General features: G+C 38.3%; 58 protein-coding genes, 1 tRNA gene and 1 riboswitch (2 of these 60 running past the window's edge). Of the genes, 43 read left to right on the top strand and 16 right to left on the bottom strand.

All coding sequences use genetic code 11. From position 1 onward, the window contains the following. From DZB84_RS06450 to DZB84_RS06430, 5 genes are all read left to right on the top strand, one after another. Positions 1-627 carry the 3' portion of a DMT family transporter gene (locus DZB84_RS06450; protein WP_116351428.1) on the top strand. Its footprint begins 252 nt before the window's first position, so 627 of the gene's 879 nt are visible here — the last part of the coding sequence; its start codon lies beyond the left edge, outside the window; its stop codon occupies positions 625-627. A gap of 186 nt (positions 628-813) precedes the next feature. Next, a riboswitch (SAM riboswitch) is annotated at positions 814-915 on the top strand. 88 nt (positions 916-1,003) lie between these two features. Then, complete coding sequence (locus DZB84_RS06445) at positions 1,004-1,756, top strand: cyclase family protein (RefSeq protein ID WP_116351427.1); 753 nt, start codon at positions 1,004-1,006, stop codon at positions 1,754-1,756. 77 nt (positions 1,757-1,833) lie between these two features. Then, the gene (locus DZB84_RS06440) at positions 1,834-2,937 is read left to right on the top strand and encodes a 5-methyltetrahydropteroyltriglutamate--homocysteine S-methyltransferase (protein WP_116351426.1); all 1,104 of its coding nucleotides are present in this window, start codon (positions 1,834-1,836) and stop codon (positions 2,935-2,937) included. Positions 2,938-3,065: 128 nt separating this feature from the next. Continuing rightward, positions 3,066-3,830, top strand: coding sequence for an SDR family NAD(P)-dependent oxidoreductase (locus DZB84_RS06435; protein WP_116351425.1), 765 nt, complete (start codon positions 3,066-3,068; stop codon positions 3,828-3,830). Positions 3,831-3,854: 24 nt separating this feature from the next. Continuing rightward, complete coding sequence (locus DZB84_RS06430; RefSeq protein ID WP_116351424.1) at positions 3,855-5,186, top strand: Na+/H+ antiporter NhaC family protein; 1,332 nt, start codon at positions 3,855-3,857, stop codon at positions 5,184-5,186. A gap of 127 nt (positions 5,187-5,313) precedes the next feature. Here the strand turns inward: DZB84_RS06430 and clpP are convergent, their stop codons facing one another. Both clpP and DZB84_RS06420 read right to left on the bottom strand, forming a co-directional pair. Next, positions 5,314-5,916: an ATP-dependent Clp endopeptidase proteolytic subunit ClpP gene (clpP, locus tag DZB84_RS06425; RefSeq protein ID WP_116351423.1), complete on the bottom strand. Its 603-nt coding sequence runs from the start codon at positions 5,914-5,916 to the stop codon at positions 5,314-5,316. 4 nt (positions 5,917-5,920) lie between these two features. Continuing rightward, the gene (locus DZB84_RS06420; protein WP_189655166.1) at positions 5,921-6,631 is read right to left on the bottom strand and encodes an RNA polymerase sigma factor; all 711 of its coding nucleotides are present in this window, start codon (positions 6,629-6,631) and stop codon (positions 5,921-5,923) included. Between the two features lie 172 nt (positions 6,632-6,803). On the opposite strand from DZB84_RS06420, the gene DZB84_RS06415 reads away from it, so the two are divergent. Beyond that, positions 6,804-7,541, top strand: coding sequence for a pirin family protein (locus tag DZB84_RS06415; RefSeq protein WP_116351421.1), 738 nt, complete (start codon positions 6,804-6,806; stop codon positions 7,539-7,541). Positions 7,542-7,614: 73 nt separating this feature from the next. Here the strand turns inward: DZB84_RS06415 and DZB84_RS06410 are convergent, their stop codons facing one another. Beyond that, entirely contained in the window at positions 7,615-8,535 is a 921-nt protein-coding gene (locus tag DZB84_RS06410; protein ID WP_116351420.1) for a DsbA family protein, read from the bottom strand. Between the two features lie 190 nt (positions 8,536-8,725). On the opposite strand from DZB84_RS06410, the gene DZB84_RS06405 reads away from it, so the two are divergent. The 13 genes from DZB84_RS06405 (at position 8,726) to DZB84_RS06345 (ending at position 19,987) form a co-directional block, all read left to right on the top strand. Beyond that, positions 8,726-9,301 carry a TetR/AcrR family transcriptional regulator gene (locus tag DZB84_RS06405; protein ID WP_116351419.1) on the top strand — a complete coding sequence of 192 codons (576 nt, stop codon included), beginning with the start codon at positions 8,726-8,728 and terminating at the stop codon, positions 9,299-9,301. Positions 9,302-9,371: 70 nt separating this feature from the next. Further along, positions 9,372-9,596, top strand: a complete 225-nt coding sequence (locus DZB84_RS06400; RefSeq protein ID WP_116351490.1) for a DUF378 domain-containing protein — start codon at positions 9,372-9,374, stop codon at positions 9,594-9,596. A 144-nt stretch (positions 9,597-9,740) separates the two neighbouring features. Beyond that, positions 9,741-10,805 carry a C45 family autoproteolytic acyltransferase/hydrolase gene (locus tag DZB84_RS06395; protein WP_116351418.1) on the top strand — a complete coding sequence of 355 codons (1,065 nt, stop codon included), beginning with the start codon at positions 9,741-9,743 and terminating at the stop codon, positions 10,803-10,805. Positions 10,806-10,996: 191 nt separating this feature from the next. Next, positions 10,997-11,803 carry an SDR family NAD(P)-dependent oxidoreductase gene (locus DZB84_RS06390; RefSeq protein ID WP_116351417.1) on the top strand — a complete coding sequence of 269 codons (807 nt, stop codon included), beginning with the start codon at positions 10,997-10,999 and terminating at the stop codon, positions 11,801-11,803. 49 nt (positions 11,804-11,852) lie between these two features. After that, positions 11,853-13,118: an MFS transporter gene (locus DZB84_RS06385; protein WP_116351416.1), complete on the top strand. Its 1,266-nt coding sequence runs from the start codon at positions 11,853-11,855 to the stop codon at positions 13,116-13,118. A 166-nt stretch (positions 13,119-13,284) separates the two neighbouring features. Further along, the gene (locus tag DZB84_RS06380; protein ID WP_116351415.1) at positions 13,285-14,034 is read left to right on the top strand and encodes an SDR family NAD(P)-dependent oxidoreductase; all 750 of its coding nucleotides are present in this window, start codon (positions 13,285-13,287) and stop codon (positions 14,032-14,034) included. 13 nt (positions 14,035-14,047) lie between these two features. Beyond that, entirely contained in the window at positions 14,048-14,782 is a 735-nt protein-coding gene (locus DZB84_RS06375; protein WP_116351414.1) for an SDR family NAD(P)-dependent oxidoreductase, read from the top strand. A 68-nt stretch (positions 14,783-14,850) separates the two neighbouring features. Beyond that, positions 14,851-15,270, top strand: a complete 420-nt coding sequence (locus DZB84_RS06370; RefSeq protein WP_116351413.1) for a MarR family winged helix-turn-helix transcriptional regulator — start codon at positions 14,851-14,853, stop codon at positions 15,268-15,270. A gap of 205 nt (positions 15,271-15,475) precedes the next feature. After that, on the top strand, positions 15,476-16,855 hold the full coding sequence (gene guaD / locus DZB84_RS06365) for a guanine deaminase (protein WP_116351412.1): 1,380 nt from the start codon (positions 15,476-15,478) through the stop codon (positions 16,853-16,855). Between the two features lie 164 nt (positions 16,856-17,019). Beyond that, positions 17,020-17,568 (top strand): NADPH-dependent FMN reductase, encoded by a 549-nt coding sequence (locus DZB84_RS06360; RefSeq protein ID WP_116351411.1) that lies wholly within the window; start codon positions 17,020-17,022, stop codon positions 17,566-17,568. Between the two features lie 90 nt (positions 17,569-17,658). Further along, complete coding sequence (locus DZB84_RS06355; protein ID WP_116351410.1) at positions 17,659-18,654, top strand: LLM class flavin-dependent oxidoreductase; 996 nt, start codon at positions 17,659-17,661, stop codon at positions 18,652-18,654. A 181-nt stretch (positions 18,655-18,835) separates the two neighbouring features. Then, positions 18,836-19,462 carry a spore coat protein gene (locus tag DZB84_RS06350; RefSeq protein ID WP_116351409.1) on the top strand — a complete coding sequence of 209 codons (627 nt, stop codon included), beginning with the start codon at positions 18,836-18,838 and terminating at the stop codon, positions 19,460-19,462. 75 nt (positions 19,463-19,537) lie between these two features. Further along, positions 19,538-19,987: a DUF2383 domain-containing protein gene (locus DZB84_RS06345; protein ID WP_116351408.1), complete on the top strand. Its 450-nt coding sequence runs from the start codon at positions 19,538-19,540 to the stop codon at positions 19,985-19,987. A 61-nt stretch (positions 19,988-20,048) separates the two neighbouring features. On the opposite strand, the gene DZB84_RS06340 is transcribed toward DZB84_RS06345, so the two are convergent. From DZB84_RS06340 to DZB84_RS06325, 3 genes are all read right to left on the bottom strand, one after another. After that, complete coding sequence (locus DZB84_RS06340) at positions 20,049-20,414, bottom strand: carboxymuconolactone decarboxylase family protein (RefSeq protein WP_116351407.1); 366 nt, start codon at positions 20,412-20,414, stop codon at positions 20,049-20,051. Positions 20,415-20,640: 226 nt separating this feature from the next. Then, positions 20,641-21,666: a spore photoproduct lyase gene (splB, locus tag DZB84_RS06330; protein WP_116351405.1), complete on the bottom strand. Its 1,026-nt coding sequence runs from the start codon at positions 21,664-21,666 to the stop codon at positions 20,641-20,643. Beyond that, complete coding sequence (locus tag DZB84_RS06325) at positions 21,663-21,911, bottom strand: transcriptional regulator SplA domain-containing protein (protein WP_116351404.1); 249 nt, start codon at positions 21,909-21,911, stop codon at positions 21,663-21,665. Before DZB84_RS06325 ends, splB begins: the two co-directional genes overlap by 4 nt. Positions 21,912-22,081: 170 nt before the next feature. Between DZB84_RS06325 and DZB84_RS06320 the strand changes: the two genes are divergently transcribed. After that, positions 22,082-22,507 (top strand): YugN family protein, encoded by a 426-nt coding sequence (locus DZB84_RS06320; protein WP_116351403.1) that lies wholly within the window; start codon positions 22,082-22,084, stop codon positions 22,505-22,507. Between the two features lie 61 nt (positions 22,508-22,568). On the opposite strand, the gene uvsE (DZB84_RS06315) is transcribed toward DZB84_RS06320, so the two are convergent. Together uvsE (DZB84_RS06315) and uvsE (DZB84_RS06310) are read right to left on the bottom strand one after the other, a co-directional pair. Continuing rightward, positions 22,569-23,534: a UV DNA damage repair endonuclease UvsE gene (uvsE, locus tag DZB84_RS06315; RefSeq protein WP_116351402.1), complete on the bottom strand. Its 966-nt coding sequence runs from the start codon at positions 23,532-23,534 to the stop codon at positions 22,569-22,571. A 60-nt stretch (positions 23,535-23,594) separates the two neighbouring features. Then, on the bottom strand, positions 23,595-24,548 hold the full coding sequence (gene uvsE / locus DZB84_RS06310; RefSeq protein WP_116351401.1) for a UV DNA damage repair endonuclease UvsE: 954 nt from the start codon (positions 24,546-24,548) through the stop codon (positions 23,595-23,597). Between the two features lie 203 nt (positions 24,549-24,751). Between uvsE (DZB84_RS06310) and DZB84_RS06305 the strand changes: the two genes are divergently transcribed. Beyond that, entirely contained in the window at positions 24,752-25,582 is an 831-nt protein-coding gene (locus DZB84_RS06305; protein WP_142759830.1) for a hypothetical protein, read from the top strand. A 224-nt stretch (positions 25,583-25,806) separates the two neighbouring features. Here the strand turns inward: DZB84_RS06305 and DZB84_RS06300 are convergent, their stop codons facing one another. After that, on the bottom strand, positions 25,807-26,826 hold the full coding sequence (locus DZB84_RS06300) for a YeiH family protein (RefSeq protein WP_116351399.1): 1,020 nt from the start codon (positions 26,824-26,826) through the stop codon (positions 25,807-25,809). A gap of 113 nt (positions 26,827-26,939) precedes the next feature. Here DZB84_RS06300 and DZB84_RS06295 point away from each other — a divergent pair, with 113 nt between their 5' ends. The 4 genes from DZB84_RS06295 to aac(6') all read left to right on the top strand — a co-directional run bounded on the left by DZB84_RS06295 (position 26,940) and on the right by aac(6') (position 30,182). Continuing rightward, on the top strand, positions 26,940-27,857 hold the full coding sequence (locus DZB84_RS06295) for a selenium metabolism-associated LysR family transcriptional regulator (protein ID WP_116351398.1): 918 nt from the start codon (positions 26,940-26,942) through the stop codon (positions 27,855-27,857). Positions 27,858-27,996: 139 nt separating this feature from the next. Beyond that, positions 27,997-29,007, top strand: a complete 1,011-nt coding sequence (locus DZB84_RS06290; protein ID WP_116351397.1) for a macro domain-containing protein — start codon at positions 27,997-27,999, stop codon at positions 29,005-29,007. A gap of 84 nt (positions 29,008-29,091) precedes the next feature. Beyond that, complete coding sequence (locus DZB84_RS06285; RefSeq protein WP_116351396.1) at positions 29,092-29,730, top strand: vWA domain-containing protein; 639 nt, start codon at positions 29,092-29,094, stop codon at positions 29,728-29,730. A gap of 14 nt (positions 29,731-29,744) precedes the next feature. Further along, positions 29,745-30,182, top strand: a complete 438-nt coding sequence (aac(6'), locus tag DZB84_RS06280; protein WP_116351395.1) for an aminoglycoside 6'-N-acetyltransferase — start codon at positions 29,745-29,747, stop codon at positions 30,180-30,182. A 50-nt stretch (positions 30,183-30,232) separates the two neighbouring features. On the opposite strand, the gene DZB84_RS06275 is transcribed toward aac(6'), so the two are convergent. After that, complete coding sequence (locus DZB84_RS06275; RefSeq protein WP_116351394.1) at positions 30,233-30,685, bottom strand: nucleoside deaminase; 453 nt, start codon at positions 30,683-30,685, stop codon at positions 30,233-30,235. Between the two features lie 50 nt (positions 30,686-30,735). Then, entirely contained in the window at positions 30,736-31,554 is an 819-nt protein-coding gene (locus DZB84_RS06270; RefSeq protein WP_116351393.1) for a hypothetical protein, read from the bottom strand. A gap of 165 nt (positions 31,555-31,719) precedes the next feature. Here DZB84_RS06270 and DZB84_RS06265 point away from each other — a divergent pair, with 165 nt between their 5' ends. Together DZB84_RS06265 and DZB84_RS06260 are read left to right on the top strand one after the other, a co-directional pair. Continuing rightward, positions 31,720-32,256, top strand: a complete 537-nt coding sequence (locus DZB84_RS06265; RefSeq protein ID WP_116351392.1) for a DUF6241 domain-containing protein — start codon at positions 31,720-31,722, stop codon at positions 32,254-32,256. Positions 32,257-32,536: 280 nt separating this feature from the next. Beyond that, entirely contained in the window at positions 32,537-33,790 is a 1,254-nt protein-coding gene (locus DZB84_RS06260; RefSeq protein WP_411266255.1) for a S8 family peptidase, read from the top strand. A gap of 45 nt (positions 33,791-33,835) precedes the next feature. Here DZB84_RS06260 and DZB84_RS06255 read toward each other — a convergent pair whose 3' ends face one another. Both DZB84_RS06255 and DZB84_RS06250 read right to left on the bottom strand, forming a co-directional pair. Further along, positions 33,836-34,168, bottom strand: a complete 333-nt coding sequence (locus DZB84_RS06255) for an ArsR/SmtB family transcription factor (RefSeq protein WP_116351390.1) — start codon at positions 34,166-34,168, stop codon at positions 33,836-33,838. A gap of 21 nt (positions 34,169-34,189) precedes the next feature. Then, complete coding sequence (locus DZB84_RS06250; RefSeq protein WP_116351389.1) at positions 34,190-35,947, bottom strand: SulP family inorganic anion transporter; 1,758 nt, start codon at positions 35,945-35,947, stop codon at positions 34,190-34,192. Positions 35,948-36,468: 521 nt separating this feature from the next. Here DZB84_RS06250 and DZB84_RS06245 point away from each other — a divergent pair. Continuing rightward, positions 36,469-36,542, top strand: a tRNA-Gly gene (locus DZB84_RS06245). Positions 36,543-36,613: 71 nt separating this feature from the next. On the opposite strand, the gene DZB84_RS06240 is transcribed toward DZB84_RS06245, so the two are convergent. Continuing rightward, positions 36,614-37,279 carry a B3/B4 domain-containing protein gene (locus tag DZB84_RS06240; RefSeq protein ID WP_116351388.1) on the bottom strand — a complete coding sequence of 222 codons (666 nt, stop codon included), beginning with the start codon at positions 37,277-37,279 and terminating at the stop codon, positions 36,614-36,616. Positions 37,280-37,378: 99 nt separating this feature from the next. On the opposite strand from DZB84_RS06240, the gene queG reads away from it, so the two are divergent. The 5 genes from queG to yhbH all read left to right on the top strand — a co-directional run bounded on the left by queG (position 37,379) and on the right by yhbH (position 44,105). Then, positions 37,379-38,512, top strand: coding sequence for a tRNA epoxyqueuosine(34) reductase QueG (gene queG / locus DZB84_RS06235; RefSeq protein WP_116351387.1), 1,134 nt, complete (start codon positions 37,379-37,381; stop codon positions 38,510-38,512). Positions 38,513-38,747: 235 nt separating this feature from the next. After that, entirely contained in the window at positions 38,748-39,632 is an 885-nt protein-coding gene (locus tag DZB84_RS06230; RefSeq protein ID WP_116351386.1) for an amidase domain-containing protein, read from the top strand. Positions 39,633-39,672: 40 nt separating this feature from the next. Beyond that, on the top strand, positions 39,673-40,146 hold the full coding sequence (trmL, locus tag DZB84_RS06225; protein WP_116351385.1) for a tRNA (uridine(34)/cytosine(34)/5-carboxymethylaminomethyluridine(34)-2'-O)-methyltransferase TrmL: 474 nt from the start codon (positions 39,673-39,675) through the stop codon (positions 40,144-40,146). Positions 40,147-40,645: 499 nt separating this feature from the next. Further along, the gene (locus DZB84_RS06220; protein ID WP_116351384.1) at positions 40,646-42,541 is read left to right on the top strand and encodes a PrkA family serine protein kinase; all 1,896 of its coding nucleotides are present in this window, start codon (positions 40,646-40,648) and stop codon (positions 42,539-42,541) included. A gap of 382 nt (positions 42,542-42,923) precedes the next feature. Next, a complete protein-coding gene (yhbH, locus tag DZB84_RS06215) occupies positions 42,924-44,105 on the top strand; it encodes a sporulation protein YhbH (protein WP_116351383.1) in 1,182 nt (393 codons plus the stop codon). 52 nt (positions 44,106-44,157) lie between these two features. Here the strand turns inward: yhbH and pelA are convergent, their stop codons facing one another. Next, on the bottom strand, positions 44,158-48,474 hold the full coding sequence (gene pelA / locus DZB84_RS25205; RefSeq protein WP_223254387.1) for a pectate lyase: 4,317 nt from the start codon (positions 48,472-48,474) through the stop codon (positions 44,158-44,160). 483 nt (positions 48,475-48,957) lie between these two features. Between pelA and speD the strand changes: the two genes are divergently transcribed. The 8 genes from speD to DZB84_RS06160 all read left to right on the top strand — a co-directional run bounded on the left by speD (position 48,958) and on the right by DZB84_RS06160 (position 56,080). Next, on the top strand, positions 48,958-49,767 hold the full coding sequence (gene speD, locus DZB84_RS06190) for an adenosylmethionine decarboxylase (protein ID WP_116351488.1): 810 nt from the start codon (positions 48,958-48,960) through the stop codon (positions 49,765-49,767). A gap of 253 nt (positions 49,768-50,020) precedes the next feature. Next, positions 50,021-50,158: an FbpB family small basic protein gene (locus DZB84_RS06185; protein ID WP_116351382.1), complete on the top strand. Its 138-nt coding sequence runs from the start codon at positions 50,021-50,023 to the stop codon at positions 50,156-50,158. Positions 50,159-50,228: 70 nt separating this feature from the next. After that, positions 50,229-50,936, top strand: coding sequence for a TerC family protein (locus DZB84_RS06180; RefSeq protein WP_116351381.1), 708 nt, complete (start codon positions 50,229-50,231; stop codon positions 50,934-50,936). Positions 50,937-51,080: 144 nt separating this feature from the next. After that, positions 51,081-51,662: a TetR/AcrR family transcriptional regulator gene (locus tag DZB84_RS06175; RefSeq protein ID WP_116351380.1), complete on the top strand. Its 582-nt coding sequence runs from the start codon at positions 51,081-51,083 to the stop codon at positions 51,660-51,662. An 82-nt stretch (positions 51,663-51,744) separates the two neighbouring features. Then, positions 51,745-52,680 (top strand): SDR family NAD(P)-dependent oxidoreductase, encoded by a 936-nt coding sequence (locus DZB84_RS06170; RefSeq protein ID WP_116351379.1) that lies wholly within the window; start codon positions 51,745-51,747, stop codon positions 52,678-52,680. A 179-nt stretch (positions 52,681-52,859) separates the two neighbouring features. Then, complete coding sequence (gene helD / locus DZB84_RS06165) at positions 52,860-55,184, top strand: RNA polymerase recycling motor HelD (protein ID WP_116351378.1); 2,325 nt, start codon at positions 52,860-52,862, stop codon at positions 55,182-55,184. Positions 55,185-55,295: 111 nt separating this feature from the next. Further along, positions 55,296-55,439, top strand: a complete 144-nt coding sequence (locus DZB84_RS24845) for a hypothetical protein (protein WP_189655165.1) — start codon at positions 55,296-55,298, stop codon at positions 55,437-55,439. 83 nt (positions 55,440-55,522) lie between these two features. Then, positions 55,523-56,080, top strand: coding sequence for a DNA-3-methyladenine glycosylase I (locus tag DZB84_RS06160; protein WP_116351377.1), 558 nt, complete (start codon positions 55,523-55,525; stop codon positions 56,078-56,080). Between the two features lie 34 nt (positions 56,081-56,114). On the opposite strand, the gene DZB84_RS24840 is transcribed toward DZB84_RS06160, so the two are convergent. Beyond that, positions 56,115-56,252, bottom strand: a complete 138-nt coding sequence (locus DZB84_RS24840; protein ID WP_189655164.1) for a hypothetical protein — start codon at positions 56,250-56,252, stop codon at positions 56,115-56,117. Positions 56,253-56,369: 117 nt separating this feature from the next. Here DZB84_RS24840 and proC point away from each other — a divergent pair, with 117 nt between their 5' ends. After that, positions 56,370-57,194, top strand: a complete 825-nt coding sequence (gene proC, locus DZB84_RS06155; RefSeq protein WP_116351376.1) for a pyrroline-5-carboxylate reductase — start codon at positions 56,370-56,372, stop codon at positions 57,192-57,194. Between the two features lie 365 nt (positions 57,195-57,559). After that, positions 57,560-57,671, top strand: the 5' end (the start) of a protein-coding gene (locus DZB84_RS06150; RefSeq protein WP_189655163.1) for a VanW family protein. Its footprint extends 815 nt past the window's final position; only the first 112 of its 927 coding nucleotides appear in the window; it begins with the start codon at positions 57,560-57,562; its stop codon lies beyond the right edge, outside the window.

Here is a 57,671-nt window from a genome sequence, read left to right as displayed (position 1 = left end):
CGGTATACAACAATTGCAAACGCCACTCTTAGCTATTATTTTGCCCCGGTGTTTGTGATGATTTTGGCGCCATTTTTATTAAAGGAAAAATGGACTTGGATGAAGGGGCTAGGTATTACACTTGCATTTGTAGGTTTCCTTTTGGTTGTTAATCCAGGGAGTGAAACTGTTGTTGGAGCATATAATCATCCTGTTGGAATTATGTATGGTTTATTAGCTGCGGCTTTGTACACAAGTGTTATTCTTATCAATAAATTTATCAAGGGTCTATCAGATTTTGAAACGACCATTATGCAGCTTTTGACGGCTTCCATTATATTGTTCCCGTATGTTCTGGGAACGCAAAATTTGATTTACTCAGGTTTGGACCTTCAATCTATTAGTCTGTTATTGATTGTAGGAATTGTCCATACTGGAGTCGCATACCTTCTCTATTTTTCGGTGTTAAAAAAATTAAAGGGACAAACAATCGCGGTATTAAGCTATATCGATCCTATTTCCGCTGTAATTATGGCGGCTATCATATTGAATGAAAGTATGAATTTGGTCCAAATGGTGGGGGGAGTATTAATATTGGGGTCGACTTTTATTAGTGAGATGAATTGGAAAAAGAAGCGAAAATCATAGAAAGCGGACGTCAGCCCTCGAATCCGATTCGGTAAAGTGAGGGTTTGACAGCTGCTTTTTTTTCGATGGGTCGAAGGGACAGGTTCCTCGTCCCAAGATTTCATCATTTTGATTTGATTGAAAATTGTGTATTGACAATTTATTTTTTTGAGGTAAAGTTATATCATAATTAAATATTTTGAAATTTTCTTATCCAGAGAGGTGGAGGGACTGGCCCTTTGAAGCCTCGGCAACAGACTAGGTAAAGTACTGTGCCAATTCCAGTAGCAAGAAGCTTGAAGATAAGAAGAGCGGCACTTTCATTTGTCTTTTCAACCCTCTTCTTATTTTCAAGAAGAGGGTTTTTTGCATATCCATTATAAATTGAGGTGATTGTATGTCGACAGTAAGAACTGAAAATGAATTATTAAAGGCATTTAAGATCCTGAAAAGTAAAGAATGGGTTGATCTTACACATACGTTTGGTCCGGATTCTCCCCATTTCTCAGCTTTTAATGATGCTGAATTTAAAACACTTTTTACACATGAGGATGGCTTTTTTGCACAAAGTTTTACTTTTCCAGGACAGTACGGAACGCATATTGATGCACCCATTCATTTTGTTCCTAATCAACGTTATTTAGAGGAATTAGAGTTAAAGGAACTTGTTCTCCCCCTTGTTGTAATTGATAAGTCAAAGGAAGCAGAAGAGAATCATGATTTTAGTTTAAGTGTTGATGACATTCTGAAGTTTGAAGAAGAACATGGAGAAATTGAAGCAGGTACCTTTGTTGCATTGAGAACGGATTGGAGCAAGCGCTGGCCAAACAAAGAGGCATTTGAAAATAAAGATTCTGATGGCAATAGTCACGCTCCAGGTTGGGGAATAGAGGCACTAAAGTTTTTATTTGAGGAAAGAAATATTAAAGCTGTTGGCCATGAAACGTTTGATACAGATGCAGCTATTGATTTTAGGGAAAATGGTTCATTAATTGGTGAATATTATGTTCTCGAACAAGATACATTTCAAGTAGAATTATTAACTAACCTTGATAAAGTGCCGGCAAAAGGGTCAGTCATATTTAATATTTGTCCTAAGCCGGAAAAAGGAACTGGGTTTCCGGTACGTTCATTTGCTATTTTGCCATAGGTAGGACGGTTCTTTGAATAAGGAAACTGCAGCGTCCCTGAGATAATGATAGATTAATAAAAGGAGAGAAATATAAAATGACAACAACATTAGTAAAAGCACCATTTCGCGCAGATCATGTAGGAAGTTTATTACGTCCAGAAAGAATTCATCAGGCTAGAAAGGATTTTCAAGCAGGAACCATTACAGCACAGGAACTTCATGAAATTGAAACAGAAGAAATTAAAAAGATTGTTGATAAACAAATTGAAATTGGCTTACAAGCCGTTACAGATGGGGAATTTCGCCGCAGATTTTGGCATACAGATTTCTTAGAGCACTTAAATGGAGTAGAAGGCTATGTTCCGGAACATGGATTTAAATTCAAGGGGGAAGAAACAGAAGCTTATGACGTGCGTGTGATTGGGAAAATTTCATTTAACCCTGACCACCCACATGTGAAAGACTTTATTGAATTCAAAGAAATCGTGGGTGACCGTGCGATTGCAAAACAAACGATTCCAAGTCCAAATCAACTTTTCAATGCTGGGATTCGCAACAAGGAAATCTATCCGACCCTTGAAGAGTACGCAAATGATATTATTCAAACCTATCGTGATGCAATTAAAGCATTTTACGAGGCAGGCTGCCGTTACCTACAGCTAGATGATGTGTACATAGCAGGCCTGAATGCACCGGAAATTCCTTTTAATGATAGTGGTTCTACTCGTGAAGAATTAATTGAATTAGCGTTAAAAGTAGCAAATGGCGTACTAGAAGGCAAGCCAGAAGATTTAACAATTACAACTCACCTTTGCCGTGGAAATTACCGCTCTAACTGGGCATTCGAAGGTAGCTATGCAAAAATTGCTCCTACCCTGTTTGCGAAAGAAAAAGTAGATGGCTTTTTCCTAGAGTATGATGACGATCGTTCTGGGGACTTCACTCCATTAGAGTTTATCCCAAATGATGGTCCTCGCGTGGTTCTAGGTGTATTTACATCAAAGCGTGGAGAATTAGAATCGAAAGAAAATATCATCGCGCGCGTAAAAGAAGCATCACAATTTGTACCACTTGAAAACTTATGTATCAGCCCACAATGTGGTTTTGCATCCACTCACCATGGTAATATTTTAACGGAAGAAGAGCAGTGGGCAAAATTAAAGTATATCGTAGACATTTCAAAAGAGATTTGGGGATAAGGAACGAAGAATCCTCGACCAATTGATTGAAGGTGTAGGGACAGTGTCTGTCCCTACATCCCTTTTTGAGAATAAAACCAAGTAATTATATGGGAATACTTTTGGGCGCGAGTATGGGGGAATACAGAATGTATTGTATGGATTTAACAGGAAAAGTAGCGATTGTAACGGGTGGTGCTCAAGGAATCGGAAAGGCAATTGTGGACGCTTTTTTGGACTGTGGAGCAAAAGTAGCTGTAGTGGATAGGGAAATCATCTCGGAAATTCCCAATGATCAGTTAGTTTACTTTCAGGCAGACGTTACAAAAAGTGAACAGGTTGAAAAAGCGGTTCAAGAGGTAGCAAAGCATTTTGGACGCTTAGATATTTTAGTGAATAACGCAGGAGTTTCTAAAATGGATTATGCGATTGATATAAAAGAAGAAGACTGGGACCAAGTGATGGACGTTAACGCAAAAGGAGTCTACCTGTTTAGTAAAGCTGTAGCAAGAATCCAAAAAGAACAAGGGCAAGGTGGAAAGATTATCAATATTTCCTCGCAAGCGGGTAAAAATGGGTACCGCTTAATGGGAAGCTATGTTGCTTCCAAACATGCTGTTCTAGGCCTTACCAAAACAATGGCCATTGAATTGGCTCAGGATGGAATCAATGTGAACGCGGTTTGTCCTGGTATTGTAGAAACCGCCATGAAGCATAAAGAAAGAGTAATAGGCGGTGAATTAAGAGGACTTACGGCCGATTTAATCAGGCAGGAGGACCATTCTCAGGTTCCGCTAGGCAGAACGGCGGAACCTCAAGATATCGCCAATGTGGTTGTGTTTTTAGCCTCAACATACTCAGATTATATGACAGGTCAAGGGATTAATGTTACGGGTGGAATGACGATGCACTGATTCATATGAAAGGAAGTGTTAGAATTGACGGATGTTAAAAAAGGAAGCCTCTCTGCGTTGTTTCCATTACTCATTTTTGTTTTATTGTTTGTTGGAACAGGAGTTATTTCCGGCGATTTTTCAAATATGCCATTAAATGTTGCCATTATTATAAGTTCTGCTATTGCATTGGTGATGAATAGGAAGGAAAAATTTTCAACGAAAATTGATATATTTACGAAAGGTGCTGGACACCCCAATATTATGCTAATGGTGGTTATCTTTATTTTAGCTGGGGCATTTGCTGAAACTGCCAAAGGCATGGGGGCTGTAGAGTCTACGGTGAATATGGGGTTAACCTTCATACCTAGTAATTTATTAATGGTTGGGCTATTTATAGTGGGTTGTTTCATTTCCATATCAATGGGAACATCAATGGGAACGGTTGCTGCGCTTGCTCCAATTGGGATTGGTATTGCAGAGCAAACAGGAATACCAATGGCGTTAGCGATGGGAACAGTGATAGGTGGGGCAATGTTTGGTGACAACCTCTCAATGATTTCTGATACGACAATTGCAGCTGTTCGAACTCAACATACGAAAATGAGTGATAAATTTAAAACGAATTTTTTAATTGTTTTACCTGGGGTTATCGTTACTGCTATTATTCTTTGGTTCGTTACTTCTGGGAACAATGCCGAAGCTTTGGGAAATTACTCCTATGATTTTATTAAAGTAGTTCCATATGTTGCCGTCCTACTAGCAGCATTAGTAGGGGTTAATGTACTAATTGTCTTATTAGGTGGGACCATTTTTGCAGGAATCGTAGGTGCTATTGATGGTTCATATACAATGACCGGGTTTATTAAGGCTGTTTCCCAAGGCATCATAGGTATGGAGGATTTGGCGATTGTTGCAGTATTAATTGGTGGGATGATTGGGATTATCCAGCATAATGGTGGTATACAGTGGCTTCTAAACTTTGTAACGAGTAGAATTAAAACGAAAAAAGGTGCTGAGCTCGGCATTGCAGGTTTGGTTAGTGCAACAGATCTAGCTACTGCAAACAACACGATCTCTATTATTATTACGGGTCCGTTAGCTAAGAATATTGTGGATGAATTTCAAATTGATCCACGAAAATCTGCAAGTATCCTTGATATATTCTCTAGTAGTTGGCAGGGACTTGTTCCATATGGAGGTCAAATGCTTGTAGCATCAGGGTTAGCATCCATTTCACCAATTAGCATTCTTCCATATTCCTATTATCCAATTGCTCTATTTGTATGTGGGATTATTGCCATATTAATCGGGTTTCCAAGGTTTAACCATATTAAATCTAAAAACGAAAAAAGTAGCATAATTACTAAGTCTTAAGGGAAAAAGCGAAAACCATTTGAAATGGTTATTCGCTTTTTCAATTTATTAAAGGAAAATTTATTCGTGTAAAAAGGGGTGATTTTCGTTACTTGCATTCTTTTCCATTGCGAAAGCAGAAAAACGGTTATTTAATTATTTCATCAATAATCCCGTATTCCTTTGCTTCTTCAGCACTCATATAATAGTCTCGATCGGTATCTTTTGCTACCTTCTCAACAGGTTGACCGGTACGTTCTGCAATGATTTGATTGGTATGTTCTCGAAGCTTAAGGATGCGTTTTGCGGAAATTTCGATTTCAGTTGCCTGGCCGCGTGCTCCGCCTAGGGGTTGATGGATCATGATTTCACTATTTGGGAGGGCAAACCTTTTCCCTTTTGTTCCGGCTAGCAAAAGCATGGTACCAAAGGATGCAGCCATACCTGTGCAAATGGTCCTAATATCTGGTTTGATATATTGCATTGTATCAAAAATGGCAAAACCAGCAGATGTTGAGCCTCCGGGACTGTTGATATAAAGAGAAATATCTTTTTCTGGATCATCCGCTGCTAAAAACAATAGCTGTGCAACTATACTATTAGCAACAGCATCATTTATTTCATCGCCAATCAAAATAATGCGATCCTTTAATAACCTCGAGTAAATATCATACGATCGTTCCCCACGACTCGATTGTTCAATTACATAAGGTATCGTACTCATATTGTTTTCCTCCTTATTCGCTTGCATCTTATTATGCAGCCATAGAGACAGCGCTTGAAGGAGATTTGAAGAGACGTGATTTTTGCATAGTACAAGTCGGATTTGTATGTTTGGATAAAGAACGGATAGAAGGTATCGTCCTGATTAATATGGTTGGATCTTGAGTGTTTAAAGATTCATGTAGTACTTTTTGAATTTGCTCTCGATCTTCCTCTGTCCAATATTGTTCGATAAGTGGAATCTCTTCTTTCTTCTCCATTTTCTGTTTTGCACGATAAATCGCGGCTTTAACAGCAGTTTCATTTGTATTTAATAGCTTAGCTATTTCAGATAGTTGAAATTGAAACCCTTCTTTTAAAACAAATATCACAGCTTGCTTCGGTGTTAGCTTATTAATAAGCTGTTGTACAGCCTCAAAGCGCTCTTCAATTTGTACGGACTCATCATATCCATCATCAGGAATACCATCAAGTGACTCTTTGCTTCGTTTTCGCACCGTGTCTATCCATACATTTTTGGCAATTTTATTTATTAAGGCTGCAGAGATTGTAGGGTGGTGCCTATAATGCTTCCAAGCCTTAACCAAGGATTCCTGGACGAGATCTTCCCCATCCCAGCTGTTTTGGGATATAAACTGGCAATATCGTCGTAATATCGGATAGACTTCATGAAGCTGTTCCTCAGTAAAAAATTCCTGCTGTTCTCTAAAATCCTGTGAACCATTCCAAAGCTTACTATGCAAAACAATCACTCCTTCAGCGCGTCTCTACTTTATAAACGAATAAAAGGGTATGAAAAGATACGGGGTAAAAAATTTATTAATTATTTTTATTATATGTATGGTAAAGGTCTTGAACAAGTAACGATAAGTAGGGTTTGTTATAATATACAAAAAGCACAAAGGGTGGCCAACCATGTTACAAAAACTTTCTGCACAAAAGCATTGGCAACCATACAAGGGGCCATTTACAATTACACGAATACAGCCGGGTGATATTTTAGAGGAGAATGAAGATTTTACGTTCGGCCCATTAAGTATTATCGATCATGCTGTGATGAAAAAAGGATTAACAATTAAGATGCATGAGCATGTAAACGATGAGATTCTGAGCTATGTATGGCATGGTACAATGCATCACAAGGATTCAGCAGGTTTAGAAGCATCGATTACGTCAGGTCACTTAATGATGATGAACGCGGGTCGGAGCTTTTGGCATGAGGAAAAAGTGAAAAATGATCAAGTCGAAATGCTGCAGATTTTTGTTCGACCTCATGAAACCAATCTTGAACCAATTATTCAATTTCATGAAAAGCCAATACGAAATCGGGGCTGGTATCTGATGGTAGGACCTGAAGAAAGTCAGGCGCCACTGAAAGTTAGACAAAATGTCTATATTCTTGATGCACATCCCAAGCAAGGAGAGCAATTAGATGTCCCTGTCTATCAAGGGTTGCAACCATTCTTATATGTCTTGGATGGTGAGTTAACTGTTGGGGACCTTCAGATTAAAAAAATGGAAGCTATTACGGATTTAGAAGAGCCTCTACCTGCCATAACTCCAGTAGCGGATTCAACAGTTGTTTTATTCTTTGTTGACATGAATGCACCAGTGTCGATGGAGGGAACCATCAGTGGAAAAAGGGCATATTAGTGGGACACGGGGACAGGTCCCTCGTCCCAACATATAAGAATGAGGGACAGTGTACCTGTCCCTCTGTCCCACTCTATTTTTTTACAAAGTATTTTTCACCAAGAAGTTCTTTTTCTTCATAAGTCTCTGGTTTTAATTGCTTATCAACAAAGGCTTGCAGTTCAGATGGTTCTAAATCGTACATAACTTCAATTTCTTTAGCAAAAAGAAGTTCCTTTTCAAGTAATTTAGATAAAGCCGGCTGCTGTTTTGCTTGTGGTTCTTCTTCACCTATCATTTTAGATAGTCCAGATACATAGTAGTCCAACGAACGGCTGCCCACAATTTTAACACCTTTATTTTCTTCATTCACCATGATAATTGTTGGAAAGCCTCTGGCCCCAAGTTTTGTTGAGAGAGCAAAGTCTTCGTGTAATAATTGTTGACCAACTTCAGATTCTGCTTCTTCTACGATTGCTTCTCCGTCTAGCCCTAAGCTATTTACATTTTCAATCATCACGGACTTTTCAGCGATGTTCTTATTAAAAGCAAATAGCTCTTCTCTAGCAATGCGTAAATACTCATTTGCTTTGTCATCACCATGATTTTTTTGAATTACCTTGTATACACGAGATGGCGGAAAGGAAGATTGAACAGGATTGTCAATCATCAATGATCCATCAATTGGCATACGTGAATATTCGCCAACTTCTCTCCAGTGCCCAGCTACGTCTGCAGGTCCAAAGATTCCATTTGCCGGATCAACTGGTCCACCATGCCATTTCTCAAGTAATCCCCCTAAAACAGTGTGGAAATTGAAATAATGTCCATATTGTTCTTTGAACCGGCGGAAAGTAGGTTCAAGTGCCCAGCAATGTGAGCAGATTGGATCTGTTACATAGTAAAGATCGATTGTCTTTGTAGGTTCGTTCAAATCAATTATCTCCATTTCTTCATCTCCTGCTACTCCACATACACCTGTTTCTAAATCACACATTAAATTGTTGTTTGTCATTTGAAATCCCTCACTTTTTATTTTTTTGTGGTGTGACAGGGATCCTTTCCCTGCGTCCCATAAGCATTCTGTTTGCTTTGTACTTTCATTTTAGTGGATAATGGGAAGCATACATACCAATAGATTAGTTGATATGTTGGATATCCAACACATTTGCGAAATTGTTGAAAAAGTAGGAGGGACGAGCGAAATGACAGAAGAAAAAACTGACCCCCGAGTACTGCGAACACGAAAACTTATTATGGATTCTTTTATTGAACTTTCCAGTAAAAAGGAATTTAAGGACATTACGATTAAAGACATTACGACCGAAGCGATGATCAATCGGGCCACATTTTATTATCACTTTGAAGATATTTATGATCTGCTCGATAAAGTTTTATCCGAGGTTCTGTTAATTAATTTGGATAGCGGGTCCTTCCAACAAAGCGTATTGAATGAAGAAACGTTTATTGGCATCTTTAAAGCAATTACGAACTTTCAGCTTTCCTTATCAAATCGATGCCATCGAGGATATGAGGATACAATTGCCCGAATTATTCGGGACCAGCTTGAAGTTATTTTTTATAAAATGTTAAAAGAGCAGCATCCTACAGATGATGAAAATTCTCTAAAAGTAACGGCTATCATGCTGAGTTGGGGAATGTACGGGGCTTCCGCCGAATGGAGAAGAAATCCGGATTCGATTAGCCCAGAGGAAATGATAAAATCAGCCATTCCTTTTATTAAAAATGGAATTAATTTTGGGATAAAGGAACAAATCTGACCTCTTGCATGTATATTTTAAATTTTAATTGTAAAACCTAAAATTACTAAATATAAGAGGAGCGATAATGATGAGTGGATTACAACGTTTTGCGCTTGCTTTAGTAATTATTGGGGCAATTAATTGGGGGCTTATCGGTTTCTTTCAATTTGATCTGGTAGCCGCAATCTTTGGAGGTCAGGATTCAATCTTGTCCAGGATTATTTATAGTTTAGTGGGCTTAAGTGGCTTATACAGCCTAAGTCTTCTATTCAAGCCTGATCGAGAAGTTGTTCCTGAAACAAGCAGAACATAAAAAGCATTTCCACGAATAGACCAAGCCTTATGGTTTGGTCTATTTTACGTTTCGGGAGATAAATGAGAAAATATCTATGGTACATAAATGGAAAAAGGCATTGAAGGGACAAGGAACCTGTCCCTATGTCCCGAGGAGGATTTTATGAAGAGGATATTTGCTGATGTGATTCAGTTTCGGGGAAGTCATTATGATTTTGGTCATATGCAGGGAAAGCTTCTGAAGGATTCTTTTTTGGTGAAGAATCGGGAGCAGCAATGGAAGGTAAGGAGACCTTTATTTCGAATCAATCCTGATGAGACGAAAAAGGTATTTGAACGTTTGTCCCCGTTTATGTGGGAAGAGTTTTTGGGGCTTCAGGATGCTTTGGAATGGTCAATGGAAAAGGTATTGATGGAATTTGGAGGGTATAGGGTTAACATTAAGCCTTCAGGGTGTTCGATTATAGTCGGCGATAATTACATGATCCGTAATTATGATTATCATCCAAAGACCTATGATGGGCGCCTTGTTGTTTTTCAGCCGTCAGACCGAGGGAATGCAACCCTCGGTTTAACTCAAAAGATTACCGGTCGGTCGGATGGGATGAACGATAAGGGGTTATCGATGGGATATACCTTTATGAACCGAAAGCGCCCGGGGAACGGATTCATTTGTCATATGATTGGAAGACTGATTCTCGAACTATGCGCTAATGTTGAAGAAGCTGTTCAGATGTTGAAGGACATTCCACATCGAGGTTCTTTTAGCTATGTTTTATTCGACTCCAGGTGTGAGATGCCCTTTATCGTGGAAACTTCGCCAAGAAGAGTCGAGGTAAGGCAAGGATACACCTGCACCAATCATTTTAAAATCTTAACCGAAGAAAATCGTCGCGTCCTTGATGATTCGAATAAAAGACTGCAGGCGATTGAAGAAAAAATGCATCTAAATGGGTTTGATGCGTTTCGTCTATTAAATGATACAGATAAAGGAGTTTTTTCTAAGCTCTATGGGAGCTGGGCAGGAACCATTCATACATCTGCTTACTTTCCTGATAAGCTAGAAGCCTGGTGTGCGCTTGGCGGAGATCAGGATCCTACTATTTTAAACTTTGGTGAATGGGTAAATGGGACTGACTTCCCGATTACAAAAATCGAAGGGGAAGTGGACACGGATATCCCATTTGTAAATATGGAAAAGGCGGATTGGTTTAAATATGAGAGGTGAAGCTCTGAGCTTCACCTCTCTTTTTAGTGTATTGCAATGATTTTTTTTTGAATCTGACCAGTGCCAATGTATACCAAAAATACTAAAGTTTGTGGTTGCAAAGTAGAAACGATTCTGCTAGTATTTAGTTGCTTAATTGTTAGATATCTAAATATTTAACGATGAACATTATTTTGAAAGGGGTTTCGAATATGGGGAGAGTAACGGATAAAGTTGCGTTAGTAACAGGTGGCGCTTCAGGTATTGGATTATCATCTGCGACATTATTAGCAAAAGAAGGTGCCAAAGTTGTTATTGCTGATTTTAATGTAGATGGAGCAAGGGAAGCAGCACAAGAAATAAAGTCTAATGGTGGTGAGGCTGTCGGGATTTTTCTTGACGCCGGTGATGAAATCTCGATCATGGAGGCTGTTGAATTTACCGTCAAGGAATATGGTACTATCAATGTTCTTTACAACAATGTGGGTTCTACTAATCTAAGAAAAGATTTGGATATTGTGAACATGGATCTTGATGAGTGGGATCGTCTCATGAATTTGAACTTAAAGAGCGTATTGCTTGGAACAAGATTTGCAGTTCCACACATGATTAAAGCTGGTGGTGGCTCTATTATTAATACAGCATCGATGGCTGGGTTTTTCAGCGACTCCATCCGTTCTGCATATGGAGCATCAAAAGCGGGTGTAGTAAATCTTACGAAATACATTGCTACTCAATATGGGAAAAACAAAATTCGCTGTAACGCGGTTGCGCCAGGTTTAATTTTAACACCTGCTGCTAGAAATAACATGTCACCTGAGGTGTTGGATATTTTTGCGAAATTTAATGCGTTGCCATATCACGGAGAGCCGGAAGATATCGGGAACACAGTTGTATTCTTAGCTTCAGATGAAGCAAAGTTTATTACTGGACAAACCATTCAAGTTGAAGGTGGACATTATATAGCAAACCCAAGTATTGCTGATTTTGAGGAATTTATGAAGAAGGCACAAAGCTAAATGATGATTACTCGTTAAGAAAGTTGAGATAAAGGGAGTATGGGAGCTCATGGGAAAAAATAAAAAACGAATCCACTATGCATGGTGGATACTAGTTGCATTATGTATGATTGTGGGGCTTGGAAAAGGTGGGCTAAATAATTCAGCTGGTCTATTTTTATCCCCAATCACAAAAGATCTTGGAATTGGGATGGGGAGTTTATCTTTATATTTTAGTGTTTCAGCTGTGGTCACAATGGTTTTCTTACCGATTGGCGGTAAAATGATGGCGAAATACGATACTCGCCTCCTATTAACGATTGCGATTGTTTTGCAAGCTGGAGCATTTGCCATGTTCGGTTTAATGAAATCGGTTTGGGGATGGTATCTATTTGCGATTCCTTTGGCAGTAGGTGGCGTGTTTATCACAGTAATTGCTGGACCAGTTTTAATTAATCAATGGTTTAAAAAGAGTAATGGGCTTGCACTTGGCATTCTTAGTGCGGCTGGTGGATTACTCGGTGCAATAGCACAACCAATTGTTGGTAGTTTGATTGCCGGACATGGTTGGAGATCTTCCTATATCATTGTTGGTATTGCAGTAATCATTATTGTCGTTCCTATTATCATGTTATTAATTAAAAAGTCACCTCAAGACAAAGGGGTACTTCCATTTGGTATGGGTGAAACAAACCAGAGTGGTCCTGTAAACGAAGGGGAAATAAGTGAAAAAGGCGTAGAATTAAAGGTTGCAAAAAAATCTTCTGCATTCTATGCATTAATCGTATTTTTCTTTCTCGTTACATCCATTGCGAGTTTTTCGATGCATATCCCAACATATTTAATGAATAAGGGATTCGATGTAACATTTGCTGGAAATGTAATGGGGACCTATATGATAGGTGTATTAATAGGTTCACTAATTATTGGATTCTTAACAGATAGAATAGGTTCTAAAAATACAGCCGTATTTGCGATGACTGTGGGTCTAGTAGCAATATGTTTACTATTATTCTCAGGAACGAGCACAGGTATCATTTCGTTGGCAGTTGTCCTATTTGGCTTTATATCTTCTTCAATTGGAACATTAGGACCTGCGCTCGCATCTAGTTTATTTGGAAATAAAGAATATAGTCAAATCTATTCAACCGCATCACTAGGGTTAGCTGTGGCATCAATTCTTGCTTTACCAGCTTATGGGTATGTGTATGACTTTACTGGAAGCTACGCTCCGGTTTTATATGCAATTATTTTTATGTTAATCACAAATATTATTTGTGTAATTGTAGCTTTCAGAGGTAAAAAGAAAATGGAGCAAGATGGTTTTTGGAACTAAGGAATGATCGTGACTAAAGATTTGCAACGAAAAAACACTAATGCCTATTAGTTAAATACACTTTTTGAATATAGGTTTATTTATTTGCGAGTTGTATATGAGTTTGATATAATTTAGATGTAAAACATTTAGATATCTAAATGTATAACGAAAAGAGGTTATGATAATGAAGTTACAAGGTAAAGTTGGGATCATTACTGGTAGTGCTTCAGGTATTGGTAGAGGAATGGCTCTTGCTATGGCAAAAGAAGGTGCTCACATCGCAATAGTTGATGTGAATGAAGAAAAAGGGAGAGAAACACTCGCTGAGATCAATCAATACACAGAAGGTTTACTTTTTATAAAAGATATTTCCATTAAAGAAAATGTAAATGAGATTGTAAATGAAGTTGTAAAAAAGTATGGAAAGCTGGACATTTTAGTTAATAATGCACATGCATCAAGACAAGCATTATTTAGTGAAACAACACAGGAGATGCTCGATTTATCGTTTGGGACAGGCTTTTATCCTACTTTTCACTTTATGCAAGCAGCGTATCCAGAATTAAAGAAATCTAATGGGAAAGTGATTAACTTTGCTTCTGGTGCAGGAATAGATGGACAAATGACACAGACTTCTTATGCAGCTGCAAAGGAGGCTATTCGCGCAATTTCTCGTGTTGCAGCAAATGAGTGGGGACCTGAAGGCATTAACGTTAATCTAATTTCACCCATCGCATTAACAGCAGGTGTTGAACAATGGCGCGACAGTGCACCTGAAATGTATGAAGCAATGGTAAACAAGATTCCATTGCGTAAACTTGGAGATCCAGAACAAGATATTGGCCGAGTTGCAGTGTTCTTGGCAAGTAGTGATTCAGATTATATTACTGGCCAAACAATAATGGTTGATGGCGGTTCAATAAAATTACGATAAGGAGTGAATGAAGATGGGAAGATTGGATAATAAGGTAGCTATTATTACAGGTGGAGCCTCTGGAATTGGTGAAGGGATGGTCAAACTATTCAGCCAAGAAGGTGCTACCGTTATCGCAGCAGATATTAACGAGGCTGCGCTTGAAAAAATTAGTCAACTTGAAAATGTATACGGGATGAAGCTAAACGTTGCTTCCGACGAGGATTGGGCAGCTTTAGCAAAAGAAGTGAATGAACGATTTGGTAAAATCGATATTCTAGTAAATAACGCTGGAATATCATCAGAAAAACCATATACTGATATCAATCTAGATGATTGGCAAAAAATGCTTTCTATCAATGGTTTCGGTCCATTTGCTGGGATGAAACATGTTGCTCCATATATGGAAGCTCAAGGTCAAGGATCTATTATCAATATATCTTCTTACACAGCACAGATTGGCCAAGGCTTTAACCATTATTCAGCTTCTAAGGGAGCAGTTCGTGCAATATCTAAAGCTGCAGCTACAACCTTTGGCCGTAATGGAGTTCGTGTGAATGCCCTATTCCCTGGGATCATTGAAACACCAATGACTCAAGCTTTAAGTGCTTCAAAGGAACTTTTAGGTCATTTAATCCAGGCAACACCACTTAAACGATTAGGAAAACCAAGTGACATTGCAAATGCAGCATTATTCCTTGCTTCAGAAGAATCATCTTATATTACAGGTGCAGAAATCGTGATTGATGGTGGATTCTCTGCCCAATAATGTGTATGCTAAAAAGAGCCCTTACTTTGTTTAAGGGCTCTTATATTTGAAAGCGGGGATTACAATTTATGAAAGAGCAAACGATTTTTGAAATCTTACATAATATGGATAAGGTAACCAATCAGTTAATCATTCAATGGAATAAGCTATTTGAGGGAGATTTAGGAGTCTCTCATATTCTAGTGCTCGGCCACTTGAAAACGCATGGAAAAAGCCGACCTTCCGATATTGCGAAAGCATTGGGACTCACCCCGCCTACTTTAACCCATCTATCAAATAAACTTGTGAAAAGAGAATTAGTGGTTCGAAAACAAGACGAGTCCAACCGTAGAGTCATTTATTTGGAAATTACGGAAAAAGGATATGAAGTTTTAATTGAAGCAAATGAAGAAGGAAAAAAACTTCGCAGGAAGCTTTTCGAAAGTCTAACGGATGAAGAAAGAAACCAATTATTAAACATCTATGAAAAACTATCAAAACTTTCGTGAGCGGTTGTCTCGTTAATTAACAAGATGAAGGCAATCTGGAAAATGAAAATATGAGGGGCGGAGAGATGGACTTCCGACTCCTTTTTTCTTGGTCATTGAAAGGAACATATGCCACCACGTTTAATAAAACAGCCATTACCGGAGCAACTATTCAAAACACGTATGCTATAATATACGATAAAAAAGCGAGATACAGGTGACGAAAATGAGTGAATATACAAGAGTGTTTCATGGAACAGCTTTTACAAGCCGTTCGCCTAAGGAAGTTGAGGTTTTGAAGGACCATCTTTTTTGTGTGAATGAAGATGGGATGATTGAAAAGGTAATAGGTCCAGAACATATTGAGTATCAACCACTTATAGATGCGTATCAACATACAAGCAACTATCACCGGTTAACCGAAGGACAGTATTTTTTACCTGGGTTTATTGATTTACATGTTCATGCTCCACAATGGGCACAAGCGGGAACGGCATTGGATATTCCACTTTATGATTGGTTGAATACATATACATTTCCGATTGAAGCCAAATTTGAGGATATCGAATTTGCGAAAAAGGTGTATAACGAAGTGGTTCAAACGCTGCTCGCAAATGGTACGACAACGGCCCTTTATTTTGCGACAGTACATAAGGAAGCTAGTTTTCTCTTGGCTGAAATTTGTGCAGAAAAAGGTCAGCGTGGGTTAGTAGGAAAAGTGGTGATGGATAATCCTGACCAAACGGAGGATTTTTATCGTGACCATGATACAAAGACAGCACTAACTGAAACCGAGGACTTTATTTTAGCTGTTAGGGAATTAGCAAAATCAACCAAGCAGGGTGTCTATCCAGTGGTTACCCCTCGATTTATCCCGAGTTGTACAGATGAAGCACTACAAGGCTTAGGGGAATTAGCAGCGAAATATGATACTCATATACAATCCCACTGTAGTGAAAGTGATTGGGAACATGGTTATGTCAAGGAACGCTTCGGTAAGAATGATGCGTTTGCCCTTCATGATTTCGGGTTATTACGTGAAAAATCGGTCATGGCGCATTGCAATTTTTTATCAGACAATGACGCAGATTTATTTGCTGAAAAAGGGACTGCGGTTTGTCATTGTCCCATCTCCAATGCGTATTTTGCCAATAGTGTCATTCCAATCGCACGCCTTCAATCAAAAGGAGTTGAAATTGGCTTAGGCTCTGATATTTCAGGAGGATTTTCACCAAGCTTATTTGATAATGTTAAACAGGCTGTGATTTCTTCTAGAATGCTCGAGGATGGAGTCGATTCGACATTACCAGCAAGTAAGCGCGGTGTTCCTGATTCACGAATAACACTTGATGAAGCATTTTATTTAGCTACAGCTGGAGGTGGGGAAAGCTTGAGTTTACCTATTGGTCGTCTTGCCGAAAACTATGTGTGGGATGCGCAAATCATTGATACAACCGTGGAAACAGCAAAGATTCCACTTTACGATCCAGAAGAAAAATTACATGATATCTTTCAAAAAATTATCTATCTCGCGCGACCAGAAAACATACGACAAGTCTGGGTACAAGGGGAGAAGGTATGGGATAGGGGTTCCTCGCCCCACTAGATTTATAAAAGATCTGCATTCTACAAAAAATAGGCAAGTGACGACGCTTGCCTATTTTTTTATTTTATATTTTCGTAGTCTTAAGCAACCTGTTTGAAAAATGGAACAAATTCCTATAATGTGTAGTTATTAATGATTTTTAACTCACATGGGAGGCAAAAGGTATGAACATTGTAACACTCGTAGGCAGTTTAAGAAAAAATTCATTTAATATGCAAGTGGCTAAGACTATGCAGGAACGATACAAGGATAAGCTAAATATGCAAATCCCTGACATTGGTGCTTTACCTCATTTTAATCAAGATGATGAATTGGATCCGCCACAGGTTGTAAAGGATTTCAAAGCAGCGATTGCCAATGCTGACGGTGTGATCATTATTACACCTGAATACAACTGGTCAGTTCCGGGTGTATTAAAAAATGCGTTAGATTGGACATCACGTGTGGAGCAAGTTTTCATTGGTAAGCCTGTCATGACTCTAGGTGCAACTCCTGGAATGATGGGAACAATTCGTGCTCAACTTCATTTACGTGAGATTTTAGTGGCACCAGGTATTCAGGCGAAAGTTCTACCTCCAGGTGCAAATGAGATATTGATAAACTTTGCAAGTCAAAAAATCGATGAACAAACAGGTCAATTGGTTGATGAAACAACACTAAACTTTTTAGATAGTAAAGTTGACGCATTTATTGATTTTGTGAAAACAAAGTAGGGACAGTGGGACAGGTTCACTGTCCCATCGTTTTTTATATGGACACTGTACCTGTCCCTGTGTCCCAATGCGAAAGGAGTATGATGGAAAATGAGATTAAGTGTACTGGACCAAGCGCCAATTACGAAAGGAAATTCTCCAGCAGGTGCATTAAAAAAAGCGGAGGAACTTGCAATCTTGGCAGATGAATTAGGCTATCACCGCATGTGGATGGCTGAGCATCATGGTACCGGTTCATATGCAAGTTCAGCTCCTGAGATTTCAGTTGCCCATTTGGCAGCCAAAACGAAGCGAATTCGAATCGGTACAGGTGGAGTTATGATGATGCATTACTCTCCATTAAAGCTTGCAGAAGTGTTTAAAACACTAAGTTCATATTCTCCAGGAAGAATTGATTTTGGGGTCGGTCGAGCACCTGGTGGAGATCAATATGCAATCTATGCTTTATCTGAAGGGCGCCAACCCATGGTAAATAATATGTACGAGAAATTCGATCTGGCGTTACAAATGTTGAAGGGCGAATTACCCGATCATCCACTCTATAAACATACAATCGCAACACCGTCTCAAGTGGTTTTACCAGAAGCATGGTTGCTTGGTTCAACTGGTAATAGCGCTGTAATGGCAGGACGTATGGGAGTAGGTTATTCCTTTGCGCAGTTTTTCAACGGGGAAATGACGAAGGAGATTCTAGATTTATATAAAGAGCAATTTAAACCAACTGTCTTTATGGAAAAACCGGAGATTACGGTTTCCTATATGGTTACCGTTGCGGAGACAGAGGAGGAAGCTGAGTTTGAAGCATTGCCACATGACATTGCGCGTCTGTGGCTCATGACAGGAAAGCTGGGACAGGTGTTAACTCCAGAGGAAGCACAAAATTATCCATTAACCGAAGTGGAACGAATGAACATTCAAGAAAATCGGAAAAAGCTTCACCTTGTTGGTTCAGCAAAATCAATTGCTGAAAGACTGAGGCAGGAGAAAGAGGAATATGGATTTGATGAAGCGATGATTTGTAGCATCCCGCATTCACAGGAAAAACGCTTGAATGTCTACAGATTGTTGGCAAAGGAATTATTATAAAATGATAGAAGCGTCTGCCCTATGATGATAAAAATTGGGCTGGCGCTTTTTTGTTGGGATGAAGGGGAAAATCCCGCGTCCCAAATTCTCTTTTTCTAGGACAACAAATCCTTTTTTCGGAATAATAAACACCTATTGAATGCAATCTATTAAAGATAACGAGTAAAAGGAGGAATATATAGTGAGATTAGCGGCTCATGAGCTACATGAATTAAATGAGTTAACAATGAGTTGTGTAAATTCGATTACGAATATGGCGTATATGCTACAGCATGTGCAATGTTCGGAATTTAAAAGTATTTTAGAAAGACATTTTCCTTTCCACGTTCGTGACTACAACATGAAGGTTGAATTTTTGAATCAAATGGAAGGGGCAACAAAGGAATTACCATTATTTAAGGAAGACGGGAAGCTAACTGATTTCACCATGACGCCTGCTAATACATATCCGCCAGTTCAGCCAAGAACAGCAATTGACGATTTTAACGACCGCGAAATGGCAACTGCATATTTACTAACGTTGAAACGAGCAGGTCGTGAATATGCCTATTCTGCGATGGAAGCAGCAAATCCAGAATTGCGTTCCTTTTTCCAAACAGCTTTCATGATGAGTTGTGCACACGCTTATGATATGTGGCAGTACATGGTGAAAAAAGGATATTATGCACTAGAGCCGGCTGACCAAGCAATGACAGTAAAGGTAGGGGCCATGTATCAGGTCGTTCCCGAAAATCAAGAAATGATTCAACAGTTTATGAATCAATATCAGAGCCCAACTAAAGGTTCAAGTGACCAGATGTATCAGTAATGAGATAACAGAATAGGTAAGCCTAAATCATTTCCTGATTTGGGCTTTTCTTTGCTATTGAAAGGATGTGGGTCTTTGAAGGACAAAGAGATTGTAGTTGAAGAACTTAATACCCTATTAAGAGGAACATACATGGGGATTCGTGCTTTTGAGCATCATATCCAGAATCTGGACGAGCCTGAATTAAAGCAAAAATTTCAAACGATTCAACAGGAGACCAAGATGAACGCGCAAAAGCTTGCGGAGCGCATTCAAAATTTAAATGGTATACCTGCGGACAGTGAAGGAGTTTCTGGCATGATGCACGGATTCATGCACAAGGTTATGCTTCCAAATCAACCAGAAGAAATTTTGAAAGATGCATTAAAAGGATTAGAAAAATATGGTGTGGAATATTCTGAGGAACTTGTGAAGGGTGACCTAGATCCGGAAAGTAAAATGGTTGCGGAAGATGTGATTGATACAAGTCGTCGGCATGCCGATGAGATAAGAAATCTATTAGAACTTAACGATAAACACACTTGATAGTGTGTTTTTTTGAGTGAAAAAGACAGTCTATTCAAAGACTGTCTTATGGTCAAATGTATTACTGTTTCACTTGTTTCAATTCATCAATACTATCTTGAACAAGAGTAACGGCTTGACTCATAGCTGCTCCTCCGCCAAACGCTGCCGTTACACCGATGGCTTCTAGTATTTCTTCTTCAGAACAACCTTGATCTAAACAGCCTTTTGTATGGTAGATAATACAATATTCATCCTGCGAATATAAACTAATTCCTAACGCAATAAGTTGTTTTTGCTTTTGTGATAAGACGCCTTCTTTAAAGCATTCTTCAGTGAACGCATTATATAGTTCAGCTAATTTTGGCATTTTTTTAGTAAACGTACCTATCCCAGTTTTATAATCAAGAAGCGCAGCCTCTGTTGCATTTCTAGCTTCATATTCCATTATGATGTCACCTCATTTTTCTATTTAGCATTTTTGGCGTTCGGATCCATGCTGTTAGCTCCGTAATCTGGTACATGGCTCGCATGTTCTTCATGGTATCTTGAACCTGAGCCCACTTCGCTGTTTCGTTTATTGTTCTTTTTTTGCTTGGCCATTTTTTTCACCTCTGTCATTTTGTTTGGGACAAGGAACCTGTCCCTATGTCCCACCGTATTGTTACCTTGATTTATGTGAAGTATTCCAGTTTTGCGTGTGGGAAGAATTTTTCCATGTACGCGTACAGGTGTTTTTTGATATCCTCTTCTTCATCTTTTTGATAAATATACTTTCCAATGCCATATTTACCCCATTTGTATCTTCTTTTTTCTTCATCCAATTCTAGTTTGGTCATTGGGTAGTTTTTTTCGATTACTCGCTTTGCTGGTTTTGTAAACCGGTGTTGAATGAATTCAAAGGTGAGGTCCTTTTTTGCTTCTTCAGGTAGCTCTGCATCTAAACGTTCAAACATGTGATAATATCCCTCTTCCCATCCTTCATGAAGATAGATAGGAGCTACGATAAAACCAAGAGGATATCCGGCCCTCGCAACTTTGCCTGCGGCTTCAATTCGTTTTTCTAAAGGAGACGTTCCAGGCTCAAAATTTTTCACAATATAATCCGCATTCACACTAAAGCGAAATCTTGTTTTTCCATTATGCTCGGCGTCCAGCAAGTGATCGACATGATGAAATTTCGTCACAAATCGTAATTTCCCGTATTCCGATTTGCCGAAGTGCTCAATGGCTCGTTTAAGCGTGTGTGTTAAATGGTCGATTCCGACAATATCTGATGTACAGGATGCCTCAAACCTTGTGATTTCTGGGGCACGTTCCGCCATATACTTATCAGCCGCTTCAAGAATTTCATCGACATTCACATATGTACGAATATATGGTTTCGTTCCCATTGTGGTTTGTAAATAGCAATAATGACAATGACCCATACACCCCGTGGCAAAGGGGATGGCGTACTCTGCAGAAGGTTTAGAGGTGTCAAATTTAAGCGTTTTTCTTACCCCCACAACAAGTGTTGATTTCGCAACTCGATATTTTTGGAAATCATTATCACCAGGCAAATTTCTAACCTGGTTGTGTGAAGTCGTATATCGGATTTCAACATCCATTTTTTCAAATTTTTCGAGGAGCTGTTTACCAAGCGGATAATCTAACGCTTGTGGTTCAAAATAGATGAGCTTTGGATTAAACGGCTTCATTCCATTGTCCCCTCAGTTACTTCGCCATAGTAATACTGATAGGCTTGGTTTGCTTCTTCCTCTGAGGAATAAACGGCAACCTCGTCTGATAGTGGATAATACGTTTCGTATAAAAATAGGGCTAACTCATTTGGCTTCTCAGGGTGATTGACAACAGCTGCTGCCTGTATATTGGCTACATCCTGAGTATGGGGATTTCGATAAAATACATAGACAACATCCCCAGCCTGATACATTTGTTCCATGACATCACCTCTTCCATGTTAATAAAAAGCGTTAAACTCCTTATTACTCATTTTTTCAATTCGTCTTTGAAGTTATGTCTACTTGTTTATGGAAAATAGGGTTTCATGTATGTTAAAACGTTTTTTTGAAAATAATACCAATAGTAACTATGTTATATGAGGTGAATAGTGTGATTACGTTAAATTCGGTAATTGACGGGAAAAAGGCTAATTTTGGTGCTGTTCGAGATATTTTTGATTCTCACGGATGTAGCTTTTGCAGTAATTTTGAATATGATCAAGGTAAGTTTGATGCCGTGTTAAATCGTGAAAATGGAGAAACGATTTACTTACGGGTCCCTTTTTTTGTAGTGGAAGGAATGCTAGACCATTCGAGTGCTCTCATTCAATTTGGGACGCCGTATGTTATTAAGCATATCGTGAATTACGGGTTAGACTATGACCAAAACTCTTTTGTTACAGCAACGACTGGGCTCGATCAATTCCAAACACCACTTGATAAGGACGGACAAATATCAGATAAAAGCCGGTGGGAACAAGCGGGTGTGGAAGTAGTAGAACGTATTTACAACTCCATGAGAGACTTAGTATCGTAAAAGGGACGAAGGACTGTCTTTGGGACAATGACTCTTCGTCCCTTTTTCTGTGATGGGCCAATTACTTCATGTAAAATGAAGAGCCATCAATGATTTCCACGTCATCCCTCAATTTGATTTCATCCATTAGTTTAAAGAGTGCAGCGTCTTTTTCCTTTGCTTCAATCATGCAGTCGATTTGTGGAACACTTCCTTTTATTTCTTTTAAAAATGTAAAAAACATCTCAATATCAACATAATCCGAATGATGTCTGAAGGCTTCCGCACTCTTTGGGCTAGAAATATGCATTTTGATCGGGAGTGGGGAATCCTTCCATGTCTTGACCACTCTGTCCCAGTGATTTTCCCAATTCGGGTTTTGATGGTGGGCTAAGTGGTGGTGATAATCAAAGACGAGGGGAATACTTAATTTTTCACATAGGTACAGTGTATCTTCCAGAGTGAAAGATGTATCATCATTTTCGAGCATAATCATGTTTTGAATTTTTGCTGGGACCTCCATCCAATTGGTTACAAAGCGTTCAAGTGAAACATCGGTTTCTTTATAATTGCCCCCAACATGCATCACGCAGCGGTGGATGGGTTTAATCCCCATGCCCTTTAATAGAAGATAATGGAGCTTTAGGGTACGTATTGAGTTTTTTAAAATTTCCACTTGCGGAGAATTGATTAGAACAAAGTGATCCGGATGAAAATCGATCCGAATACCATGCTCCTTTGCAAAATCCCCAATTTCACGAAGACTCGGTTTTAATGGTTTCATATAATTCCAATCAAGAAGCTCTTCATGGTTGGCTAAAGGGATGAGACGTGAGGTTAGTCGGTAAAAATGAATCTCTGACGCTGCATTATGCTTTAATAGCCTTAGGGTATTATGTAGGTTTGTTAAAGCAATACGCTCCAATTTCCGAATCGCTGCTTCACGGTCTTCGATTTTTTGAAATTGTGCAAATGTCATTGTTTTTGAAGGTGAAGCATTCTTTAATTCCATACTCATTGCTACATAGCCAAGACGTACCTTTGTCACAGCAGTTCACCTCACTTATTTTTCATTGAATTCTGGGACAGTGAACCTGTCCCTTTGTCCCTACCATTCGACTGTTGAACTAGATATTCGTTTTACTCCTCTTATTGACGAAATGTCTTCCACAAGTTTGTGCATGGCAAGATTTTTTTGTTTTGCTTCGATCATGATATCAAAGTCCTGATTGTTGTCTTTGGCCAGTTTTAAAAAAGGCATAATAAAGTCTAACGATACAAAATCGGCATGTGATCGGAAGGCTTTATCTGATTTTGGTGATGATATATGCACTTTGGGTACGGTTGGTTTGGCGTCCCATGTTTGAAAAATACGCTCTACATAGAGTGTGAGATCGACTCCTTCTTTGTTTGCCATGTGGTGGTGATAATCAAGTATCATCGGGATGTTTTCTTTTTCACAGGCAAGAAGTGTTTCCTCCACATTGTAGGTCTTATCATCATTTTCTAGTGTCATTTGTTTCTTGATTTCTACTGGAAGTTTTTTTAGATTTTGATGGAAGCGTATGATCGATTTTTCTTTATCGCCATAGGCGCCGCCAATATGTATATTTAGGATTCCTTTTTCTAGTGAATTCAGTGCTTTCAGCATATTATAATGAAATTCCATGTCGATTACCGCATTGGTCGTGACTTCATCCCTGGGACTTGTGAAAAGGGTGAACTGATTAGGATGAAAGCTAACCCTCATTTTATATTGATTTATAAGTTGGCTAAGCTCGTCCCATTCTTTTTTGAAGGGGGTTATAAAGTCCCACATCACTTCAGGATGGGTAGCTAAGGGAACGAGTGAGCTTGACAGCCGATAGACCTCAATTTCATGTGCAATATTATAGTGAAGTATCCTTTTTGTATGATGTAAATTTTGTGCCGTCACGAATTTAAGCTTTTCCAACCGTTCGTCCTTAGGAAGTGCGGCATACCTTGTAAATGTTAAAGATTTAGATGGGCTTGCATCCCACAAACCCAATGCATTAGCTACATAACCAAAACGAATTTTCATTTTAGACCTCTTTAGGCATGGGTATCTCCGTGTCATTTTTCTCTTGTTGTGGGACATTGTACCTGTCCCTTTGACCCATTGTTTTGTTATATTTAATGTAAGGAGAATAAGCTGTTATTATACAGACTTTTTATGGGGAGATGGTGGGGATCGATAAGTACTTTAGGATGATTGTGGTGCTGGCTTTGGCGGGGAGTTTAGTTTTGAATGTTACGTTATTATCAAAGGTGAACAATTTAGAGGAACAATTCGGGTTTGTTGCAGGTTCCCAACAAGACATTACTAATAGGATCGATAATCAAGCAAGTCAAGTGTACAGTGCATTAGAAGAATTTAAAAATGAACAAAGTTGGATGAGTCGTGTTAGCATGGAGATTGATAACAAAGGATTTAATAAGGGTGAAGCGAGTGCGAATTTTAAGTGGCAGGTAAAGGAGCTTCAGAATAATTCAGAAGTAGAGTTTCATTATTCATTTGGTGAAAATCAAGAATTTACATCTATTTCTGCGGAGGAACTTCAGAATGGCCTGTTTCAGGTAAATGTGCCATTTGAATTTAAAAAAGAGCCGCAATGGCAGGTTGGCCTTATTACTTCTGACTCCTACCATAGCCAAGAGGTTTCTGAAAAAGAAGCAATCGATGGACTTCAAGATACAATTAACTTTTATGTAACCGTTTTTTATGATGATATGGTAAAAAGCAGTGAAATCCAACAAGAATCTTTAGGGGATTTGAAGTCCAGCCTTTATGGAGTTATCCAGACAGATGTTCATGTTTTTAACTCAAAATTAGATATTACGTTGATCAACTATCTAATGGATGGAGAATCGAAGTACGTGGAAAAAGCAACCCTTTTAAAATATAAAGGAAATACATTAATCGGGGAGGAAGTGCTTCAACGGGTTAAAGAAAATTCCCCAGATTCTGCGGAGCGTTTCTTCCATCTCAATCAAGTCGATAAATACGAAAATATCAGACTCGTGATGAAAGTCGAATACAACAACAGCGACACATTTGAAAAAGAAATCTATTGAGGAACCAGAGGGACGGTTCTGTTGGTTCCATTTGGAGATTTTTTGAGATCCAGAGGGACGGTTCCACTGGCTCCCTTCGGAGATTTCCGGACATTCAAAAAGGTTACCACAGGAGAGTGATAGTGGAGACGCGCCAATTTGCAAAGGGAACCGCGTGGTCTTGAAGCATAACCACTTGGGACCACAAGAACCGTCCCTGCGGTCCCGCGTGCTTTTTCCTCCTCCTAAACATTCAATAAAACAATAATTGATAGTGCTATAGAAGTTAAGGTCATTGCTACAAGAGGCCGTAATGCTTTTGTCCGCAATTCTTTTAAGCTGACATTCAACCCAAGTCCGACCATCGCTGCTGTTAACAGCCAAGTTGTTAATGAGAAGAGTCCATCCATTACATAATCCGGTACAGGAATTGAATGGCCGAATACATAGCTTCCTAAAATACTAAACAGAATGAATCCTATTAAAAACCAAGGGAATTCAATACTTGAGCCTGTAGCATTTTTGTTTTTGTATCTCATGATACCGATTAAAATAAAGCATAATGGAATTAATAAAAAGACACGCCCTAATTTCGCTAACATTCCGATTGCGATTGCATCGTTTCCTGCTGGGGCCGTTGCTAGTGCCACATGAGCGACTTCGTGAAGGCTAGTTCCTGACCACACCCCATATTGAAGTGCGTCTAACGGTAAGAATGGGCGAAGAATTATATAAATGATAGAAAATACAGTCCCCATTAATGCAATGATTCCGACACTAATTGCTGTATCCTCGTCTTTTGATTTTACAATTGGGGCAACTGCAGCAATGGCTGCGGCACCACAAACTCCAGTTCCAACTCCTAGTAATAAAGATATCTTTTTATCAGCTTTAAATAATTTCGAAAGTCCCATTGTAGTTAAAATAGCAAAAATAATAACTCCGGCATCACGAAGTAAGAGCCAGAATCCATCTTGTAAGACAATCCCAATGTTTAATTTTAATCCATATAAAATAATCGCTACCCGCAGTAAACGTTTCGACGAAAAAGAAATTCCGGATTTTAAAGCTTCGGGATACCCAAATATTTGTCGATACACAACTGCGATAATAATTGCGCATGCTAATTGTCCGACATGATTAAATCCTGGTAACAATGCCAACAGATATCCAAGAAAGGCGATAAGAAATGTAAAAGCAATCCCCGCGCTCCAGCTGATTTTCGTGGTTAATATTAGTTGTATGTTGAATCTTTTTAATTCCATATGAAAACACCTCCTACTTTTACTTTAAGGGGAATTGAAGTATAAGAAAAATAATTATATTTAATGCTCATGATAAGTTAAATGTTATAATAAAATAAAGGAGGAATTGAAGGATGGATCAGCAGTTAGAGGTTTTTCTTTCAGTTGTGGATAACAAGAATTTCTCACGGGCAGCAGATGAGTTACATATGACACAACCCGCAGTAAGCCAATATATACGAACATTAGAAGAAAAACTTGGAGTCAGACTTTTAGAACGAACCAACAAATATGTACGTACGAACAAAGCAGGCGAGATTGTTTATCACCATGCGAAGGAAATTGTCGGCTTATATACTAAAATGGGGAGTCTGCTTGATGATTTAACAAATCAAGTAAAAGGACCGCTTTCGATTGGAGCAAGCTATACATTTGGTGAATATGTTCTTCCCCATTTAATTGCAAAGATGAAAAAACAATACCCCGACATCCAGCCAAAAGTGACGATAGGAAATACAGTAAAAATAGCAGAATTAGTGAAAAGTCATCAAATAGATATTGGAATTATTGAGGGGCCATTAAAAAAAGAAAAACAGATAGAAATCCGAGATTTTGCAGAGGACCATATGGTGATCATTTCCTCATTAACCCATCCATTGGTACGAAAAAATGGAGAGGTTACCATAACAGACCTTGAAGACGAGGCATGGATAATGCGAGAAGAAGGATCTGGCACACGGGAAGCAGGGGAAAGTGTTTTTAAACAATTGCATATTTCGCCGAAAAACATCATGACTTTCGGAAGTACACAGGCAATAAAGGAAGCCGTTGAGGCTGGTCTAGGAATCAGCATATTGTCTCAACTTGCTGTTCAAAAGGAAATTAAACATGGGAACCTAAAAATTGTGGAATTTCCTGGACTACCTTACATAAGGAAATTCTCATTCATTACAAACTCCCCATTCCAAACCAAAGCACTTCAAGAATTTATTACTCTGCTGGGAACCAGAGGGACGGTTCCACTGGTTCCTTTGGAGATTCCTGAAAATTAGATTTAAAAGGGTATCACCAGAAAAAAGAGGGAAGCGCGCCAATTTGCGAAAGGAATCACGTGGCCTTGTTGCTTAACTGCTTGGGACCACAAGAACCGTCTCTGCGGTCCCGCGGTCCCTTGAAAGGAGAAAATAAGTTATGCCATTAGAGATTGTTCGGAATGATATTACACAGATGAAGGTGGATGCGGTTGTGAATGCGGCGAACACGGAGTTAAAGATGGGGGGCGGGGTGTGTGGCGCGATTTTTAGGGCTGCAGGCGCTGAAGAACTCCAAGCTGCATGTGATGAGATTGGTAGCTGTTTGGTCGGTCACGCCGTAATCACGGATGCTTTTAAACTCCCTGCAACATACATCATCCATACTCCCGGGCCAATTTGGCAGGGTGGATCAAAGAATGAAGCTAATCTTTTGCAATCCTCCTACTATCATTCTTTAGAACTAGCAAGGCTCCATAAATGCAAGTCCATTGCCTTTCCGCTCATTTCAACTGGAATCTATGGCTATCCAAAAGAGGATGCCCTACAAATTGCGGTTTCTACGATTAGCTCATTTCTCATGGAGCACGATATGCTTGTCTATTTGGTTGTTTTTGATAAAGCATCTTTTGGTGTCAGCAAGAAATTGTTTACCTCGATTCATCAATATATAGACGAACATTACGTAGATGAATTTGAATCGACATTCAGGCGTGTCAGAAACATAGAATTTAATCATGCTGAACCTTTACTGGACGCTCAGGAAGAACTGTACGAAATTGAAGAAAACCAACAGGTCAAAAACAATTTGGTCGAGCTAGTCAACCAGCTGGATGAATCGTTTTCTGATAGATTACTCCGGTTAATCGATGAAAGAGGAATGAACGATGTAGAGACCTATAAACGAGCAAATATTGACCGTCGTTTGTTTTCAAAAATCCGCAATGAAGCGGGGTATACTCCGAAAAAGAAAACGGCAATCGCTTTTGCAATTGCATTACGATTAAATGTCGATGAAACGATTCATCTATTGTCTGCTGCTGGGTACACATTGACCCATAGCAGCAAATTTGATGTCATCATTGAATTTTTCATCAATAAACAGAATTACAATATTCATGAAATCAATGAAGCCTTATTTATGTTCGACCAGCCGTTATTAGGAGCGTAAAAATGTCGCTTTTAAAGCGACCCAGCCTATTCTAAATCTTGTTATCCTAATCTTGTAAATAAAAATCGAACGGAGGATAACAAGATGAATACAGAATTAGTGTTTATTTTAGATAAGAGTGGGTCAATGGCTGGGCTTGAAACGGACACGATTGGTGGCTTCAATTCAATGCTCAAAAAACAAAAGAAGGCAGAAGGGGAAGCGCGTGTTACCACAGTTTTATTCAATCACCATTATGAAATTTTACATGATCGAATCAATGTAAAGGGGATTTCACCCATTACTGAAGAAGATTATGAGGTTAGTGGAACGACTGCATTATTAGACGCAATCGGTTTTACGATTCAAAAAATAAACAATGTCCAAAAACATACCAGTAAAGCTGAACGAGCTGAAAAAGTGCTGTTTGTGATTACAACAGATGGAATGGAAAATGCGAGTCGTGAATTTACAGCAGCAAAAATTAAAAAGATGGTACAATACCAAAAAGAGAAATACGGTTGGGAATTTATGTTTCTAGGTGCAAATATTGATGCCGTTGCAACTGCTGCCGAATTTGGAATTGACGAGGACTTCGCCGTGGATTACCATGCTGACGAACAAGGAACACAATTAAACTATCAAATGGTTAGTGAGGCTGTCACTAACCTGCGTAGTGGAAAGAAAATTGACCGAAGCTGGAAAGGAGAAATCGAGCAGGACTATAATCGACGATCAAAATAATTTAGGAGGGGTTTATGGAAATCGTAAAAGCCACCGTTAAGGACGTACATGACATTGTGAGTTTAGCATTGCAGTTATGGCCTGAGAATGTTAAAAGTGTATTTACAATGGAGTTTACTGAATTAATTCATGATAAAAAAGCGGTAATCTTCCTAGCAAAAGAAGAGAATGTATCCATTGGATTTGCCCAGTGTCAGCTACGTGTCGACTATGTGGAAGGAACTGAAAGTAGCCCAGTGGGATACCTTGAAGGGATATTTGTAAAAGAAGAGCACAGGAGAAAAGGTGTGGCTAAACAGCTTTTATCCTCTTGCGAAAAGTGGGCGAAAAGTAAAGGTTGTTTAGAATTTGCAAGCGATGTTGAACTTGAGAATGATAAAAGCTTGAACTTTCATTTGAGAAATGGATTTCAAGAGGCGAATCGAATTATTTGTTTAACTAAAAAACTCTAAAAAATAGGCCTGTCCTCCTGAAACTAAAATAAGGGGACAGGCGCATCAAGTTACTGTTTTTGTTTCCAGACTTGCATCGGATCTTCTTGCCCTTCGTCTAATTTCATTTGGGTCATTTGAAGAGTACGATCGTCTCTGTTCTTTTTAAGTTCATGATAAATAAAGGTAGATTTTCCTAAACCTACGGCTGCAGCATCCTCGGTGGACTGGCTATAATACAACGTATCAATCCCAGCAAAATACATGGCTGTCAAGCACATCGAGCAAGGCTCGCCACTGGCATACATCGTATAGCCCGATAATTCATTCGTTTCGAATTTTTCCTGTGCTCTTCGAATCGCAAGCATTTCTGCATGCCCGCTGATATCATGTTTCTTGTGTAATTCGTTTACACCCTCAGATACAATCAGGTTGTCTTTTACGAGCACAGCACCAAATGGTTGCCCGCCTTCATTTACATTTTGTAGGGCTAATTCAACTGCTCTTTTCATGAATAGGTCCATTCTCATCTCTCCAAGTCCTTTTCATTCTATTGTAATAGATCATGTCTTATTTACAAGGACTTGATTGTTCGGTCGGCATACCTGACAAAGAGATAGCCAAGATAGTAGGTGAGAAAGCTTACTGCCGAATCAAGAACAGTGTGCTCAGCTTGTACAACACCGATATATTTCAGTGCGATATCATAAGCGATATAACAAACCATGATAAAAAGAAACCAGCGATACCTTGCATTCACCATACATAAATAGGCAAGAACAATTGCAAAAATAAGACCAGTAATCGTTGTAATCGCTGAACTACCACGTTGTAAATGCTCTATCCATTCTACATGGTAGGTTCTCAATTTAAAAACGGCATGGTGTAAAAAATGGATGGGGATGAAAATAGCATAAAACGATAAAAATAACGAACCGAAGTGAATCCACTTCTTGGTCAATTGATTCCACCATAATCTTGCTACAGGAAAGTAAATGATTAAACCAATTGTTGTATAGCCAGGTTTCCACCAATTGGTTTCAAAAATCCCCCATTTTGTAAAAGTGAGTTCAATGAGTGTGAAAAATATAGCCAACGGGATACTCCAGTACCACTTGCAGCCCATCACAACAAATAAAACAGCAAACGAAGGAAGAACAAGACCATTCACCATTGCACCTAAATGTGAATCTAATTCATTGTGTAACACATTTAGCTTATAAACGTAAGAGTTAGCCCAAAGATAGATGAAATAATCGAATAAAAGGGTTACCCCTGTTACCGTAAAATACAGGATAAAGATTCGGAATGACCGAATTTTCCAATAGGAAAAACATAAAACGACTAGACCTACTATCATTAAAATTAGATAAGCCCACGCACCAAGACTCAATCAAATATACCTCCATATTATTTATAGGTATTTTCGCCTATTTTTGTTCGTTCAATACTTGTCTAAAACGAAAGAGACCATATAAAGTCATATTTTATGCTAAGATTAAAAATGGATACATAATACTAAAAAGTAAGAATATGGGGAATTGTGTAGGGGGAAGTTATGAAAACCTGGATCTGGATATTTGTTTTTGTGATTCTAATAGGTGCCACGACTGGACTTGTGTTTAGTGTATATAAAATGTTTGACAGTGATGGTGGTCAAAAATCTGTCTCTTCGTCAAACCAGGATTCTACTAAAGTGGATGAATTTAAGGAGCAAACTAAGAAAATTGGTGGGGTCACATATGATTTGAAGTTAAGTCAAACACCTGATGAGAGTGAGATCATTGAGGTGATGCATCATATGACCCATCAAAAGGTAAAGGCCGACAAAAAATGGGGAGCAAAACCAATGATTCCGGAAACCATCAACGAAATTTATGAGGTCGTTTCAAAAAGTGATTTTGCTAGAAAAGAAGATCTTTTGGCCATTTTGGAACGCTGGAAAAATGGAGATTTCAGTCAAGCTGATGATGACCATAATTATTTTTGGGATTATCAAAACGGAACCGTTGGAGCAGCATATGGTATCATGAGCGAAGCCGAAGAAAAAAGATTTATTTTAAATAATTTTGGAGAAGAATTCTTACCGGAGTAACAAAGGATAGTTCATCGTGAACTATCCTTTTTATTATTAAAATTAGTACAATTTTCCCTGTCTTTTACCTATAAAAGCGTTCTTTGGAATCAATGAAATAATGGAGCATTCCATTATAATAAAGAGGCTGAATGTTCAAAAAATAAAAGGTGGTGAATCTATAAATCTGCAAAAATGTTTCATTCTGCTAAGTTTCCTTGTACCATTTCTAGCCTATTTAAATCCTGAGTTTTGTAACTGATACCATCCATTATCTACATATACGAAACGGGGGATGATTTTGAAGTTTATTTCAAAGCTCTTGTCAGTTATCCTTATTGCGGTTTTGTTTTCTTCTCTTTTTGCAATTGGAGTGTTCGCTGCTCCAGAACAGGGTGAATCCTCAAACAATAATCTACGTGTATTAATTCAACCACTCAATAAAAACGACAAATCAAAATTAATGTCTACCTATGGTGCTCGTTGGGATTTTGAATCTAAGGGCTTCACAACGAATGTAAATGAACAACAATACACTGCACTATTGAAAAACAAGAATCTAAAAATATCAATTGTTGATACAGTGTCGATTGCAGCAAAACCAAAAGCAGGAGGAGAAGTCGTTCCTTCTGACCGAACTCCTTGGGGAATTGAAGCAATCTATAATGATCCACTAATTGCCTCAACAGATGGTGGGGACAATATTAGAGTAGCAGTCTTAGATACTGGTACAAATATTAATCATACTGATTTACAAGCTAATGTTGAGCAATGCAAGGATTTTAGTCAAAATAAATCGCCATTGATCAATGGTTCATGCGCCGATAAAAACGGTCACGGTACACATGTAGCGGGAACTGTATTAGCAAATGGTGGCAATGGAACTGGTATTTATGGGGTTGCACCTGATGCAAAGCTTTGGGCATATCGTGTATTAGGAAATAGTGGTTTCGGCTATTCTGATGACATTGCTGCGGCCATTCGTCACGCTGCAGACGAAGGTAAGAAAAACGGAGTGAAAGTCGTTATCTCCATGTCATTAGGTTCAAGCTCAAAGGATTCCTTAATTGCGGATGCTGTCACATATGCCGTTAATAGCGGAGCTTTAGTCGTTGCAGCTGCAGGGAATGAGGGACCAGCACCGAATACGATTGGTTTCCCAGGTGGACTTCATGATGCAATTGCAGTAGCTGCCTTAGAGAATGTGCTGCAAAATGGTTCTTACCGAATTGCCGATTTTTCCTCTAGAGGCAATCCGTCAACTGCTGGTGACTTTGTAATCGGAGAAAGGGATGTGGAACTATCAGCACCTGGTCGTGCAATAGAATCTACATGGAGTGATGGTACGTATAATACAATTAGCGGGACATCAATGGCAACACCCCATATTTCAGGCTTAGCGGCAAAAATTTGGGCGGAAAACCCAAGTATGACAAACTACCAAATAAGAGCCGAACTACAAAATCGGGCAAAGAGTAATGATATTAAGGCTGGTCAATATGCTGGAGCTGGTGATGACATCGCTTCTGGATTTGGTTTCCCACTAGTAAAGTAAACAAAAACACGGCTAAAATGGTTACACCGTTTTAGCTGTGCTCTATTAATTATCTTCTTCCCCAATTTTATCAAGAAGAGAAATCGTATCAACAAGATGGTTGTTAAAAATTTGCTTCGCCACCGAGAGAAGCTCAACAATCATAGGATCTCTGAGAGAGTAGATAACCCGATTACCATCCTTTGTTCCATAAACAATATTTTTAGCACGTAGTACAGTTAGTTGCTGGGACACGGCTGACCCTTCGCTGCCAATTAGGGTTTGAATCTCATTCACATTCTTATCGCCCTCAGCTAAAAGCTCTAAGATTCGAATCCTTAATGGATGTGCAAGAGCTTTAAAAAAGTCAGCCTTAAATTTCTGCATTTCTAAATTCACTACCTTACCTCACTTTCTACCTTAACTTAAGGAAACACTTCTCTTTTTGACCACTTTTTCCTCAACTCCGGAAAGAACCTGACACTCTTTAAACGCAAAATGTCTACAGCCCAAACATTTATGGCGATTAATCTGGCTTAGTGCATAATCAATGGCATCACCAGTATGCTCAAAAAAGTTTTCCTCTCCTATTACCTCATATAAACCAGTTTTTTGAAGAACACTATTAGGCTGTGGTTTTATTCCTGATATTAACACAATTCCATGCTTTGAAAAATCCTTAAAAATACTAGCCAGACGCGCTTCTCCTGTTGTATCCATAAACGGAACTCTGCTTAACCGCAACAGTAAAACCTTTGGCCTGTAATTGATCGATTTCATAATTTGTTGTTCAAAAGCCTGGGCAGCTCCGAAAAACAAAGGCCCTTCTACATTATAAATACTAATTTGAGGACAATCATGTGAATCAGTCACAATCTGAGTATCCATTTTTTCATGCTTGGTTTCCGGGTTCGGTAACGCTTTTTCTGTCACTATTATATCACTCATTCGCTTTGTAAAAAGAACAACAGCTAAAATGAGCCCAACTTCAACGGCAACGGTTAAATTCATAAAGACTGTTAATAAAAAGGTGACAACCAATACAAGTGAGTCTTCTGTTTTTGTTTTTAAGACATGATAAAACACGCGACGCTCACTCATGTTCCAGGCAACAAGCATAATAATCGGTGCCATACTTGCTAACGGAATTTTTGAAGCATATGGAGCAAATAAAAGTAAGACAAGTAGAACGACTACCCCGTGTATCACACCCGAAAAAGGTGAAACGGCCCCAGTTTTAATATTGGTTGCCGTTCTTGCAATTGCTCCTGTTGCAGGAATACCACCGAACAAAGGGGTTACCATATTCGCAAGACCTTGGCCGACTAATTCCCGGTTCGAATTATGCTTGCTATTTGTCATTCCGTCAGCAACAACGGCTGAAAGGAGGGACTCAATTGCTCCTAACATCGCAATTACAAACGCTGGTTGAATCAGTTGTTTAATTCGCTCAAATGTGATGTCAGGAAATTGAAAGTTTGGTAGTTTACTAGGTATGTCACCAAATGTTGACCCAATTGTCGCTACCTGGGTTGGATAAAAAATAGTTGCAATACCAGTTGAGATTAGTAAAGCAATTAATGAACCGGGTACTTTTGGAAAGAACTTAGGTGTTAATAGAAGCACCACTAAACAAATGGAAGCAGTTAAAATACTATAAATATTGAAATTGCTAATATGCAGAACAATTTCTCTCATATTATCTAAAAATAATTCATGCTTCTCAATTTGATCGAGTCCAAGAAAATTGGGTACTTGCCCGACAAAAATAATGATCGCGATACCGGATGTAAAACCGATTGTAACTGGACGTGGAATAAATTTGATTAAAGAGCCCAGCTTAAAAATTCCCATTAAAAATAGGATGATACCTGCCATAAAACCCGCAATTAATAGATTTTCAAATCCATAGGTTGCAACAATTCCGAACAGAATCGGAATAAAGGCACCAGTCGGTCCCCCAATTTGATACTTAGAGCCTCCAAAGAGTGAAATAAGAATACCCGCGATGATGGTGGTGTAGATCCCATATTCAGGTTTAACTCCTGAAGCAATCGCGAATGCCATTCCCAGAGGAATCGCAATGATTCCAACAACGACGCCAGAAATAAGATCCTTTTGAAAAGACTGAAACGAATACCCTTTAAATCTCCCTGAAAAAGCCCACTTTTGTAGCATTTTTATCCTTCCTTCTGAATAATAGAATATCTGATTATTTGAATATACATATATAAAATCTACTCCTTTGATCTAATAAAGTCAAAAAAATTTATGAAAATAAAAAGGGGACTCCCGATGAAAACAGGCAGTCCCCTAAAAGTATTATTATTTTAATAAAATCATGTTTTACATTAACCATGTAAACAACGTGCAAATATTTTTAATTTTATTATTGCAATATAATATGTATATGTGTATAATAACTCAAGTAGTCAGATGAAATAATTATCGACAAAAAGTTACAAAACCTCTTGCATTGCATTTACAAACTTGTTATAATATTAACATAATTCTTCTTCGAACTTAATAAATTTTATTATGCGGGTGTAGTTTAATGGTAAAACCTCAGCCACGAGCAATGCTTCAATGAATTTGCTGCGAGTTGCTTCGACGCATTTACTTCATGATTTAACTGGTAGAGGAAGAGGCATGTAAGGCCCATAAGCGTAATTTAATCTTTATAAACTTAATATCAATGTGCGGGTGTAGTTTAATGGTAAAACCTCAGCCTTCCAAGCTGATGTCGTGAGTTCGATTCTCATCACCCGCTCCATACATATATAACGCAGTGTTTCGTTTCTTAGATAAACGAGGTGTTGCGTTTTTTCCTTTTTATACAGTCCTTTATTCCACGATAAAAGACTGTACTGATCCACCATGAACCTGCGTAAACATGGCACCAAGTGACGTAATTAATTTTTCACAACTCTCTTTTTGTAAAGAAGGCTTCAAATAGACGATCTGAATGGCATTTTTTGTTTCAACTGTCACGGCCGTTCTCTCGGAATCCACGTATGGGCTGCCAAATGCTCCCGTATGATCACTGGAAAGTATTTTATCCTTCATCGCAATGTTTCTACCGTTTATCCCCATATATTCATCATCTTGTTGACCTATTCGAATCTCAATATCTCCGTTGATTTTATCAGCGTCATAAATTCCAACTGGAATCTCATATTGAATCGAAAAGAAATTATTAAGGTCCGCAGCCGAATGAATAGAATTTAAAAAGTTTTGCTTTTTGATCCGACGATAGATGGCTTCAACGGATGGACGATAGCGATTTGGGTCTGTTCCCACCTTTTTAAAAATGTCTCTCCACTCAGCTATTCCTCCTACATCTGAAACAGGTTTGTCCTCTAGATCAAAAAAGAGCGACTCCTGGAAGGTTTGCAATCTACCACGAATCATTTGTGGAGAATCTCCCACTTCGATATGATCGTATTGAATTATGCCCACCTTGAAATTAGGGACAAGTTCCTTTAATTGCGGCGAAATTTGAATTTCCATCATTTATCCCTCCAAAAATTATTGTAAATAGTGTACCATAAATCCTAGTGATTCAATAAAAGAACGGCTTACCAATTTGAAGGAAGGAGGTTCCAAGACGTGGATATTTTAGAGTTTCAACAAGAGTTAATTGACTATAGTAAAACAATTGGAATCGATAAAATTGGTTTTGCAAGTGCTTCTCCATTTGACGAGTTAAAATCACGACTCCTACGACAACAGGAGTTAGGCTACGAGTCAGGATTTGAACCAAAGGATATTGAAAAAAGGACAAATCCGGAGCTCTTATTGCCTGGAGCAAAATCAATTATTGCGATTGCCTTAGCCTACCCGGCAAAGCTTAAAGATGCACCGAGAAGTACACGAAGCGAGCGTCGAGGGATGTTTGCACGTGCTTCTTGGGGAGAGGACTACCACCATGTTTTGCGGGATCGGCTCCAAAAGCTTGAGTCGTTTATTTTAGAAAAACTGCCTGATGCAAAACTTCAATCTATGGTAGATACCGGTGAATTGTCTGACCGTGCGGTAGCAGAACGTGCAGGAATTGGCTGGAGTGGAAAGAACTGCGCAATCATTACGCCGGAGTTTGGTTCATATGTGTATTTAGGAGAAATGATCACCAACATCCCATTTGCACCTGATACGCCAATTGAGGATCAATGTGGTACTTGCCGAGCATGTCTAGATGCATGCCCAACGGGAGCGTTAGTGCAGGGTGGACAAATTAATGCACAACGATGTGTCAGCTTTTTAACGCAAACAAAGGATTTTTTACCTGACGAATTCAGAACGAAAATTGGTAACAGACTGTATGGCTGTGATTCCTGTCAGACGGCTTGTCCGAAAAACAAAGGAATCGATTTTCATTTCCATGAAGAAATGGAGCCCGATCCCGAGGTTGTGAAGCCGTTGTTAAAGCCGATTTTATCGATAAGCAATCGTGATTTTAAAGAAACATTTGGATCGTTATCTGGCTCTTGGAGAGGCAAGAAGCCAATTCAGCGAAACGCAATTATTGCTCTTGCCCACTTTAAAGATAGCAGTGCGATTCCTGAGTTGAAGCAGGTGTTAAAAGAGGATCCTAGACCCGTTTTACGGGGAACGGCTGCATGGGCGCTTGGAAGAATTGGCGACGAGAGCGCGATTGAAATTTTAAAAGAAGCAAGTTTAAAAGAAAAGGACGAGCAGGTCCTAGACGAAATCGAAAAAGGTTTGAATATGTTGGAGAACTAAAAGGGATGCGATGGTGCATCCTTTTTTTATGGGGTTTTTGAGGCCTTAATCTGGGTGAAGTTGCCAATCTACCTATGGCGACGCAAATATTGAAAAAACGACGCAAATCCTTTTTGGTCGCCTGGTAAACACAACTACTAAAACGAATCGGCACTTCTGCATATGAAAAATTTCTACTTAAAATCCATATTCATTCATATTGTGTAATATCACAGCTTGAAGGTGGGGTTGGTTGATGAAGTCGACGTTAGCAAAGGTGATTGAGGCAAGAGCCCAATTACTTGTTGGAAATACACGTAGTGCATCTTCTGAAAAAGTGTCGGAAAAGGACCTTGAGTTGATTCAGCGAAAAAGAGAGCTGCTTGGAAAACGCTCAGCGGAAATTGTTAAATGTAAAACAAAGGCTCAAATCCTTGACAAAAACGAAGTGAATGGAAAAATACATCTCAATTATCACGTGCATTACCAATATTTAATTCGTCAAAATAAAAATCTGTACATTGAGGAGCAGTGTGAAGAAAGAAAAGCCATTTTTACCTCAAATCAATTAATAAGAGATGATGAGGTTCCAAAGAAAATAGAAACCCATTATGAAACGATGGACCGGGAAGTCTCAGAGGAAAATACTAGAGATTTTAAATATAACCGACTTGCTGCGGTCCAGTACGCAGAGCGGTGGTGGAATGACTACAACCCCAAATATAAAAAATTCACAGATAATTGTACAAACTTTATTTCGCAATGTCTCCACGCTGGCGGTGCACCGATGTATGGATATCCAAATCGTAGTAAAGGCTGGTGGTATCAAAATAATAATTGGAGCTATAGCTGGTCTGTTGCAAATTCATTGAGATGGTATTTAACTGGCTCACGAAGAGGTCTTCAAGCAAAAGAAGTATCCTCTCCAAAGGAACTGCTTTTGGGCGACATCATCTGCTATGACTTTGAGGGAGATGGACGATTTAATCACAACACGATTGTTGTAGCAAAGGACTATGAAGGCGACCCATTGGTCAATGCTCAGACGCAAAATAGTCGGATGAGGTATTGGTCATACTATGATTCGACAGCTTATACACCAAATATAAAATACAAGTTTTTTCATATCATTAATAACTAACTTTTCCTTTTTGGTATAATAACGATTGAGGTGAAAGAAAGTGGGACTTCATGTCGTATTATACCAGCCAGAATTGCCTGCCAATACTGGGAATATCGCAAGGACTTGTGCGGCAACAGGTACAACTTTACATTTAATTCGGCCACTTGGCTTTTCAACAGATGACAAAAGGCTTAAGCGTGCGGGATTAGATTATTGGGAGTTTGTAAAGATTCATGATTACAATTCTTTAGAGGAGCTTTTTTCAACATATCAGGATGGCGAATTTTATTTCATTACGAAGTTTGGGAAAAAAACATATTCATCCATAGATTATAGTAATATAGAAAAAGACTACTTCCTTATATTTGGAAGGGAGACTACTGGGCTACCTCAGGATCTTATTCAAAACAACCTGGACCGAGCTTTGCGTCTTCCTATGACAGAAAAAGTCGGCGCCCTAAACCTATCCAATACTGCAGCTATACTCATATACGAGGTGTTAAGGCAACAAAATTACCCTGCACTTTCGTAAAATAAAAGTGACCCCTACCATTGGTAGGGGTCATTTTTAATTATTTTTTGTTAACGCTTGGCTTATCTTCATACCCAGAAGTAAAGATAGCAGCTAAAAAGGTAACGCATACACCTAAAATTAGGGCTAATTTCATGTGCTTTTTCCTCCTTTATGTATAAAGCTCAAAAAGTAATGAACCTTCAAGTATTTTCCTAAAAAACACATCTACGTGTATTATAACCTAATTTCAATTTTGTGTGAATGTTATCTATGGACAAATTGTAAACATTTTCGAACCTTTCATCAGTAGGCACATACATTAGAAGGAACCCTTTAACATCATATGCGCTCATTTACTCTAAAACTCAATTTGTCCAATCAAAAATTTAGAAGTTATTTTTGTACTATTCTGAATAGGACATGTTGAATTTTGTAAGATTAAAGCATGTTAAAGGACATCCTCGCATACATTTTAATAAACCGTGCAAGAGACATCAAAGATGGAGGAGGCCCCTTAATGGATATTCTAAAGAAAATAGAGAGGTTTCGTGAAGAAGAACAACGTTTAAAGTGGGAAGGTACCTTCGCTGAATATTTGGAGATCTTAAAGGAAAAGCCATGGGTTGCTCAGTCTGCTCATTCAAGAGTTTATAATATGATCAAAGATGCTGGTTTTGAAGAGGTAGATGGAAAGCGTAAGTATAAATTTTTTGATCATCAATTGTTTGGTCTTGAGGAGGCCCTTGAGCGCTTAGTAGAAGAATATTTTCATCCAGCCGCGAAACGACTCGATGTACGAAAGCGAATTTTATTATTAATGGGTCCTGTTAGTGGTGGTAAATCAACACTCGTTTCCATGTTAAAACGAGGATTAGAAGCGTACTCCCATACGGAGCGGGGAGCGGTGTATGCAATTAAAGGCTGTCCGATGCATGAAGATCCACTGCACCTTATTCCTCATCATTTAAGAGAGGACTTTTTTGATGAGTATGGCATTCGAATTGAAGGCAATTTGTCGCCTTTAAATATGATGAGATTACAGGAAGAATATGGTGGCCGAATTGAAGATGTTCGGGTCGAAAGAGTCTTCTTCTCTGAAGATAGACGTGTCGGAATTGGAACCTTTAGCCCATCTGATCCAAAATCCCAGGACATTGCTGATTTAACAGGTAGTATTGATTTTTCAACGATTGCTGAATTTGGGTCAGAATCAGACCCGCGTGCGTACCGCTTCGATGGAGAACTAAACAAAGCGAACCGTGGAATGATGGAATTCCAGGAGATGTTAAAGTGTGACGAAAAATTCCTTTGGCACTTACTCTCCTTAACACAAGAGGGGAATTTTAAAGCAGGAAGGTTTGCTTTAATCAGTGCCGATGAACTCATTGTTGCGCACACAAACGAAACGGAATATCGTTCTTTTATATCAAATAAGAAAAATGAAGCGTTACACTCACGTATTATCGTGATGCCTGTTCCTTATAATCTTCGCGTTTCCGAGGAAGAGCGTATCTATGAAAAAATGATCAAAGAGAGTGACGTTCGCGATGTGCATATTGCACCACATACGTTTAGAGTGGCAGCAATGTTTACGATTTTAACAAGATTAAAAGCGCCTAAAAAGGGCGATGTCGATATTATTAAAAAGATGAGATTGTATGATGGAGAAAGTGTGGAAGGCTTCAATGCAGTTGATGTGGAGGAGCTTCGCAAAGAATATCAGGATGAGGGGATGAGTGGAATTGACCCGCGTTATGTGATTAACCGGATCTCCTCAACGATTATTCGAAAGGAAAATCCATCCATCAATGCCTTAGATGTATTACGTTCTTTAAAGGATGGACTTGAGCATCATCCATCGATTTCAAATGAAGACCGTGAGCGTTATTTAAACTTCATCTCAATAGCCAGACGTGAGTATGATGATATTGCGAAAAAAGAAGTTCAAAAGGCGTTTGTTTATTCGTACGAAGAGTCTGCGAAGACATTGATGGATAACTATTTAGATAATGTTGAAGCATATTGTAATAAAAATAAGCTTCGAGATCCTTTGACTGGTGAAGAGATGAATCCAGATGAAAAGCTAATGCGTTCAATTGAGGAGCAAATCGGAATCTCAGAAAATGCAAAGAAGGCATTCAGAGAGGAGATCCTTATCCGCATCTCGGCATATGCACGAAAAGGAAGAAGATTTGATTACAATTCACACGAACGTCTACGTGAAGCGATACAAAAGAAATTATTTGCTGACCTAAAAGACGTCGTCAAAATTACAACTTCTACAAAAACACCGGATGAACAACAGCTTAAGAAGGTAAACGAGGTTGTTGCAAGATTGATTGATGAACATGGCTATAATTCAACATCAGCTAATGAACTGCTTCGTTATGTTGGTAGCTTATTGAATCGATAAATGAGAATAAGGGGTTAGACCAGATGAATTGGTCTAATCCCTTGTTTTTCCATAGGACCTTCGTGTAATGGTTGTCCATTATAAAAAAACTCTTTATATGAAAAAATGGTGGGAACTTGTCTATTTTTAAGACATAATGCCTAATTTGCGAAATCTTTTGTCAATAATACGATATTTTTGCATAGTATAGAGTAATCTACTATTGCTCCATTTTGGTTTACGAGCGGTAGAAGTTGGTCTCTTTTTTTATTTCCAAACAGGTTGTTGTTTCATACAGTTTTTTTCGTTTATCGAAATTCTTTCGCAAACCGTCAAGATAATGTATGAAAGTCCGTGTAAAAATGTGAATGGTTTTCAAAAAAAATTAGGGAGGGGAAAGATTATGTCGAAAGGTAACTCAAAGAATTTTGTCATTTCCCAAGAAGATTGGTCCCTCCATCGCAAAGGCCATGATGACCAAACAAGACACCAGGAAAAGGTTCAGGATGCCATAAAAAATAATTTGCCTGATTTGATAACGGAAGAAAGTATCATTATGTCAAACGGAAAAGATGTTGTTAAGATTCCAATTCGATCATTGGACGAATATAAAATCCGTTATAACTATGACAAAAATAAACACGTTGGCCAAGGGGATGGAGATAGCCAGGTAGGTGACGTTATTGCAAGAGATGGCTCAGGGCAAAGCGGGGGACAGTCTGGTCCTGGAAAAGGGCAAGGTGCAGGCGATCAAGCAGGGGAAGACTATTATGAGGCTGAAGTATCCCTCATGGAGCTTGAAGAAGCATTGTTTAAAGAGTTAGAACTTCCAAATCTGAAACGGAAAGAACGGGATCAAAACATTGTAGAAAATATTGAATTTAATGATATCCGTCGTACAGGTTTAATGGGGAATATTGATAAAAAACGGACCATGATGTCAGCTTATAAACGAAATGCGATGGCAGGGAAACCGAGCTTTCATCCTATCTATCGTGAGGATTTGAAATTTAAGACATGGAATGAAGTTGTAAAACCAGATTCAAAGGCTGTTGTACTTGCGATGATGGATACAAGTGGTTCGATGGGAATTTGGGAAAAGTATATGGCAAGGAGCTTCTTCTTCTGGATGACTCGATTCCTACGAACAAAATATGAAACAGTCGAAATTGAATTCATAGCTCACCATACAGAAGCAAAGGTTGTATCCGAGGAAGACTTCTTCTCCAAAGGTGAAAGTGGAGGTACAATTTGTTCATCGGTTTATCGGAAGGCTTTGGAAATCATCGATGATAAGTATCCAGAAACACGCTATAATATTTATCCATTCCATTTTTCAGATGGAGATAATTTAACATCTGATAATGCAAGATGTGTGAAATTAGTGAGCGAGTTAATGAAGGTTTCCAATATGTTCGGCTATGGTGAAGTCAATCAGTATAATCGTCATTCGACCCTCATGTCAGCTTATAAGAATATTGAGGATGAGCGCTTTAAGTACTATATTTTAAAACAAAAAGCAGACGTATTCCATGCGATGAAGAGCTTCTTTAAGAAGGATGAAGAGAATAAGATGTATGCGTGAAAAAAAGAGAGGGGGGACCCTCTCTTTTCCTATGAAGGATAAGTCTAGTTATTTATCTTTTGCAATATCCTGGTACTGGGTAAATTCCTGGTTTTTGATCTTTCTTTGCTTTTGGACCATTACCTGGTTTTTCACATAAAACGATTTCAGTTGGGTCCCAGCCCTTAAGAACGTTTTGAACGGTCCAGTTCACAGCCTCTTCATCGGTAAGTTGTCTTCGTGATTCGTTGATTGCAGCACCTGGTCCAACGTTTTTATATTCAAACAAACGAGCCTCTTCTGGGTTCAAGCCACTCATAGAAGTCCAGCCTTCTTCTTTAATGTGATTGCCAAGTTCGCTATTCATGATGACCACACTACCAATGGCATTTGGATTCCCACCTGCAGGCCAAGGTCTACCCAAATATACAGTTCCAGGAGGAGCATCACTTGTTAGCTTACTATCTTTAATCAGAATACCAAAGGGGTCAGTGATTAAGGTGCTCGCTGCAGTAATATATCCATTATTTGAGTTTGATCCACGGTCAAGTGAATGGATCACTGAATGTTCAAAAACAGCACGTGCAGCACCAAAGATGAAGTCAACATCACCCTCCACATACACATGGGTATAGTACTGACTACCAGAGTGAACATATAAGGTATCCTGATTGCCTATAAATCTTACATTGTTAAAATATTGACGGTCACCGGCTGCATATACGGCAACTGCTTGTTTTCCACTTACATCAGTTGAGCTTTCATCAAATGAGTTTTCGAATGTAACATTTGCTACTCTGAAATCATTTGCACGCAAGTATACACTTGCACTTCCGCTTGTACCAAGAGTACCGCCGACGCCATTGTCTCTGCCTGCGTAGTTATCGTAAGTAAGGATTGTTTTTTCTGGATCTTCCCCAATCATTGTAATGAATGGTTTGTTATTTGGAACAGTAATAACTTCTTTGTATACACCATTCTTAATAAAGATAGTAACCGGAGTCTCATTGTTTGCTGGGATAGCATCAATTGCTGCTTGAACGGTTTCATAGTCACCAGTTCCATCTTTAGCGACAACGATTTCATTTTGGATCTGGTCCATTTTTTCATTTACACTTTTCACTACTTTTATATCACTTTCTTTTAGTGTTCTACCGTTAATGTCCGTAGAGTTCGTACCAACGACCTGTACATATACATTGTTTGTAAAATAACCCGTTTCTTCAGCAATACTTACTAATTTTGTACCCCAATGGCCGCCCCAAGAATAACCATTTCGCCGCTCTTCTTCAATTTCCATGATGTCATATTTGATTACTCCATCACGCCCTGAGAAAATGCCTTTGTTTGTAGCTATTTCATAAAATCTGTACCATGCTGTTGAGTTTGGATCTTCAACAAAATACACATTATTCGGATCACCACTCACATAACGGGTGTTTTCTAGCTTTACTGCATCTACCCATTCTAACGCAGCTCGAACAGATTGTTTGATTTCCTCTGTTTGTGGACGTGACATAAGAAATCTTATGATGCCAATAGATTCTGATCCAGAAATAGAAGGGTGTTCATAGGCGCGTGCTTCACGTGGTTCCAACGTGTATGGATCGTGTTGAGCACACCAAGCAGTTAATTTCCCATCTACTTTTATTTGTGATTTTAAGATATAATCTATACCACTCTCTATGGATTGTTTGATTTTTTGAGTATAAGAATCATCGATTACGTCTGAATCAAATGGATATCTCTTTGCTAACACATCATCCATCATTTCTAGCACATTAATCATTGCTTCATCGTTAAATGTTACATAGTCTGAATAGTTACCACGTCTTGGAAAAACCTGAGCAAAACCACCTGTATCATATTGTAATTTGAACAAGAATTCAAAGCCTTTTTCAATGCTTTCTTTATACCTCACGTCACCAGTTTCACGGTATATCTCAGCCAAGAAAAGAATTTCCTTGATGGTTGCATCATTGTCAATTGTTCCTAGTTCAACTCCATTTGCAATCCATTCAGAGCGTGGCTCTGATCCATTCCAAGGACGTTCGTAGATGTAGGGCCAGTTTTTTGTCCAACCACCATGATCCATTTGCCAGGTTAATAGATTATTAGCTTTTCGAATGGCATCATTAAGATCACCTTTAAACAGAACCTTCTCAGGTTCGACAATATACTGACCGTTTTGATCCAACTCATCCAAGCTATTTAAAACCAGAACAGTTTGTCCAAATTTGTTTATCCCTTTAGCGCCTTTATCAATTTTAAGATTTTTAAAATTAGGGCTTAAAGTTGACCAATTACCAGTGGGGTAAACCACACTTATATCCGAAAAATCAAAATCCTCGAATGTACTATTAAACGTTACAGCGATTAGATTACTAGATATTGCATGAACATCTGCGATTTGAACGGTATTGCTTTGTCCTTCCGTAGGGAGGGAATCCACTAATGTCCTTGCTTCTCCCCAAGTGAGATCTTTATTATTATTTGCTAATGTGGAGGAACCTTTTAGTTTTTCAATAATTTTTACAGCTTCTTTTTTCTTAAGTGTTTTTTCAGGATGAACCTTTCCGTTTTTTACTAGTTCATCCATATATCCAGCTTGCTTAGCTGCAGCTAGAACATAGGAATACCACTCATTTAGGGTGACTTCCCATACACTTAAATCAGAATCTAAGCCATTAAATTGTTCTTCCTTTACTAGTCCCAGTTTGCTATTAATTAAAGCCATGAATTCAAGCCGTGTAATCGAATCGGTGTCTGCAGGTTGTTTGTCAACAATGATACCCAATTCATTTAATTTTTTTAGATAAAGTCCGCTGACAACATCCGTTATTTTCGTATCCTCAATATCGATTGGACCTTCATCAGATCCTGTATCTTTATTATGGATTCGCAGGTGGTCAATATTCGCTCCACCACTATCCCCAACTCCGGTTGCACGAATTTTATTCTCACCAGCTTTTAGGGTTGCTTTCGTAGTAGTATAAACCCATGTGGTCCATGCGCCGGTTGGGTCAAAAGCAAGGGATTCTTCTACAACTTCATCGTTTACTTTAATCTCTGCTGGCCTGGCATCAGTTCCACCGGAAGCATACCTGAAGTCAAGGAAGTATTGCCCATCCGTTGGTACATTTACTGTCCACTCGACCCAACTACCAGGTTGATTTGGTTTAAAATCAATAAATCCTGTTCCCGTAAACCCAGAATGCTGGTTATCGATAATAACACCATTTTCATCTAGTAGGGCATCTTCTGCTTCATAGATTTGATCAACATCCATATAAATTTTTAGATGATCAATATTCGCTCCACCACTATCCCCAACACCTGTAGCAACAATAATATTCTCACCAGCTGTTAATTTGGCTTTCGTTGAAGTGTAAACCCAATTCGCCCAACCACCTGTGGGGTTGAAGGCAAGCTTCGGCTCAACGATTTCTCCATTCACTTTTATTTCGGAGGGACGATCATCGGTCCCGCCATGTGCATAACGAAAATCTAAAGTATACTCTCCATCTACAGGAACATCTATTGTCCATTCAATTACCCCACCAGGTGCATTCGGTACCATATCTACAAAACCAGTACCTGTAAACCCTGGATGTTTGTTGTCGATGATAGCATTGGTTAGTTTCCCGTCTTCAGCCTCATAAACTCCATTTGTACCTGGTTCAGTAGGAGGAGTCGGTTCGCCTGGTTCTTCCGGTTCAACATCTGGTAAATAACCTGAGATTTTAATATCATCAACATAATGACCAAGTGCTTTACTTCCAGGTGTGAATGTTTCAAAATGCTTAATTTTTGTAGTTGGTTGATTTAATGGGGCAGCTTCTAATTTTAATTCTCCATCAATATACACATTTGCTGTTTGGTTGGATAAATCAACTACAACCTTGATGTCATACCACACATTTTCTTCAAGTGTAACCAATGAATCATAGCTGCTTCCAGTACGATATGTAATGCTATTATCTTTTGTTTCAATAATAACAGGAGTCCCGTCTCCTTTTAATCTCATGACTTTAGTAGAGCTAGTGTACTTTGGTTGCATAAACTTCATTTGAACGGTGACAATACCAACTAACTCACTGAATGATTTGCTTAGATTCACATCCGCTGATTCACTAGTATCATTTAAAAATACACTTTTGTTCGTAGAATCTGGCACCTCTGTTACTAGGATCGTTCCACCACCTTCAGATACATCAAATTCTGCTGGATGCTCCCCAGTCATTTCATTATTAAAATCTGCTTCAAAAAGGAAGGTAGATGCATCAGTTTCATCGGCATTAACTAGAGTGTTGGTAGCGGTAGAAAATAAACTAGTTAAAGTTAGCATGACTACCAATGTAAGATATCCAAAACGTTTGAATACATTCATTCAATTGAACTCCTTTCCATATTTAATTCATATAAAGCTTTTAAAACTATGGAAATCTATCCCCCTTCCTAATAGGACTAAAGAACTATCTGAATATTCAGTCTACGATGTCTGCAAAAAAAGTCTACCATAGTAGGGATAATCATAAATGTATATATATTGCTCTAGAAAGGTTCCAATTTTCCCATTTGGTAGAATCTAATCAAATGATTATATGTGTTATGTGAAAAAAATCGACGTATTAATAGAAACTTAATTCTTTATTCATAGTTTGTTCATATTTAGTGGGTATTATAAAGACATGGAAAAGATAAGCTTTTTCATACCCCCCTTTTAAATGATCATATCATTAGTATCCGGCTCTATAGCCGGATGTTTTTTTTGACTATTATTAAAATCCAATTAAAATGAATAGAATCCGCCGATTCAACCAACATAAAAATATGGAAAAAATATAAAAAAGGGGACAATTGCATGAAACACATGGAGCTTTCTCCAAATCAGATAACAGAACTACATGGTTTCAATAATTTAACGAAATCCTTAAGTTTTAACATGTACGATATCTGTTATACAAGATCTCAAGAGGAACGTGATGCGTATTTAGAATATATAGATGATGTGTATAATGCAGATCGTTTAACTGAAATCTTAACCAATGTGGCGGATATTATCGGGGCAAATATTTTGAATGTCGCCAAGCAAGACTACATTCCCCAAGGTGCAAGTGTTACGATTTTAGTATCAGAGGGACCTGTGGATGAATCTCCTGATGAAGCATTTGAAGAGTCCCCAGGACCAATTCCAGGATCTGTTGTTGCGCAAATGGATAAAAGTCATATCACTGTTCATACTTATCCAGAATCCCACCCGGATGATGGAATTAGCACGTTTCGAGCAGACATTGATGTGTCAACGTGCGGGGAAATATCTCCTTTAAAAGCGTTAAATTACTTGATCCAATCGTTCGAGACCGATGTAATGACCATTGATTATCGTGTGCGTGGATTCACAAGAGACGTAACAGGGCATAAGCTGTTTATTGACCATGAAATAAATTCGATCCAAAATTACATACCTGATGATATTCAGGAGATGTATCACATGATTGATGTGAATGTATACCAGGAAAATATTTTCCATACAAAATGTAAACTCAAGGAATTTGATCTAGAGCATTATTTGTTTTTTAGCAATACAAAAGAGAAACTTACTCCCGAAGAGGAACTCATGATTGCTGAAAAATTAATTACAGAAATGGATGAAATTTTTTACGGGAAAAATATTATTTGAAAAAAGGTTGACAATCGCACAAACCCTATGTAAAATTAATTGTATAATAAATATTGTGAATATTGTTCTCCTAAAGGGGAGTAGCTTTTACAGCAAAGTCGTCATTTCAGAGTGTGAACCACTCTCGGCTTTGTTGGCAACTTACACGTTGTTAGCAAGACCTTTACCAGTTTACGGTAGAGGTCTTTATTTATGACCTTTACCACTTAAGGTAAAGGTCATTTTTGTTTTTTAGAAAGAGGTGAGAAGAGGTATGCTTAAAAGAAAAGTTGAAACATCATCATTTGAGGAATTAATTAAAAAGAATAAAGAAGAGATTTTAAAAGATAAAGAAGAACTTGAAAAGATAGAAAAACGATTAGATGAAAAGTATTTGGCATCATTGAAGTAGTTTATTCTAGTGAAAGGCATTATTGTTTTTCCTAATTTAATAGAATAAAAGAATTGAAGGGAGATCTTTGATGGAATTCTTAAGCGTAGAGTTTTTTACCGCACTCTTAGTTATTATTGGAATCGATTTGGTGCTAGCAGGAGATAATGCCATCGTTATCGGTTTAGCAGCAAGAAAATTACCTAAGGAACAACAAAAGAAAGCAATTATCTGGGGGACTGTAGGGGCAATTGTGATTAGGATCGCAGCAACCTTAGCAGTTGTATGGCTTCTCGAAATCACAGGACTACGACTTATCGGTGGTATCCTTCTAATATGGATTGCCTATAATCTATTAGCTGATGACAAAGGTCATGAAATAAAAGCAGTCGGAAGCTTCTGGGCAGCAATTCGAACCATTATTATTGCGGACGCGTTGATGGGTCTAGATAATGTATTAGCGGTTGCTGGTGCTGCGCAAGGTAATTTCTTACTCGTTGTATTAGGACTTATTATTTCAGTTCCGATTATGATTTGGGGAAGTACATTGTTCATTAAGTTAGTTGAACGTTTCCCAATCATCATTACAATTGGTGCAGCGATTTTAGCTTGGACTGCGTCGAAGATGATCGTTGCAGAACCATTCCTAAGCTCTGTATTTAGTAATGGATTTGTGAAATATGGTTTTGAGATCCTTGTCGTTGCTGCCATTGTAGGAATTGGCTACATGAAGCAAAAGAAAGCAGCTAATGTGGCTGAAGAGCAACAAGAACAACAAGTATTAAGCAAAGCTGAATAATAATGAAAACAAGGCGGACTCATGTAAGGGTCCGCTTTTATATTGTATTATTTATTGTATAAAATGTGAATGAATTAGATTGACTTCTGGTTTTATTTGGAATATATTTATTATTGAACAGTGGTTAATAAAAGGAGAGCTTAAATGTCACCAAGAAAACTAGTTCAAGAGGAATTATCACGAGAAAAAATAATGGATGTTGCCCATGAACTCTTTGTTCAGAAAGGCTACCAGCATGTTTCCATGCGTCAGATCGCAAAGGAATTAAATTATAGCCATGGTGCTATTTATTATCATTTTAACAATAAAGCTGATCTATTTTATGCCATGGTTGTTCAAGATTTTGAACTGCTGAACCAGGTTTTGCAGCAAATCATCAATCAGGACATACCGCCAGATGAAAAATTAAAAAAGATTTTGTTAGGGTATATTGAATTCGGGCTTACACACAAAAGCCAATATGAATTAATGTTCTTAATCAATGATGAAGAGGTAAAAAGCTGTATTCAACAGGAACCAATGGAAAGCTACGGAATGTTTGCAAATGTCATTTCGAATTTAAGTAACCAAAAAGCTAGTATTCAGGATATTTGGTCCATTTTCTTATCGATACATGGTTTTGTTACACATTATTGCAGGAGCAATCAAACCTATGACGATGTGAAAAATTTGGCCCGATCTCATGTTGAATATATCTTAAAACCAATATTAAACGGGAAAGTGTAACATACTTTCCCTAGGTGATGAATTATTTTTTTGTGTTATATTGACCACTGGTTAATAAAAAATATAATGGGGAGAGGATATTATGAAAAAGGCTTTAGTTTTAGGTGCTTCAGGTGGAATGGGTTATGCGATTGTTGAGGAATTAGTTGAAAGAGGGATTGAGGTAACTGCTTTTGCAAGAACCAAAGATAAATTAGAACAACTGTTTAGAAACAGAGATAGAGTCCAAATTGTCGCTGGAGATGTATTTAATCAGGAAGAATTAATACATGCGGCCAACGGAATGGATGTTATTTTTCATGCGATTAATATTCCGTATAGTGAATGGTATGAAAAACAGCCAAGCTTAATGAGAAATGTCGTGCAAGCGGCTGAATCAGCCAATTGTAAGTTGGCGATTGTTGATAATATTTATGCGTATGGTCGCGGAAATGGGAGCAAAGTAAATGAAATGTATCCAAAAAATCCACATACGAAGAAGGGGAAAATTCGAGTAGAGCTAGGGAATATCGCTTTCCAGGCAAATATCCCAGTCCTTATTGCACATTTCCCTGATTTTTATGGACCTAATGCAGCAAATGCTATGCTAACGTATACATTTGATAAGGTTATTCAAAACAAAAAGGCGATGTTCGTAGGAAATCAACAAAATGCCAGGGAATATATTTATACACCAGATGGGGCGAAAGCAATTGTAGAGCTTTCCTTACATGATAAGGCATATGGACAAAGTTGGAATATCCCCGCGGCAGGTGTGATCTCCGGTGAAAAAGTTATAAATATAGTACGCAGTCATTTACAGTATCAAAAGTCCGTTTCAACTGTAACAAAGGGGATGATCCGATTTTTGGGCATATTTGATAAGCAAATGAGAGAAGTTGTAGAAATGCTGTACTTAACAGAAGATCCTGTAGTTCTAGATGGGGCAAAATATGAGCGGGAAATAGGTCCACTACCAGCAACACCTTATGAAGAAGGAATTAAAAGAACTTTGGACCAAATGGTGAAAAAAAGCTAAAAAACATTGAAAAAGACAGAACGACATGGTAAGATGTCATTGTTCTGTCTTTTTTTGAATGTGTTAATAAATGCGTTCAATAATCCCTATTATAATTATATAATGAAATTTTGTGGTTGTCAACTATTGAATTTCAAGGGAATAAGACGAAAAGTTCACGTATACGAGGAGTGGTGTTCATGGAGAAGCAAAATGAAGACTGGATTCAGGAACAAGACAGACTTGAAGATGTGTTGAAGGTCATTGAGAGTAAAAAAGCCGCCATCGAATCGAAGGTAGGAAACGTAAAAAGTGAAATTATCGATCTTCGAAACGCGTTTTGGGAAGATGTAACTGTCAATCTTGATGAACCTGATGACGTCATTGAAACATTTCAAAGTATTAAACAGCAGTCCGAACTATTAGGTGAACGTGAAAGAAATCATCGGCAGATTTATAAACAGATTAAAATTCTTGAAAGATTAAAGGATTCGCCCTATTTTGGTCGATTCGATTTTGCTGAAAATGGTGAGACAAGCGAACAAACAATTTACATTGGAATTGCCTCATTATTAGATGAAACCGAAGATGATTTTTTAATTTTTGACTGGCGAGCACCTATTTCCAGTATGTACTATGATTATTATCCTGGCGAGGCAAGGTATGAAACTCATTATGAAACGATCGAAGGGGAAATGACCTTAAAACGTCAATTTATTATAAGAAATGGCAAATTAAAAACGTTGTTTGATACTGGAGTTACAATCGGAGACGAAATGCTACAAGAGGTACTCGGCAATAAGGCTAACACACAAATGAAGAGCATTGTTGCAACGATTCAATTGGAGCAGAATAAAATCATCCGCAATGAAAAAAGTCGTTATTTAATTGTACAGGGTGTGGCTGGTTCGGGGAAAACGTCAGCTGCCCTACAGCGTGTTGCTTATCTACTATATCGCTACCGTGAACAGCTCAGCTCAAATAATATTATGCTCTTTTCACCGAATCCCCTGTTTAATAGCTATGTTGCGACCGTACTTCCTGAGCTTGGCGAAGAAAATATGCAACAATCAACTTTTCAGGAATATGTCGAACATCGATTAGGTAGTCTTTTTGATGTGGAGGATCCATTTTCACAAATGGAATATTTACTAACTGAGATGGATCAACCTGATTTTGATGTAAGACTCCAAGCGATTTACTACAAAGCGAACTTAAGATTTAAAGCACTCATTGAATCATATGTAAAAGAACTTGAAAAACAAGGTCTTCCTTTTAAAGACATAAAGTTTAAAAAGAAAATAATCATTTCAAAGGAATCGATCGGGCAGTATTTCTATTCATTGGATCCGTCTATTTCGATTCCAAATCGACTTGTAATCGTCACAGAATGGTTGATGAAAGAAGTCATTAAATTCGAGCGAAAAGAACGGAAAAAAGACTGGGTTCTTCAGGAAGCTGAATTGATGGATAAGGAGGACCATCTGGAAATCTATAAACAATTACAGAAAAAACAGGAGTTCTCGGAGGGGACCTTTGACGATTATGAACGAGAGGAAAAACTAATTGCGAAGGAAATTGTCAGGAAGTATTTTAAACCAATAAAGGTTGCTATTAAAAAGCTTGAATATCTGAATCGTAGAGCAATTTATAAGCAATTATTTACACATACGAAAGAGCAAAAGGTAACGCAAAATTGGAGTGAAATCTGTTCATATACTCTTGAAAAACTTGAACAAAATCATTTGAACTATGAGGATGCTACACCATTTCTATATTTACAGGATTTGATTGAGGGAAAAAAATCAAATACAGGTATTCGTCATTTGTTCATCGATGAGGCTCAGGATTATTCACCATTCCAATTTGAATATTTGAAGCAGTTGTTCCCAAATTGTCGCATGACCATACTGGGAGACTATAATCAGGCCATCTATGCACACTCCATGAATGCACCAACATTGTTATCTCCTGAGCTTTATGAGGAAGAAAATTATGAAGTCATTGAACTGAAGAAAAGCTATCGTTCTACAAAGGAGATTGTTGAATTTTCAAAAGGAATTGTGGCTGGTGGTCATGAAATTGAAGCCTTTAACCGTTCTGGGGCACTTCCACTATTCAAAGAAGTGGAGACGAAAGAAGATCTTCACAAGGAAATTCTAATGAAAATAAAGGATCTTCAAGATAAGGGACATGAAACGATTGCCGTCATCTGTAAAACAGAAGCAGAAAGTAAGGAAGCTTTTGCCGTGTTGAAGAATGAAGTGCCTGTTCGTTTAATGAATCAGGAAACGTATCATTTTGATAAAGGAATTCTCGTTTTGCCAACCTATTTAGCAAAAGGAATTGAGTTTGATGCTGTTATTATTTATAATGCCTCAAATGAAGTGTACGGAAGAGAATATGAAAGAAAGCTTTTTTATACGGCATGTACACGCGCGATGCATGAACTCCAGCTTTATTCAATTGGGCAACGAAGCTTCTTCTTTAACGGAATTGAGAAGGATAAATATATTGAAGTGTAAAAATTGAGTCAGCAAATGCTGGCTCTTTTTTTGGATATTATTAACGTGAAAAAACTCCCTACGGATAGATAAAAATAAGAAAAAACAATATTCATTTTGGGAGGTAAAAGAATGACGACAAATTGCTTTTATTGCCAAGATACTTTTGAAAATGAGCGATTTCACTATGTCGCGTTTGTAAATATTGAAGGTGAGCGAGAAGAAACTTTATGTAAGGACTGCTATCAGAATTGGCTTGCAGGGATTAAAGAATAAACCGGAATGAAGATAGAGGCTCCTTTATTCTCCGTCCCTTTGTTATAATTTTCTTATCTAGTTTTTAAAAAGGTGGGAGAGTTTTGAAACGATGTGGCTGGGTGAATGAGGACCCTCTATATATTAACTATCATGATTATGAATGGGGCGTACCTGTATACGATGACCGTTTGCTCTTTGAATATCTGAATTTAGAGGGTGCGCAGGCTGGTCTAAGCTGGTACACCATCTTGAAAAAGCGAGAAAATTATCGCATGGCCTTTGATCATTTTGATCCAGCAAAAATCATTACATATGATGAGAAGAAGATAGAAGAACTTTTATCAAATCCAGGAATTGTTCGAAATCGGCTAAAAGTCAACGCCGTTGTCACGAATGCAAAAGCATACTTTCGTGTTGTAGAGGAATTTGGAAGCTTTCATACATACATCTGGTCATTTGTAGATGGTAAACCAATTAAAAATCATTTTACCACCTTAGATGAAGTACCAGCGACAACGGACATTAGTGATCGGTTAAGCAAAGATTTAAAAAAACGTGGATTTAAATTCGTGGGTTCGACGATTTGCTACGCATTTATGCAGGCAACCGGAATGGTTAATGACCATATTGTTAGTTGTCATTGCTATAGCCGTGAATAAAAGGGGGGCTTCCTAATTGGAAGCCCCATACTACTTAGAGGATTGGTTCGTCATCAACTTCCTCATCATACAAATACCCCAGTTCTTGTTCTCTAGATGGCAACGTGTTGGTTAGGTCATGCCAGCCCGTATATCCAAAAACTGTGTCAAGAAGTCTTTCAAATCGCTGCATTTCTTTTCACCTCTTTTTTGGATTAGTTTGTCCGTTCTTTTAAATAGTATGTATTATATATTGGAGTTTCGCTTTATCACTATTATTTCTCTATAATAAACGTGGAGGAGGTTTTACATGAATAAATCGATAGGCTTTATTGGTTGTGGCAAAATGGCTCAAGCAATGATTCAAGGAATGATTGCTTCCAAGGTCACAACTCCACAGCAAATGATCGTGAGTGCCAAAACAGCAGAGACCCTACAATTTGTGGAGAAAACATATGGGATTCGAACAACACGTAATAACAAAGAAGTAGCGGAAAATGCTGATTATTTATTTTTAGCAGTTCAACCAAATTTGTACGCGGAAGTAATCAACGAGGTTAAAGCAGTTGTGAAAGATGAAACCATCATTATTACAATTGCCGCTGGAATAACCCTTGATTTTATCGAAAAGCAATTTGAACGGCCAATGAAGGCTGTACGCTCAATGCCAAATACCCCTTCGTTAGTCGGAGAGGGGATGAGTGCACTTTGTGTTAACTCTTCTATTACCAATGAAGATTTGACTGAAATTGTCCGTCTCTTTGAAGGGTTTGGAAAGGCTGAGGTTATCGAAGAACAACATATGGATGCCATCCCAGCAGTGAGTGGTTCTTCTCCAGCATATGCATATATGTTTATCGAGGCGTTAGCTGACGGAGCGGTTATGCAAGGAATTCCTAGGAAACAAGCGTACAAGCTTGCTGCACAAGCTTTATTAGGTGCAGCCAAAATGGTCCTAGAAACCGAAAGACATCCCGGCGAATTAAAAGACGATGTCTGCACCCCAGGAGGCTCAACTATCCAAGCGGTAGCAACCCTCGAAAAACACGGCTTCCGCGCAAGCATAATCGCAGCCATGGAAAGCTGCACCCAAAAATCAAGGGACCACAGGGACGGTTCTTGTAGCTCCAATTAACGTGAAAATCTGCAATCAAATTCTCGATTGCAGATTTTTTAGTTGATTTGTTCTTTATAAAGAATGTATAATAAAAATATGACAAATATTACAATTTTTTGTAACAAATTCAAGTGCTCCAACGTCTAATAAGGTGAAAAAGGTTACCTTCTTCTATTCGTAAAACTTCTACTTTCACTACAGTTTCGTTTCTTATTCTCCAATCAACCTAGTCTATTTCCCATACGTAAGAAGGCAATGAAGAACTTGCAGCAAATAGGAATATATTCTTTTTTCATTAATAAAATTCCTATGTGAGCCTTTTGTTAATGATTTTTAATATTTGTAACATTGTCCACAAAAAGAAAAAAATGGGAGAGAGTAATTTGAAGAAAACTACATTGCCATTATTATTAGGTGTTTTATTGATGAGTGGATGTAGTCTCATCGAGAAAAAAGAACCAGTTAGTGTGGAACTACATCATGTTTCACCTGTTG

Origin of the sequence: Bacillus sp. HNG, assembly GCF_003400205.1 — a bacterium.
In the GTDB taxonomy this organism is placed as follows: Bacteria; Bacillota; Bacilli; order Bacillales; family Bacillaceae_L; genus Ferdinandcohnia.
The sequence above is the reverse complement of the archived record's forward strand: the minus strand, read 5'-3'. Positions and strand labels throughout refer to the sequence as shown.

What these genes read in the sequence shown, in the direction of transcription:
- DZB84_RS06445 (WP_116351427.1), top strand. Translation starts at nt 1,004, where the DNA reads ATGTCGACAGTAAGAACTGAAAATGAATTATTAAAGGCATTTAAGATC.
- DZB84_RS06440 (WP_116351426.1), top strand. Translation starts at nt 1,834, where the DNA reads ATGACAACAACATTAGTAAAAGCACCATTTCGCGCAGATCATGTAGGA.
- DZB84_RS06435 (WP_116351425.1), top strand. Translation starts at nt 3,066, where the DNA reads ATGTATTGTATGGATTTAACAGGAAAAGTAGCGATTGTAACGGGTGGT.
- clpP (WP_116351423.1), bottom strand. Translation starts at nt 5,916, where the DNA reads ATGCAAGCGAATAAGGAGGAAAACAATATGAGTACGATACCTTATGTA.
- DZB84_RS06415 (WP_116351421.1), top strand. Translation starts at nt 6,804, where the DNA reads ATGTTACAAAAACTTTCTGCACAAAAGCATTGGCAACCATACAAGGGG.
- DZB84_RS06410 (WP_116351420.1), bottom strand. Translation starts at nt 8,535, where the DNA reads ATGACAAACAACAATTTAATGTGTGATTTAGAAACAGGTGTATGTGGA.
- DZB84_RS06405 (WP_116351419.1), top strand. Translation starts at nt 8,726, where the DNA reads ATGACAGAAGAAAAAACTGACCCCCGAGTACTGCGAACACGAAAACTT.
- DZB84_RS06400 (WP_116351490.1), top strand. Translation starts at nt 9,372, where the DNA reads ATGAGTGGATTACAACGTTTTGCGCTTGCTTTAGTAATTATTGGGGCA.
- DZB84_RS06395 (WP_116351418.1), top strand. Translation starts at nt 9,741, where the DNA reads ATGAAGAGGATATTTGCTGATGTGATTCAGTTTCGGGGAAGTCATTAT.
- DZB84_RS06390 (WP_116351417.1), top strand. Translation starts at nt 10,997, where the DNA reads ATGGGGAGAGTAACGGATAAAGTTGCGTTAGTAACAGGTGGCGCTTCA.
- DZB84_RS06385 (WP_116351416.1), top strand. Translation starts at nt 11,853, where the DNA reads ATGGGAAAAAATAAAAAACGAATCCACTATGCATGGTGGATACTAGTT.
- DZB84_RS06380 (WP_116351415.1), top strand. Translation starts at nt 13,285, where the DNA reads ATGAAGTTACAAGGTAAAGTTGGGATCATTACTGGTAGTGCTTCAGGT.
- DZB84_RS06375 (WP_116351414.1), top strand. Translation starts at nt 14,048, where the DNA reads ATGGGAAGATTGGATAATAAGGTAGCTATTATTACAGGTGGAGCCTCT.
- DZB84_RS06370 (WP_116351413.1), top strand. Translation starts at nt 14,851, where the DNA reads ATGAAAGAGCAAACGATTTTTGAAATCTTACATAATATGGATAAGGTA.
- guaD (WP_116351412.1), top strand. Translation starts at nt 15,476, where the DNA reads ATGAGTGAATATACAAGAGTGTTTCATGGAACAGCTTTTACAAGCCGT.
- DZB84_RS06360 (WP_116351411.1), top strand. Translation starts at nt 17,020, where the DNA reads ATGAACATTGTAACACTCGTAGGCAGTTTAAGAAAAAATTCATTTAAT.
- DZB84_RS06355 (WP_116351410.1), top strand. Translation starts at nt 17,659, where the DNA reads ATGAGATTAAGTGTACTGGACCAAGCGCCAATTACGAAAGGAAATTCT.
- DZB84_RS06340 (WP_116351407.1), bottom strand. Translation starts at nt 20,414, where the DNA reads ATGGAATATGAAGCTAGAAATGCAACAGAGGCTGCGCTTCTTGATTAT.
- splB (WP_116351405.1), bottom strand. Translation starts at nt 21,666, where the DNA reads ATGAAGCCGTTTAATCCAAAGCTCATCTATTTTGAACCACAAGCGTTA.
- DZB84_RS06325 (WP_116351404.1), bottom strand. Translation starts at nt 21,911, where the DNA reads ATGGAACAAATGTATCAGGCTGGGGATGTTGTCTATGTATTTTATCGA.
- uvsE (WP_116351401.1), bottom strand. Translation starts at nt 24,548, where the DNA reads ATGAAAATTCGTTTTGGTTATGTAGCTAATGCATTGGGTTTGTGGGAT.
- DZB84_RS06300 (WP_116351399.1), bottom strand. Translation starts at nt 26,826, where the DNA reads ATGGAATTAAAAAGATTCAACATACAACTAATATTAACCACGAAAATC.
- DZB84_RS06295 (WP_116351398.1), top strand. Translation starts at nt 26,940, where the DNA reads ATGGATCAGCAGTTAGAGGTTTTTCTTTCAGTTGTGGATAACAAGAAT.
- DZB84_RS06290 (WP_116351397.1), top strand. Translation starts at nt 27,997, where the DNA reads ATGCCATTAGAGATTGTTCGGAATGATATTACACAGATGAAGGTGGAT.
- DZB84_RS06285 (WP_116351396.1), top strand. Translation starts at nt 29,092, where the DNA reads ATGAATACAGAATTAGTGTTTATTTTAGATAAGAGTGGGTCAATGGCT.
- DZB84_RS06275 (WP_116351394.1), bottom strand. Translation starts at nt 30,685, where the DNA reads ATGGACCTATTCATGAAAAGAGCAGTTGAATTAGCCCTACAAAATGTA.
- DZB84_RS06265 (WP_116351392.1), top strand. Translation starts at nt 31,720, where the DNA reads ATGAAAACCTGGATCTGGATATTTGTTTTTGTGATTCTAATAGGTGCC.
- DZB84_RS06250 (WP_116351389.1), bottom strand. Translation starts at nt 35,947, where the DNA reads ATGCTACAAAAGTGGGCTTTTTCAGGGAGATTTAAAGGGTATTCGTTT.
- DZB84_RS06240 (WP_116351388.1), bottom strand. Translation starts at nt 37,279, where the DNA reads ATGGAAATTCAAATTTCGCCGCAATTAAAGGAACTTGTCCCTAATTTC.
- DZB84_RS06230 (WP_116351386.1), top strand. Translation starts at nt 38,748, where the DNA reads ATGAAGTCGACGTTAGCAAAGGTGATTGAGGCAAGAGCCCAATTACTT.
- DZB84_RS06220 (WP_116351384.1), top strand. Translation starts at nt 40,646, where the DNA reads ATGGATATTCTAAAGAAAATAGAGAGGTTTCGTGAAGAAGAACAACGT.
- yhbH (WP_116351383.1), top strand. Translation starts at nt 42,924, where the DNA reads ATGTCGAAAGGTAACTCAAAGAATTTTGTCATTTCCCAAGAAGATTGG.
- pelA (WP_223254387.1), bottom strand. Translation starts at nt 48,474, where the DNA reads ATGAATGTATTCAAACGTTTTGGATATCTTACATTGGTAGTCATGCTA.
- speD (WP_116351488.1), top strand. Translation starts at nt 48,958, where the DNA reads ATGGAGCTTTCTCCAAATCAGATAACAGAACTACATGGTTTCAATAAT.
- DZB84_RS06185 (WP_116351382.1), top strand. Translation starts at nt 50,021, where the DNA reads ATGCTTAAAAGAAAAGTTGAAACATCATCATTTGAGGAATTAATTAAA.
- DZB84_RS06180 (WP_116351381.1), top strand. Translation starts at nt 50,229, where the DNA reads ATGGAATTCTTAAGCGTAGAGTTTTTTACCGCACTCTTAGTTATTATT.
- DZB84_RS06175 (WP_116351380.1), top strand. Translation starts at nt 51,081, where the DNA reads ATGTCACCAAGAAAACTAGTTCAAGAGGAATTATCACGAGAAAAAATA.
- DZB84_RS06170 (WP_116351379.1), top strand. Translation starts at nt 51,745, where the DNA reads ATGAAAAAGGCTTTAGTTTTAGGTGCTTCAGGTGGAATGGGTTATGCG.
- helD (WP_116351378.1), top strand. Translation starts at nt 52,860, where the DNA reads ATGGAGAAGCAAAATGAAGACTGGATTCAGGAACAAGACAGACTTGAA.
- DZB84_RS24845 (WP_189655165.1), top strand. Translation starts at nt 55,296, where the DNA reads ATGACGACAAATTGCTTTTATTGCCAAGATACTTTTGAAAATGAGCGA.
- DZB84_RS24840 (WP_189655164.1), bottom strand. Translation starts at nt 56,252, where the DNA reads ATGCAGCGATTTGAAAGACTTCTTGACACAGTTTTTGGATATACGGGC.
- proC (WP_116351376.1), top strand. Translation starts at nt 56,370, where the DNA reads ATGAATAAATCGATAGGCTTTATTGGTTGTGGCAAAATGGCTCAAGCA.